At 44.7% G+C, this 57,671-nt stretch carries 52 protein-coding genes and 4 pseudogenes (2 of these 56 running past the window's edge); 17 read left to right on the top strand and 39 right to left on the bottom strand.

The features are described 5' to 3' along the window. A protein-coding gene (locus KXU80_RS24390) for a cache domain-containing sensor histidine kinase (protein ID WP_219835698.1) crosses the window boundary here: on the bottom strand, positions 1-771 show its start. Its footprint begins 1,113 nt before the window's first position; 771 of the gene's 1,884 nt are visible here — the first part of the coding sequence; the start codon lies at positions 769-771; the stop codon falls past the left edge of the window. Then, positions 701-2,332: a response regulator transcription factor gene (locus KXU80_RS24385; protein ID WP_219835697.1), complete on the bottom strand. Its 1,632-nt coding sequence runs from the start codon at positions 2,330-2,332 to the stop codon at positions 701-703. Before KXU80_RS24385 ends, KXU80_RS24390 begins: the two co-directional genes overlap by 71 nt. Positions 2,333-2,870: 538 nt before the next feature. Between KXU80_RS24385 and KXU80_RS24380 the strand changes: the two genes are divergently transcribed. Both KXU80_RS24380 and KXU80_RS28560 read left to right on the top strand, forming a co-directional pair. After that, the gene (locus KXU80_RS24380) at positions 2,871-3,380 is read left to right on the top strand and encodes a Ger(x)C family spore germination protein (protein WP_219835696.1); all 510 of its coding nucleotides are present in this window, start codon (positions 2,871-2,873) and stop codon (positions 3,378-3,380) included. Further along, a complete protein-coding gene (locus tag KXU80_RS28560; RefSeq protein ID WP_374987805.1) occupies positions 3,323-3,607 on the top strand; it encodes a Ger(x)C family spore germination C-terminal domain-containing protein in 285 nt (94 codons plus the stop codon). The genes KXU80_RS24380 and KXU80_RS28560 overlap by 58 nt, the downstream gene beginning before the upstream one ends. Before the next feature lie 29 nt (positions 3,608-3,636). On the opposite strand, the gene KXU80_RS24370 is transcribed toward KXU80_RS28560, so the two are convergent. From KXU80_RS24370 to KXU80_RS24350, 5 genes are all read right to left on the bottom strand, one after another. Next, positions 3,637-4,014: an MFS transporter gene (locus KXU80_RS24370; RefSeq protein WP_219835694.1), complete on the bottom strand. Its 378-nt coding sequence runs from the start codon at positions 4,012-4,014 to the stop codon at positions 3,637-3,639. A 278-nt stretch (positions 4,015-4,292) separates the two neighbouring features. Then, positions 4,293-5,177, bottom strand: coding sequence for a carbohydrate ABC transporter permease (locus KXU80_RS24365; RefSeq protein ID WP_219839224.1), 885 nt, complete (start codon positions 5,175-5,177; stop codon positions 4,293-4,295). Between the two features lie 12 nt (positions 5,178-5,189). Continuing rightward, positions 5,190-6,080: an ABC transporter permease gene (locus KXU80_RS24360; protein ID WP_258171140.1), complete on the bottom strand. Its 891-nt coding sequence runs from the start codon at positions 6,078-6,080 to the stop codon at positions 5,190-5,192. Positions 6,081-6,163: 83 nt separating this feature from the next. Further along, positions 6,164-7,828 carry an extracellular solute-binding protein gene (locus tag KXU80_RS24355; RefSeq protein ID WP_219835693.1) on the bottom strand — a complete coding sequence of 555 codons (1,665 nt, stop codon included), beginning with the start codon at positions 7,826-7,828 and terminating at the stop codon, positions 6,164-6,166. A gap of 93 nt (positions 7,829-7,921) precedes the next feature. Then, positions 7,922-9,223: an ABC transporter substrate-binding protein gene (locus KXU80_RS24350; RefSeq protein WP_219835692.1), complete on the bottom strand. Its 1,302-nt coding sequence runs from the start codon at positions 9,221-9,223 to the stop codon at positions 7,922-7,924. A gap of 189 nt (positions 9,224-9,412) precedes the next feature. On the opposite strand from KXU80_RS24350, the gene KXU80_RS24345 reads away from it, so the two are divergent. The 3 genes from KXU80_RS24345 (at position 9,413) to KXU80_RS24335 (ending at position 13,116) form a co-directional block, all read left to right on the top strand. Further along, positions 9,413-10,963: a response regulator gene (locus KXU80_RS24345; protein WP_219835691.1), complete on the top strand. Its 1,551-nt coding sequence runs from the start codon at positions 9,413-9,415 to the stop codon at positions 10,961-10,963. Between the two features lie 32 nt (positions 10,964-10,995). Beyond that, a complete protein-coding gene (locus KXU80_RS24340) occupies positions 10,996-12,708 on the top strand; it encodes a sensor histidine kinase (RefSeq protein WP_219835690.1) in 1,713 nt (570 codons plus the stop codon). A gap of 231 nt (positions 12,709-12,939) precedes the next feature. Then, a complete protein-coding gene (locus KXU80_RS24335) occupies positions 12,940-13,116 on the top strand; it encodes a hypothetical protein (protein ID WP_219835689.1) in 177 nt (58 codons plus the stop codon). Between the two features lie 259 nt (positions 13,117-13,375). Here the strand turns inward: KXU80_RS24335 and KXU80_RS24330 are convergent, their stop codons facing one another. Beyond that, positions 13,376-14,176 carry an SDR family NAD(P)-dependent oxidoreductase gene (locus KXU80_RS24330; protein ID WP_219835688.1) on the bottom strand — a complete coding sequence of 267 codons (801 nt, stop codon included), beginning with the start codon at positions 14,174-14,176 and terminating at the stop codon, positions 13,376-13,378. Between the two features lie 626 nt (positions 14,177-14,802). On the opposite strand from KXU80_RS24330, the gene KXU80_RS24325 reads away from it, so the two are divergent. The 5 genes and pseudogenes from KXU80_RS24325 (at position 14,803) to KXU80_RS24300 (ending at position 17,327) form a co-directional block, all read left to right on the top strand. Continuing rightward, complete coding sequence (locus KXU80_RS24325; RefSeq protein ID WP_219839222.1) at positions 14,803-15,258, top strand: spore germination protein; 456 nt, start codon at positions 14,803-14,805, stop codon at positions 15,256-15,258. After that, positions 15,206-15,555 (top strand): annotated as a pseudogene (locus KXU80_RS28555) (spore germination protein). Before KXU80_RS24325 ends, KXU80_RS28555 begins: the two are co-directional and overlap by 53 nt. Further along, a complete protein-coding gene (locus KXU80_RS28550; protein ID WP_219835685.1) occupies positions 15,507-15,833 on the top strand; it encodes a GerAB/ArcD/ProY family transporter in 327 nt (108 codons plus the stop codon). The pseudogene KXU80_RS28555 and the gene KXU80_RS28550 overlap by 49 nt, the downstream one beginning before the upstream one ends. Continuing rightward, the gene (locus KXU80_RS28545) at positions 15,749-16,294 is read left to right on the top strand and encodes a GerAB/ArcD/ProY family transporter (RefSeq protein WP_374987804.1); all 546 of its coding nucleotides are present in this window, start codon (positions 15,749-15,751) and stop codon (positions 16,292-16,294) included. Before KXU80_RS28550 ends, KXU80_RS28545 begins: the two co-directional genes overlap by 85 nt. Before the next feature lie 331 nt (positions 16,295-16,625). Continuing rightward, the gene (locus tag KXU80_RS24300) at positions 16,626-17,327 is read left to right on the top strand and encodes a Ger(x)C family spore germination C-terminal domain-containing protein (RefSeq protein WP_219835684.1); all 702 of its coding nucleotides are present in this window, start codon (positions 16,626-16,628) and stop codon (positions 17,325-17,327) included. A gap of 83 nt (positions 17,328-17,410) precedes the next feature. On the opposite strand, the gene KXU80_RS24295 is transcribed toward KXU80_RS24300, so the two are convergent. The 3 genes from KXU80_RS24295 to KXU80_RS24285 all read right to left on the bottom strand — a co-directional run bounded on the left by KXU80_RS24295 (position 17,411) and on the right by KXU80_RS24285 (position 20,810). Next, positions 17,411-17,581, bottom strand: a complete 171-nt coding sequence (locus KXU80_RS24295) for an aspartyl-phosphate phosphatase Spo0E family protein (RefSeq protein ID WP_219835683.1) — start codon at positions 17,579-17,581, stop codon at positions 17,411-17,413. Positions 17,582-17,942: 361 nt separating this feature from the next. Then, positions 17,943-19,112 (bottom strand): MFS transporter, encoded by a 1,170-nt coding sequence (locus KXU80_RS24290; RefSeq protein WP_219835682.1) that lies wholly within the window; start codon positions 19,110-19,112, stop codon positions 17,943-17,945. 273 nt (positions 19,113-19,385) lie between these two features. Then, complete coding sequence (locus KXU80_RS24285) at positions 19,386-20,810, bottom strand: aldehyde dehydrogenase family protein (RefSeq protein ID WP_219835681.1); 1,425 nt, start codon at positions 20,808-20,810, stop codon at positions 19,386-19,388. Between the two features lie 225 nt (positions 20,811-21,035). Between KXU80_RS24285 and KXU80_RS24280 the strand changes: the two genes are divergently transcribed. After that, positions 21,036-21,704: a TetR/AcrR family transcriptional regulator gene (locus tag KXU80_RS24280; protein WP_258171139.1), complete on the top strand. Its 669-nt coding sequence runs from the start codon at positions 21,036-21,038 to the stop codon at positions 21,702-21,704. Between the two features lie 137 nt (positions 21,705-21,841). Here KXU80_RS24280 and KXU80_RS24275 read toward each other — a convergent pair whose 3' ends face one another. The 4 genes and pseudogenes from KXU80_RS24275 to KXU80_RS24260 form a co-directional block, all read right to left on the bottom strand. Then, on the bottom strand, positions 21,842-23,320 hold the full coding sequence (locus KXU80_RS24275) for an Lsa family ABC-F type ribosomal protection protein (RefSeq protein ID WP_219835680.1): 1,479 nt from the start codon (positions 23,318-23,320) through the stop codon (positions 21,842-21,844). A 166-nt stretch (positions 23,321-23,486) separates the two neighbouring features. Continuing rightward, positions 23,487-24,521 (bottom strand): Cfr family 23S rRNA (adenine(2503)-C(8))-methyltransferase, encoded by a 1,035-nt coding sequence (locus tag KXU80_RS24270; RefSeq protein ID WP_219835679.1) that lies wholly within the window; start codon positions 24,519-24,521, stop codon positions 23,487-23,489. A gap of 260 nt (positions 24,522-24,781) precedes the next feature. Then, a pseudogene (locus tag KXU80_RS24265) lies at positions 24,782-26,130 on the bottom strand (ATP-binding cassette domain-containing protein). 508 nt (positions 26,131-26,638) lie between these two features. Beyond that, entirely contained in the window at positions 26,639-27,529 is an 891-nt protein-coding gene (locus KXU80_RS24260; RefSeq protein WP_219835678.1) for an alpha/beta fold hydrolase, read from the bottom strand. Between the two features lie 289 nt (positions 27,530-27,818). Here KXU80_RS24260 and KXU80_RS28540 point away from each other — a divergent pair, with 289 nt between their 5' ends. Then, the gene (locus KXU80_RS28540) at positions 27,819-28,169 is read left to right on the top strand and encodes a hypothetical protein (protein ID WP_374987722.1); all 351 of its coding nucleotides are present in this window, start codon (positions 27,819-27,821) and stop codon (positions 28,167-28,169) included. Positions 28,170-28,789: 620 nt separating this feature from the next. On the opposite strand, the gene KXU80_RS24250 is transcribed toward KXU80_RS28540, so the two are convergent. From KXU80_RS24250 to abc-f, 8 genes and pseudogenes are all read right to left on the bottom strand, one after another. Beyond that, positions 28,790-29,179, bottom strand: coding sequence for a DoxX family protein (locus tag KXU80_RS24250; RefSeq protein WP_219835677.1), 390 nt, complete (start codon positions 29,177-29,179; stop codon positions 28,790-28,792). A gap of 259 nt (positions 29,180-29,438) precedes the next feature. Further along, positions 29,439-29,821: pseudogene (gene msrB / locus KXU80_RS24245) on the bottom strand (peptide-methionine (R)-S-oxide reductase MsrB). Between the two features lie 212 nt (positions 29,822-30,033). Continuing rightward, positions 30,034-30,963, bottom strand: a complete 930-nt coding sequence (locus tag KXU80_RS24240; protein WP_258171138.1) for an alpha/beta fold hydrolase — start codon at positions 30,961-30,963, stop codon at positions 30,034-30,036. Between the two features lie 591 nt (positions 30,964-31,554). Then, positions 31,555-32,217, bottom strand: a complete 663-nt coding sequence (locus KXU80_RS24235) for a response regulator (RefSeq protein ID WP_219835676.1) — start codon at positions 32,215-32,217, stop codon at positions 31,555-31,557. Next, the gene (locus KXU80_RS24230; RefSeq protein ID WP_219835675.1) at positions 32,214-33,437 is read right to left on the bottom strand and encodes a sensor histidine kinase; all 1,224 of its coding nucleotides are present in this window, start codon (positions 33,435-33,437) and stop codon (positions 32,214-32,216) included. The genes KXU80_RS24235 and KXU80_RS24230 overlap by 4 nt, the downstream gene beginning before the upstream one ends. 57 nt (positions 33,438-33,494) lie before the next feature. Next, positions 33,495-33,575 (bottom strand): hypothetical protein, encoded by an 81-nt coding sequence (locus tag KXU80_RS28535; RefSeq protein WP_374987803.1) that lies wholly within the window; start codon positions 33,573-33,575, stop codon positions 33,495-33,497. A 212-nt stretch (positions 33,576-33,787) separates the two neighbouring features. Next, entirely contained in the window at positions 33,788-34,003 is a 216-nt protein-coding gene (locus KXU80_RS28530; RefSeq protein ID WP_219839218.1) for a transposase, read from the bottom strand. Positions 34,004-35,113: 1,110 nt separating this feature from the next. Next, positions 35,114-36,599: pseudogene (gene abc-f, locus KXU80_RS24210) on the bottom strand (ribosomal protection-like ABC-F family protein). Between the two features lie 428 nt (positions 36,600-37,027). Here abc-f and KXU80_RS24205 point away from each other — a divergent pair. Beyond that, positions 37,028-37,693: a TetR/AcrR family transcriptional regulator gene (locus tag KXU80_RS24205; protein ID WP_258171137.1), complete on the top strand. Its 666-nt coding sequence runs from the start codon at positions 37,028-37,030 to the stop codon at positions 37,691-37,693. Positions 37,694-37,810: 117 nt separating this feature from the next. On the opposite strand, the gene KXU80_RS24200 is transcribed toward KXU80_RS24205, so the two are convergent. After that, on the bottom strand, positions 37,811-38,647 hold the full coding sequence (locus KXU80_RS24200) for an oxidoreductase (RefSeq protein ID WP_219835674.1): 837 nt from the start codon (positions 38,645-38,647) through the stop codon (positions 37,811-37,813). A 125-nt stretch (positions 38,648-38,772) separates the two neighbouring features. Then, positions 38,773-40,179, bottom strand: a complete 1,407-nt coding sequence (locus tag KXU80_RS24195; RefSeq protein ID WP_219835673.1) for an MFS transporter — start codon at positions 40,177-40,179, stop codon at positions 38,773-38,775. Between the two features lie 1,137 nt (positions 40,180-41,316). Here KXU80_RS24195 and KXU80_RS28525 point away from each other — a divergent pair. Further along, on the top strand, positions 41,317-41,766 hold the full coding sequence (locus tag KXU80_RS28525) for a spore germination protein (RefSeq protein ID WP_374987721.1): 450 nt from the start codon (positions 41,317-41,319) through the stop codon (positions 41,764-41,766). Positions 41,767-42,283: 517 nt separating this feature from the next. Here the strand turns inward: KXU80_RS28525 and KXU80_RS24185 are convergent. After that, a complete protein-coding gene (locus tag KXU80_RS24185) occupies positions 42,284-43,162 on the bottom strand; it encodes a helix-turn-helix transcriptional regulator (protein WP_219835671.1) in 879 nt (292 codons plus the stop codon). Between the two features lie 134 nt (positions 43,163-43,296). On the opposite strand from KXU80_RS24185, the gene KXU80_RS24180 reads away from it, so the two are divergent. Continuing rightward, positions 43,297-45,273 (top strand): alpha-amylase family protein, encoded by a 1,977-nt coding sequence (locus tag KXU80_RS24180; protein ID WP_219835670.1) that lies wholly within the window; start codon positions 43,297-43,299, stop codon positions 45,271-45,273. Between the two features lie 105 nt (positions 45,274-45,378). Here the strand turns inward: KXU80_RS24180 and KXU80_RS24175 are convergent, their stop codons facing one another. The 3 genes from KXU80_RS24175 to KXU80_RS24165 form a co-directional block, all read right to left on the bottom strand. Further along, positions 45,379-46,464, bottom strand: coding sequence for an NADH-dependent flavin oxidoreductase (locus KXU80_RS24175; RefSeq protein WP_219835669.1), 1,086 nt, complete (start codon positions 46,462-46,464; stop codon positions 45,379-45,381). A 257-nt stretch (positions 46,465-46,721) separates the two neighbouring features. After that, on the bottom strand, positions 46,722-47,297 hold the full coding sequence (locus KXU80_RS24170; protein ID WP_219835668.1) for a TetR/AcrR family transcriptional regulator: 576 nt from the start codon (positions 47,295-47,297) through the stop codon (positions 46,722-46,724). A gap of 400 nt (positions 47,298-47,697) precedes the next feature. Next, positions 47,698-48,492, bottom strand: a complete 795-nt coding sequence (locus tag KXU80_RS24165; protein WP_219835667.1) for a hypothetical protein — start codon at positions 48,490-48,492, stop codon at positions 47,698-47,700. Between the two features lie 315 nt (positions 48,493-48,807). Here KXU80_RS24165 and KXU80_RS24160 point away from each other — a divergent pair, with 315 nt between their 5' ends. Next, positions 48,808-49,371, top strand: coding sequence for a LysR substrate-binding domain-containing protein (locus tag KXU80_RS24160; protein WP_219835666.1), 564 nt, complete (start codon positions 48,808-48,810; stop codon positions 49,369-49,371). A gap of 608 nt (positions 49,372-49,979) precedes the next feature. Here KXU80_RS24160 and KXU80_RS24155 read toward each other — a convergent pair. The 3 genes from KXU80_RS24155 to KXU80_RS24145 form a co-directional block, all read right to left on the bottom strand. Next, the gene (locus KXU80_RS24155; RefSeq protein WP_219835665.1) at positions 49,980-50,612 is read right to left on the bottom strand and encodes a bifunctional 4-hydroxy-2-oxoglutarate aldolase/2-dehydro-3-deoxy-phosphogluconate aldolase; all 633 of its coding nucleotides are present in this window, start codon (positions 50,610-50,612) and stop codon (positions 49,980-49,982) included. Positions 50,613-50,709: 97 nt separating this feature from the next. Then, positions 50,710-52,038 (bottom strand): A/G-specific adenine glycosylase, encoded by a 1,329-nt coding sequence (gene mutY, locus KXU80_RS24150; RefSeq protein WP_219835664.1) that lies wholly within the window; start codon positions 52,036-52,038, stop codon positions 50,710-50,712. Beyond that, complete coding sequence (locus tag KXU80_RS24145) at positions 52,035-52,907, bottom strand: helix-turn-helix domain-containing protein (protein ID WP_219835663.1); 873 nt, start codon at positions 52,905-52,907, stop codon at positions 52,035-52,037. The genes mutY and KXU80_RS24145 overlap by 4 nt, the downstream gene beginning before the upstream one ends. A 180-nt stretch (positions 52,908-53,087) precedes the next feature. Here KXU80_RS24145 and KXU80_RS24140 point away from each other — a divergent pair, with 180 nt between their 5' ends. Then, positions 53,088-53,435 (top strand): c-type cytochrome, encoded by a 348-nt coding sequence (locus KXU80_RS24140; protein WP_258171136.1) that lies wholly within the window; start codon positions 53,088-53,090, stop codon positions 53,433-53,435. Between the two features lie 90 nt (positions 53,436-53,525). Here the strand turns inward: KXU80_RS24140 and KXU80_RS24135 are convergent, their stop codons facing one another. From KXU80_RS24135 to KXU80_RS24105, 7 genes are all read right to left on the bottom strand, one after another. Beyond that, a complete protein-coding gene (locus tag KXU80_RS24135; protein WP_219835662.1) occupies positions 53,526-53,756 on the bottom strand; it encodes a hypothetical protein in 231 nt (76 codons plus the stop codon). Between the two features lie 86 nt (positions 53,757-53,842). Continuing rightward, positions 53,843-54,235, bottom strand: a complete 393-nt coding sequence (gene acpS / locus KXU80_RS24130; protein WP_219835661.1) for a holo-ACP synthase — start codon at positions 54,233-54,235, stop codon at positions 53,843-53,845. Positions 54,236-54,383: 148 nt separating this feature from the next. Beyond that, positions 54,384-55,193, bottom strand: a complete 810-nt coding sequence (nadE, locus tag KXU80_RS24125; RefSeq protein WP_219835660.1) for an NAD(+) synthase — start codon at positions 55,191-55,193, stop codon at positions 54,384-54,386. Positions 55,194-55,204: 11 nt separating this feature from the next. After that, positions 55,205-55,639: a BrxA/BrxB family bacilliredoxin gene (locus KXU80_RS24120; protein ID WP_219835659.1), complete on the bottom strand. Its 435-nt coding sequence runs from the start codon at positions 55,637-55,639 to the stop codon at positions 55,205-55,207. A 104-nt stretch (positions 55,640-55,743) separates the two neighbouring features. After that, positions 55,744-56,133 (bottom strand): DUF3905 domain-containing protein, encoded by a 390-nt coding sequence (locus tag KXU80_RS24115; protein WP_258171135.1) that lies wholly within the window; start codon positions 56,131-56,133, stop codon positions 55,744-55,746. A 15-nt stretch (positions 56,134-56,148) separates the two neighbouring features. Further along, positions 56,149-56,283, bottom strand: coding sequence for a spore protein (locus KXU80_RS24110; protein ID WP_219835658.1), 135 nt, complete (start codon positions 56,281-56,283; stop codon positions 56,149-56,151). Positions 56,284-56,361: 78 nt separating this feature from the next. Continuing rightward, a protein-coding gene (locus KXU80_RS24105; RefSeq protein WP_258171134.1) for a two-component system sensor histidine kinase NtrB crosses the window boundary here: on the bottom strand, positions 56,362-57,671 show its 3' portion. 277 nt of this gene lie beyond the right edge of the window; the window shows 1,310 of its 1,587 coding nt (coding positions 278-1,587); its start codon lies beyond the right edge, outside the window; it ends in the stop codon at positions 56,362-56,364.

Here is a 57,671-nt window from a genome sequence, read left to right as displayed (position 1 = left end):
GATTGACATGTTACTGTTCGCAGAATTTTGTAAGGCATTATAAATAGAGCTCATTTTGCTTTCTTTAATGTTGATAACCATGGTCGCACTCATCTTTGAAGCTTCGATGGGCTTTACGCCCCGAACTGCAGTGATTACATTATCCGCTTCAGGAGATACGACGGTATCATTAATGCGTAGAAAATCGCTTGACTCGAGTCCACCCGTCCAAAATAACGCCGGGAACTTTTGCTTGGCCAACGAATATAAATCAGATTGGTAAAACGGATACGACTTCTCAGGATCTAAGATACTTTGGTTTTTTTGAGCAGTGCCTCCTACCACCATTCCGTTTTCACCAAATATATAGAGGGAGTCCAAATATTCATAGTTTGCAAAGTATTCCGCCGCCCGATCCGTAATATCTCTTTGCAATGAAAAGAAGTCGGATTTATATTCCGCATTCACGTTCAGTATTTTTTGAACCCGATCATCCAATAAGAATGTTTTTGAGAGCTGGTCCACTTCCGCCATAAAATTCTGGATATTATATTCTGTTTGCTTAAACTGCCTAAAGGTCGTATCTTGCGTTCGATTCCTTATCAAATCCACGGTTTTGGAGTAACTGTAGTAAGAAAATACGGAAATGACAAAACAGGTAACAAGCAATACGGTCAGGACTAACCTGACGCGGATTGAACGCCATAGACTCCCTGGACCTTTAATCTTTAGCCACAATAGGTGCATTTTCCCCAGTCCTCTCTGATTTAACCCACATTTTACGGAACTCATTTGGTCTGACGCCTGTATGGTTCTTAAACGTACGGCTAAAATAACTATCGTCGGAGAACCCGGTGAGTTCAGCGATTTCATATGACTTTAATGCAGTATTCTTTAGTAATTCCTTTGCTTTCTCCATTTTTATTTGCGTGAGGTATTCTGTGAAAGTAAATTTTGTTTCTTTGCGAAATAGCGTGCTCAAATAGTTGGGAGATACTTGAAGTGTCTGTGCTATATCTGAGATAGAACAGTTCCCTTGGTAATGTGATTGTAAATATTGAATCGTTCTTCCGACTTCTTTACTCAATTGGCTGCTTGATTGTTTCCAATGTTCAATGTAGGCGAGGAGATCACGAATCAATTGAATACATTCAGTTAATGTTTCACACTGCGAAATTGCGAATATGGCATCCGAAACGGCATTAAGCAAGTCATTTGTATCGACACCTAATGGATTTTGATCGATATCCAGTAAACGAACAAACAATTGATTCCACAGTTTTGGATTTTTTACGTCTGTTTCGAAAAACTTCAAGACAATGAGTTTTCGCTCCGCGTGTTTATCCGGCAATACCGATTCCCAATAAAGCAATAAATCTTCTATTTTTACTTGAGACGTTGCCAGAATTTGATTCCAATGGGACTCTTCCTTAAACAGACATTGACTTTGGTTTATAAAGAATCTCCAATTTACTGCTTCGGTCGCTTCATGGGTCAATGATTTTAGGTCCGCGTACCGTTGGCCTAGCCGGCTAATGCCAAACGTAACACTGACGTTAAAGTACCGGTTAAGCACGCTTCGGATTTGATCGAAGCCTTCCACGATCATCTCCCGAATAGTTTTATGACTGTGGACATCCCGATAGTTAAGCAGGAATAGATACCGATCTTCTTTGTCGGAAACTACTTCTCCTCGCCCCCATTGAGTCAGTATCTCGTTTAAGACATTCAACAACGTATACCGTATTAACTCACCTTTATTATCTTTGAACTTCACTTGAGCATGTCTGAAATTATTAATCTCCATTATGGCTACGATTAAATTTTCAGGAGATAACCGGAGCTTTTGCTGAATCACCAGATTAGAAAATTCCTCCTCCGTATATAACGGATAGAACAGGTAGTTTCGTATGATCGACTCTTTCAGTTGATCTGGGTTATAAATAATTCCTTTGGTATCCTGTTGCCGCTGCTGAATTCTGCACTCTTCAGCGACTCTGATGAGCACTTCATCAATTTCTTCAGGCTCCATCGTTAATTTCAAAATGTAATGGGAGACCCCAAAGCGTATCGCTTTCTTCACCAGTGCAAATTCCTCAAGACAGGTCAAAATAACAATTCTGGTTTTAATATCGATACGGCGTACGTTTTCGATCAATTCCATCCCGCTCATGATCGGCATGTTTAAATCGGTTATAATCACATCCGGCTTCAACCTAATGTATTCATCCCAGGCTTCCTGTCCATTTGACACATCACTACAGACAAACATGCCAAACTTTTCCCATTGTACTGCGTTTTTAAAACCCAACCGGACAAACATCTCATCCTCGACAAGAAGTACCTTTAACATCCTGCAGTCCCCCTCGGTACTAGTATTTTGGCCATGACAGCCAATACAAATATTACCCAAAAGAAATATATATTGTAGCTACTGTTGATCTATTTTGACTATATATCTTGTTTTTATCAAGACATTATCCATTAGAATGGAAAGAAGTCTTTGAAAGTATACAAAAAACAGCCCATACTAACGGGCTGTTTTATAACTGCGTCCTATTGTATTTCTCGATTAAATGAGGTCACAGCCTCGTCTTTGCGGACAAATACTATGTCAAGATAAGAACCAACACAGAAGTCCCAATAATGATGAAAATTCCGCAGTGATAAATTTTTCATTGCACACTCAAAACATCCCAATACACTGTACAGCGTACTGGGAGGCTTGCTTAGAATGCTCCCTGGATCAAACCGCCGTCTACACGAATCGTAGAAAATTTTAGTAAAAGTATTAGAACGATTGGTGTATGGATCGAGTATGTTTACCCACTATTTTTATATGTTTGCACTCGATGTAAGAATTTTTTGAAGCCTGATAAAGGAGCAGAAACATGAAAGGAATGCGCAACGGCACGATACTTGTCATACTCGCTGCCATGGCGGTATTCATAGTTGGCTGCTTACAGACAAAAATAATTGAAAAAGTGGGTATTATCTTAGCCGAAGGGATCGATTTACTGCCACAAGGGCGTCTATTGGGAACATCCGTGTTGTATCGAATTGATCCGGAAGCAAAGGAAAAGACCAATGTAATCGTCTCAACAGCGAAGACATCTCAAGGATTGCGTGAAGCCATGAATGCAGAATCCGTAAAACCATTAGTTACTGGTCAGATCCGACTGATGATATTTGGAAATCAATTGGCTAAGAAAGGGATTTTTTCACAAGTTGATATGTTATTACGAGATCCTCAAATTGGAAGTGGTGTTTACCTGTCCGTAGCTTCAGGTCAATCCAATGATATCCTCACCCGAAAAAATCCTGAGGTTTCCAACATCGGGAAATATTTAAGTTTATTGATCCAACACAATGTAACGAATCGCTTACAGATCCTGCCGTAAGCAGCAGACCAAGCCTAATCATCGAGCAGAAAATTGAGAATGAAATGATGGTATTAATACAGCGACTACAAGAGGAAACCGTTGATCCGATTGGATTCGGTAGTAAATACAGAGCATTTGTCCGAGGAAAAACGTTAACGGATGAGATATGGCGAAATCAATATTCTAAGGCAAGCATTAAGGTGAATGTACATTTAAAGCTCATCCGTGATGGTGAAATTGAATAAAGTTATCCTCCAATTGAAATCGGGTTATCTCACAAAAATACACAGCTATGCTTCTCCGCAATGGCCAAAAGCAAGAATGTTTCTCTTGTTGAGGAATAGCTAAATAATGCAGGGACTGCATGCATAAAGAGCGGACAAATAAATTGGAAGGCATAAATACCGGCCAATAAGATTGAAATCGCCGTCGTAAGTCGCTCTTTAGGTACCACTTGGGCCATCTTATTAAAAGACATCGGGAAAAACAGCCCTTGTGAAAAGCCAATTAATAATACTGCAATAGCAATCATCCATACGCGCATTCTAACACCCGGGAAAAACGAACAAAAGAGCAGTGTTGTATTTGACCGATCGCCCCATAGAGATTCTCTTAAGAACTCTTTATACATAAATCTAATCCTCTGCATCATGGTCCGGCCCTCCCAAAGTTTCCTCCTATTTTCCGTCGTAGCATATAAACACCACACAAATATACCCGTTAGAGCAAATAGGACAGCCGATCATTATGGCCGGCTGCCACTGTTAATAATACCAGGTTTACGCCTCGCCATAATGACAACACTCCAGACCTGTTCAGGCTGTGTGATGGCTAATTTACGTAGTAAATACGGATATACCTTTATGCGTGCTTCCGCAGGTTCAGCTTCATCACCTGAAACCAGTCGGGGAACACGGGCAAAGCCCTCTCTTATTCCTTAACTGAACCAAGCATAATACCATGTATGAAATATTTCTGTAAAAATGGATATAAAATGAGAATTGGCAGAATGGAAATAAATATTTTTGCCGCATTTAACGTTTTTGCAGACACATTTTGCAATTTTACCAGCTGTTCTACAGTCAGTTTGCTTGGGTCAATCTTGACGATCAGCTGCTGTATATAGGTCTGTAACGGATAATGTTCAACTTTATTCATATAAATTAATCCGTCAAAAAAAGCATTCCAATGGCCGACAATACTAAATAACGTAATAACAGCCACCGTAGGAACGGCAATGGGCAAGAAGATTCTAATCATCATATACCAGGGTCCGGCACCGTCTATCATCGCCGCTTCTTCCATTTCCTTCGGTATGTTGCGGAAATAATTCATCAGCAGCATGACGTTGAAGATCGGAACGGCTGAAGGTAGCACCAGCGCCCAAATGCTATCCATCAGTCCTAAGTCTTTTACCGTGAAATACATCGGTATCATTGAGGGCGAAAACAACATATTAAACAGTAAAAAATACATAACGGCATTCCGAAACGGTAGTTGTTTGGCCGTTCTCGACATCGGGAAAGCAAGAAGCAGCGTCATTAGAAAATTCAACGAACTACCGAGAATGACCCTTATGATGCTAATCAGAAAAGATCTCCAAAACTGTTGATCTTCAATAATTTGAGTATACGATGTGAAATTGAAATGCACCGGCCAAAAAAACACCATTCCCGCTTCTGCAGCACTTTTGGAACTAAAAGACAGAGCAAGTGTATGCCAAATGGGAGCAAGACACAGTAACGCTAGCAAGCTCAGCAAAATCACGTTAAAATGATCAAAAATACGAGAGGCAAAACTATTATTTGTCATGATTTCGCACCTGCCTTAGAATATACGGTAATTAGCGAATTTTTTAGCAAGCATGTTGGAAATAACGATCAAAAAGAAACTGATGAGCGATTTCATCAATCCAACGGCAGTCGCCAAACTGTATTGCTGGGAAACAAGCCCCGCACGATATACGTAAGTATCAATAATATCCGAAGATTCATATACAACAGGATTATACATATTGAATATTTGATCGAAACCCGCGTTGAGTATATTTCCCAAGCTTAAAGTAACTAACAAAACAATCGTAGGCACGATGCCAGGAAGCGTAATATACCTAATTCTTTGAAATCGGTTTGCTCCGTCGATGGCTGCAGCCTCATATAAACCGGGATTAATGCCTGCCAAAGCAGCTAAGTAAACAATCGCGCCGAAGCCGAACTCTTTCCAAACATCGCTTCCAACTAAAAGAAAAGGAAATAGCCTATTACTGCCTAAAAATTGAATCGGTTGAAATCCGAACCACTGCACGACTTTGTTGGCCATTCCTTCAAGCGAAAAAAGGTCTATCAATATACCCGATAAAATAACCCAAGATAAAAAGTGAGGGATATAAACAAGCGTCTGGATGGATCGTTTGAAAAATCGTAGTCTTAACTCATTCAACAAAATAGCGAAGGTTAGAGAAAAGACTATTCCTGCTATAATTTTCAAACAGGCGATATAGACCGTATTCCACAAAATCTGGCGGCTATCCGGCAGCCGAAACATAAACTCAAAATTCTCCAGCCCCACCCACTTGGAATGAAGCATGCCTTTGAACGGGTTATAATTTTGAAAAGCGATAATGGAGCCGAACAATGGATAGGTATTAAAAACGAACAGAAGAAATAAGCCTGGAATCAACATCATCCAGTAGTGTTTAATATTTGATCTTTCCCTCACGTTCTTCACCTCTTGCGTTCATCATCCAGCAGGCCAAGCCGGCTCCCTTTCGACAAGAGAACCAGCTCGCTTGCGGATTTTTTTTATTTTCCAGCCAGCTCTCTAACTTCTTGCGTGACCTGCTCGCCGCCGAGCTCCGTCCATTTTTTCACGAAATCATCAAAGGCGCCGATATCTAACTGACCCATAACGATTTTCAGATACGTTTCGTTTTCTAATTTGCTTAAAGTCGCCCATTTTTGAATCATGCTTTCAGTCGTGCCCGTAAACTCGTTGTTCATAATGTTCATCGGCTGGCTAAGCACCTTGCCGGACGCAAGCCAACTGGAAGCTAAAGCCCAATCCGGCACAACTTTTCGCGGGTTCTTTTGATCTCGCATATAGGCGTCATAGATCGATTTTTTAACCGGATCCAGGCTTTCCGGCTTATTCTTTCCGTCGATTACGCCTTGGACTTCAATGGACGTTCTTTCTACCTTATCGCCGTATTCAAGCGTCATCCGAATTGGCCAGTACCCCAGATCGACATTCGGATCCAGCTTTTGCGCGCCTTCCGGATCTTCCCCGACCAGATTGGCGCCATATAAGTTCATATACAGGATTAAAGCTTCCGGATGTTGGAATCCTTTCTTCAGCACGACAAAGTCGCCGCTTGCCGATCCACGATTTGTCGTATAGGTACCGTCAGCTCCGAAAGGGGCTAAAATCGAGATCCATTCCGCTTTCGGATCATTTTTCACCGCATCCTGCAGCATGCCAAGCGGCATCCACCAAGGCCCGAAGAACATGCCGGCCTTGCCGCTCTTTACAAACTGGGAAGGATCGTCGCGAAATACGAACTGATTGTCGATCACGCCGTCTTTATACATCTTCTGCAGCAATTCGAGACCTTTCTTGGCTTGCGGCTGGATGGAACCATACTCGATTTCGCCTTTATCATTCTTCACCCACATGCCGGGGAAGGCATGATCGAGCGCGAAAATTTGTTCAAAACCAAAGTAGTGATTTTTATCGTTCGTAACGAGAGGCGAATTTTTGCTAGGACCCGGCAATCCCATCGTGTCGGCTTGGCCATTGCCGTCGGGATCCTTTTCTATGAAAGCCTTTGCAACCGTAATTATGTCGTCCAAAGTCCTAGGTTCTTTCAAACCCAATTTATCCAGCCAATCTTTGCGAACCCAAAGCATGTTCGTAAAATCCGCCATCGTGTTAACGTTAGGAATTGCCATTAATTTACCGTCAACCGTCGCTTGTTTCAGCGACCTCCCGTTGGTTGAATCATAAATTTTTTTCAAGGTTGGAGAGGCGTACTTGTTATAAACAGCGGTCAAATCTTCAACTTGACCGTTTTCAACCAATTTTTTGAAGTCGTCTTCCGCTACTACCGTAACATCCGGCAGCTCGTTACTGGCCATGGCCAAACTAAGCTTTTGATCGTAAGCTTCCGGAGCCGTGGTGAAGGCTGCTTTAAAAGAAATATTCAGCTTTTCCTTCACGTATCTGGTGAATTGATTGTTATCGTCGGAGTCGCCTGGCGGCAAATTCCCAGCACCTTGCTTCGCGTTCGGGTCTACAACTTTCGGAATGCTGATAACCACTTCATCTTTCATCTTCCCATCCACAATGGTATCGTTACCTGCCGTGCCATCCGCTGCTGCATTTCCTCCCGCACTTTTGGTACCGCTTTCACAAGCTGCCATACTGCTTGCAATAATTATACTCAACATCAATAATGCGGCTTTTCTCATAAAGAATCCCCCAATTATTCAAGTGATATTGCAGCTCTCATTTCCTCATTGGAAGGGAAGATTTTCTCATGTCTTCCCTCCGTCCCTAAGCGGCTACTTCAACTCAGGGGCAACGTTTTTTATGCTTTGAATCACTTTTTTAATTAATTCGTCATTTCCGATTTCGGGTTCGGAAGCCAGTGTCTTCAAAGCAATTAAAACCCCATTGGTGATAATGGTATCGTCGTATTGACTTAGCGGGACGTATTTCGTGACGGCATTAATGTCTTGGAAGAAGGTGATTCCGATATCTTGCTTGCCAAACCAAGGCGTTGTCCAATTGATAAAGCCGGGATGATCATAGGCGGCTTTGTAGTGCGTAAATATGCCATCCTTTTTATTCGCTTCGGCACCTTCTTGCGAAAGAAATGCCCACTGGATAAATTTCCATGCTTGCTCTTTGTTCTTTGCTTTGTGAGGAATTCCGAAGGAACTTCCTCCCCAAATAAATCCTCCTCCAGGCGGCACCATAAGCCCCCATCTCCCGTTGCTGCCATGCTTATCATTGGGTTCGATCTGATAGCGGGGCGACCAAATCGCGGCCGGATAGAAAATGTGGTTATTTTGTGCATAAGAAGTGTTACTCGCCGGAGAGCTTTTATCGAGATTATCAATGATACCTGCATCGCTCAGCTTTCGGATAAGAACAAACAAATTGGCTAATTTTTTTACGTTTATTCTGTTGCCATCCGCATACGGTTCGGGATTCTGGCCTGCAATGATCTGCCAAGCTTCTCTGAGACTAGTAAACATGTACACCTTGCCGCCGCTTTCTTCTAAAACGTCCTTGCCCTTTGCAATAAATTGATCCCAATTCGGGAAAAGCGCTTGCAGCTCTTTCGGATCATCCGTACCAAAATATTGCTTCGTTAATTCGCGTTTGTAGGCTAGTCCCGCGATGCTCATGTCCATCGGAATAGAAACGACCTTGCTATTCGCATTTGAATTTTGAGGAAAGTCGTAATCAAAGATTAAATGCCGATTGAATTCGTACGGAGCGGCCTCCAGGTTTTCCAGCAAATTCATATGATTCAGCTGCCCCCGAAAATCACGCTCAATCATGAGAATATCCGGCAATTTGCCGCCAGCCGCAAGCGAGACCTGCAATTTTTTCATGATATCTGCCGATGATATGTTTACGTAATTAATCGAGATCTCCGGATATCTTTTTTTAAACCCTTGCAACACGTTGTCCTTCGGCTTGTCCCACCCCCAGATCGTAACCGTTCCGCTGCTGCCAATGGATGGATTTCCTTTCGCTTCCTCAGCTTTTGTTCCACCATCGGCGCAAGCTATAAGCGGCAATAGGAATAAAAATGGCAACCCCCTTTTACCCAATCGAGTCCCTTTATTCATCTTCCTTGACCCCCCTTTTAAATTGCTAAGGTTGGTTATGCATTGAAGCATACCACGCACCTTAGAGCGAAAAAATATCAGAATGCTATACTACTATTCAATTTCCTATACTCGGCTAGTTAGCAAACGATCACATGTTATAATGGATATTAACGCGTAATCGGAGGGTAATTCGTGGAGCCATTAACTATGAAAGTCATGATCGTTGACGATGAAGCTCTTGCTATTGAAGATCTGGAATCTTTAATTTCATGGCAGGATTTTCATTTCCATATTATCGGAACGGCCAGAAACGGAAGACGCGCCATGGAGCTCTTTCGAATTCATAAGCCCGATCTTGTTATTACCGATGTTCGAATGCCTATCGTAAATGGTTTGGAACTCGCTGCACAAATCAGATCCGAGAATGAACTGTGTCGGATCATTATGATAACGTCATACCAAGACTTCGAATATGCCAAACAAGCGATTCGCTACGGCGTGTCGAGTTACTTGCTCAAACATGAAATTGATGCTCAAACGTTGCTGGAAACGATTATGTCCATACGTCTACAGTGGGAAAGACTGATCAGCAGCGCTTCTATGATTCAAGAGGAATATTTGCGGAAGTTATTCGTAGGCAAGCATACGGAAGCACCTCAACATCTTGAAGCAGACTGGCTGAAACAATTAGATTCTCCTTTGGCCCTGTTCTATTTGAAGCAGGACACGCCCTATCCTCTTTTTCCGGAGTTAATTTCTGAGTTTGGAATTCCATTATCGCAAATATTTAAATATGATCCATTCGATATAGAGATGAGTATGAAGCCTCTTATTAACGTTCCTTTAAACGATAGGGAAATTGTACTTATTTATATGATTACAAATACGCATCAGTTATGGAAAGTCCAACAAGAACAGATCAACGTTGCGAAGCATCTTCAAAAAATAATGCGTCAATTCAGCAACGAAACGGTTTCTATTATAGGTTCGGTAGCAGTTGCCGGTAAAAGGGAACTTAACCCATTCTTTCATCGAAGTCATGCGTTGTTTCTCAAACGATGGTTTTTTGGAAGAGAAGCGTACTTCACACTAGAGGATACTCCTGAACCTGAACTTTCTCCGGATACCATTTTTATAGCGAAACTTCAAGAACTACAGGAAGAGCGTGACCTCATCGTACTTCACGAGAGAATTCCAGGTTACTTTAATCATATTCAAAAGTTAAATGATTCGTTGTCGCTGCAATTATTGGCTTCGGAATTACTAAAGAAGCTGGATTTTCATCGTAACAAATACGGCATGCTTCCTACCAAGCTCGCTAATGAAGATATGCTGCATCAAGTGCTGCAACTCTTCCATGTTGATGATATCAAGCAATGGTTCATCTCACAGTTCGATCTGCTTGCCAAGGAAATCGAAAAGGATGGGTTCTCTCATTTTTCTCGAAAAACGCGCGAAGCCATTCTATTCATTCATAAGAACTACCATCATGCCGATTTAAGCGTGGAGAGCGTTTCCACGTCGGTGAATATCAGCGTTCCCTATTTGCATCAGCTCTTCAAAAAAGAATTGCAGCAAACATTCCTTGAATATGTTACGTCATACCGTGTTGATATAGCTAAGAAATTGCTTCAGGAAAACAACCTGAAGATTTATGAGATTGCCGAAAAAATCGGTTATCGCAGCAGCGCCTACTTCAGTCAGGTATTCTACAAGGTGACCGGCTTTACGCCGCAAGAATATCGCAAAGGAGGTTAATCACCCTGATTAACCGCAGCATTAAACGCAAAATGATCATAAGCACAGCTTCCATTGTAACGGTTTGTCTGCTGTTCAGCGGCACCATCTTTTACTTATATTTCTCCAAAATATTAAAACAACAGGTCATTCAAGACGACCAAGTCAAATTAAATCAAACAGCCTTCCAATTGAACGATATGGTTTCGAATATACATACCTTTACGGAAACCATAATGGTAGATGAGAATCTGCAAGCCTTTCTCAAGAAAGATACGCGCATGGATGATGTATACGACATCCTAGACGGGAGAAGCGAAATTGTCCGCAAGCTTAATAAGTATTTTGCTTTAAGAAACGATGTTCAAAGCTTTTATATCGTTAAAGGAGAGCAAGAAGTAACGTTAAGCACTTCTCCGCTCGATGCGTCCGTGCGCGAATCGCTCGATGAGCCATGGTTTCGTGATTTCGTTCATTCACGCAAAGACAGGGGGTTTACGGACCCGCATTTTATTCTTAACGATACCTCTCTCGATAAACAAAGCGAAGTGATTAGTTATGCGGTGAATATACTAGACATTGATCACTATGACCATTTTATTGGAAAATTGATTATCAACTTTTACTTCGATCATTTTGTAAGTGTTGTGCAATCCAATGCGGCATCCTACGAACAATACTGGTGGGTGAACGAAGATAAGCAAATTTTATATCGAAAAGCGGATGCTCCGCTGCTTAACGATCATTTCAATGCCAGCAGTTCATTCGAGGAAAATAAAAGCGGCTTCATCTATAAAAGCCTCGTAGCCGATCAATGGAATATTATTTCTTACACGTCCAAAAAGAAAATATTCCATAAAATAAACTATATTTTCAGCTTTATTTTACTCATGATAGGGGCTAGCATATTGGCCATATTGCTCATTCTAACCCCCCTAATTAACAATATAACAAAACCGATTTTAAAACTCACACGCGCAATGAAACAAGTGTCTGCCGGGAACTTGAATGTGAATATAACGGTTCAAAGCAAGGATGAGCTTGAAGTGCTAGCTCTTGGCTTTAACCGAATGCTTGAAGATTTGCGGGAGCACATACAGGAGTCGTTGGAGAATGAGAAGATCAAGCAACAGTTGGAAATCGATCTATTGCTTTCACAAATTAATCCGCACTTTATCTATAACACATTAAATACGGTCATTTACTTAGCAAGAAAACAGCGGCATCATGATATTACGGAGATGATGACAGCGTTTATTCATATTCTGCAAGATGCAGTACAAATCGGAAATAACGAAGTGTTCTCTTCCGTCGAGAAAGAAGTCGGCATTATTCAGGACTATACAAAAATACAAAAGTATCGATATCGTGATCAGTTTGAATTGTCCCTGGACATCTCTGATCACGTATCTGACATGAATATGCCAAAAAATATTTTACAGCCTATTATTGAGAATGCCTTATTCCACGGCATACTCCCTAAAGAAACGAAGGGTTTGATTACCTTATCCATCCACCTAGAGAATGATCGACTAGTCGTGATAATAAGCGATGATGGTGTAGGAATGACACTTGAAGCTATCGAATCAATGGAACAAAATAGAAATACACCCTCTTCCAGTGATGGACGCATAAGAAATATTGGATTAACCAATGTAAAGAAACGCTTAGAATTACTATTCGGAAGTGAATTTTTTCTAGCCATCGATAGTGTCCCGCAAGAAGGTACTTCGTTAACGATCCAAATCCCCACTAAAACGAGGTAAGCAGAAACAACTGCCCGCGGCAAAGTATCGCGAATGCTCATAGCGCTGGCTATGAAAAATACATCTTACGAACCGATCAGAGTATTCCCGCAAGCAGCAAAAAAAAATTGAATGCTCACTATGCAGTAATCGTATTCCCTATTCTGGTTCTGTTGGTCACTTTCCCTATGGTCCTCCGGTCCAACACAGCAGGTCCATTTGATCAGTCAGGCTCCTGAAGCTACGAGTATCATGATCAGTTTGTACACATCAGTATCACAATTGTCAATGGCTATCGGCGCCGGTCTTGGTGGTGTAGTTGTGAAGAGCTTGCCACTAAGTTCTGTTGTATGGATGGGTTCCTTAGGCGTAGCGATTGCCGCATTGATTGCAATCGGCTTCATTCGTCCTGCTGTAAATAAAGGATAAGCCAAGTTAGTGACTTAGCTAACCAAAAAATCCCCATCGTGCAATTGAGTAACAGATAGACTGAATCGAACACACTAACCAAAGTTTTCTGATTAATCTAACAAGCTTCCGCATCTTCTGATACGGAGGCTTGTTTATTACTGCGACAAGCAATAATTAGCGTTAAGGTTATACCTTTAGAACCGAGTGAAATCGGCCAAATCCTATGAGTTACAGACTTCAATTGTTCTTATTTGTTTTCAATAAAATACGGGCTTGCTTAGAATGCTCCCCGGATCAAACCGCCGTCTACACGAATCGTAGAACCACTGCAGTATTCAGCAAAATCACTGCAAAGATATGCAACGGCAGCAGCAATTTCATCCGGATATCCAAACCGTCCACGATCGTTCGGAATCAAGGAGTTAACTGCATTCGGCTGAATCTCTTCCCATGTTTCGCCCCAGCCTCGGGAAGGACCAATGTTTTCCACCAACTCTTTAACAGCGTCAACTAAAATCGCCCCTGGAGAGACGATGTTTGAAGTAATACGGGTACCTTTTAGTTCGCGTGCCAGGGAAACTGCCAGATTATGACGTGCTGCGAGTGTAGCATTGTACTGCGGATGGGTGTTCATGGGTTGGAGCGCGAGTCCTCCACCAATTGTAATGATTCGCCCCCAATTACGCTCTTTCATTTGGGGTAGAAGTCGTTGAATCATGCGAACACCAGAAACCACGTTGACGTTATAGGTTTCTGTCCATTCATCTGCCTTAGCATCCATCCAAGATAGATGACGATAGAATCCAGCGTTATTAACCAAAATATCTACAGGTCCGTCTGCTAATGCCGCTGCTGCAACTGCATCGGCGCCGGCGTCTGTCGTCAGCTCTCCCAGAGCAACAGTAGCGGAACCTCCATTTGCACGGATTGACTCAGCCACTGCACTACTACGCGCTTCATCACGGCCGTGTACAATTACGCTTGCTCCTTCTGCAGCCAACATCTTCCCCATTGCCATACCCAGACCACTGCTCGATCCTGTAATGAGTGCACGTTTTCCAGTTAAGTTTAGTTCCATGATGTTTGTCCTTCTTTCTGGTTAGTTTTAATTCATTAAATTATATTATCCCTTACCAACCGTTCAATTCTGATGTCATCACATACATGGTCACTCCTTCGCCTCAACTTGGTTAAAGCATACCACTATCGAACTACAAAGTAAACAAAATAAATATATAATGTCTATTTTATATAAATTTATTATTTAGTCTATTTTTCTTTTTATAACAAAATTAAATTGCATTAGAAACATATGCCTCTCTCGTTTCTTGTTATCGATACAAGAGACTACATTCAAACCACTTATGTATGCAATTGAATATTTGATTGAAGGATTGTGAATCCTACATACAAAAATGAAAACATACGGAAGGATATCCAATTCGAAAATGATTACTGAGCAGCATAAGTTAATTGATCAAGTAAAACAGTTGCTCCCCCAAAATAATAAAATTCGGATCATCCAGTTGCCGGAGCTGCAGTGTTGGTTACTGTACTTGGAATATGTGGTTGATACAAAATTGCTTTATTCAGCATATTTGACAGCCACTCCAACAATATTCCTCTGAGAATCCAATCACACTCGATGAAGTCCTGATTCATGTTCAGGTAGTTGTTCACACCAGAACTTCCGATGTCGAAGAAATGGCAAATGGTGTTATTCAAGGTCATACCATGCTCGTCCAAAACACTTACAATATGGCGATTCTTTTCAAAACTGCTGCTACCAGCGGTAGAACCATGTCGGCTCCTGAAATCGAATCACAAATTATCGGTCCCCAACTGGCATTCGTTGAATCAATGGAGCAAAATTTACAAACGATTACACGGCTCCTTCCAGATCTTAATCTCATGTTAGAGAACGTGCAGGTAGGACATTACACGAAAACCGATATTGCTTTGCTTTATGTGAAAAATATTGCTCAACCTGAAAATGTTCACGCATTACTAAGAAGACTTCAAAATTTGAAAATAGATGGACTCTATGATGCCTCAATGCTGTTGCAGCACATAAACGACAATACCTACCTACACCATATTTCCACAAATGATCGTTACAGAGCGTCCGGACCGGGTTGTATCAAATTTAATGGAAGGTAAACTCGTGATATTGGTCAACGGTAGTCCCCAGGCGATTTTGACGCCATGCAATATATTCGATTTTTTCAAGTCACCGGAAGATTATTATATCAGCTGGTTAATGGCCACATTTCTACGGATATTACGCATGGGTGGTTTGTTTTTTCTTTATCAGTGACGCCGCTTTATGTAGCTATTGTGACGTTCCATTACTCCTTGTTACCGCAGAATATGTTAGTTTCGCTAATTGAGTCGCGCTCTAAACCTAAGTGTGGCTTGGATTATATATCGTACCGCCAGGTATTTTCCAAAATGTGATCTGTACCAGATCAATCAAGACATTTTCGCTTCGGAACATTCAAGAAGTTGTCATTACGTTACTATTTCCGGATCTACCTGGCTGGCTATTTATGAGTGCAATGAGTGTTTTATTAATTTATGGCGTTTTCGGAGGGATTCGAGTCATTGTAGGATTTGTACTCATTTACTTCATCTTTGGACAACTCATTTACTGCACACTGCTTATGTTGAAATATTATTCAGGTATTTTGCAGCTTATTTCCTCTATCCTTTTATTCAGGATAAGAGACGAGTAAATCGATATACGCAACTTGCCGTTTTATATTCGGCAGTTTTTGGAATTGTCACATTAATCGTTGCAATTGCTTACCTTGGCGGTAACCAGCTGGAGAAAACAACATGGCCGAATCTTACCTCGTTCAAAATCGTGAAATTACCGGTTATGGAGCGCTTCGATTTATTCGTTGTGGCCTATTTGGTCATTTCGGTATTTTCGGTAAGTCTTGTGCTGATGTGGTCCTCTACACGTGGTTTTCGGGAGGCCTGGAGGTTGAAGCAAAAATATGCGCTTTTTATGGGTTGCATTGTTTTAATCCTGTCATCTGAAATCATTCAATATCACTCAGATGAGGAAAATTTTAGTAAAAGTATTAGAACGATTGGTGTATGGATCGAGTATGTTTATCCACTATTCTTATATGTTTGCACTCGATGTAAGCGGAATTTTTTGAAGCCTGAAAAAGGAGCAGAAACATGAAAGGAATGCAACGGCACGATACTTATCATACTCGCTACCATGGCGGTGTTCATAGGTGGCTGCTTACAGACAAAAATAATTGAAAAAGTGGGTATTATCTTAGCCGAAGGGATCGATTTACTGCCACAAGGGCGTCTAATGGGAACATCCGTGTTGTATCGAATTGATCCGGAAGCAAAGGAAAAGACCAATGTAATCGTCTCAACAGCGAAGACATCTCAAGGATTGCGTGAAGCCATGAATGCATAATCCGTAAAACCATTAGTTACTGGTCAGATCCGACTGATGATATTTGGAAATCAATTGGCTAAGAAAGGGATTTTTTCACAAGTTGATATGTTTGTTACGAGATCCTCAAATTGGAAGTGGTGTTTACCTGTCCGTAGCTTCAGGTCAATCCAATAATATCCTCACCCGAAAAAATCCTGAGGTTTCCAAAATCGGGAAATATTTAAGTTTATTGATCCAACACAATGTAACGACTGGATTTTTGCTGCCGCCAACCTTACAAGCATTTACACATGATTACTATATCGTTGGGAAAGATCCGACTTTACCTATAATTGAACAAAAGAAGGATGACATAAAATTAAATGGGGTCGCAGTATTCAAAGAAGACCGCATGGTCATGAAAGTGGACCAGGATAAATTATTTTATTTAAAATTGATGAGTGCTCCTGTTAAAAGCGGAAATGTTGAACTTGCGTTATCAGAAGCAGTGATAACTTTAGATCATCGAAAAGTAAATAATTTAAATGTTGTCATTGCTCCATTTAATTTGTACGAAGGTTTGAAAGCAAGTGTTCTTGACATGTCGGAACAACTCTCGCTCACAGAGCCTGCCGTAAGCAACAGACTAAGTCTAATCATCGAGCAGAAAATTGAGAATGAAATGATGGTATTAATACAGCGACTACAAGAGGAAACCGTTGATCCGATTGGATTCGGTAGTAAATACAGAGCATTTGTCCGAGGAAAAACGTTTCTGATGAGATATGGCGAAATCAATATTCTAAGGCAAGCATTAAGGTAAATATACATTTAAAGCTGATCCGTGATGGTGAAATTGAATAAAGTTATCCTCCAATTGAAATCGGGTTATCTCACAAAAATACGCTATTTAATTGAAGCCTTTAACAATTGGTGGTATTCATTTAATAGTACATCTAATTCTTGGGATTTTCTTATTACATGTTCATGTTTTAAATCCTCATGCCTCTTCACCATAGAAAGCAGTTCCGCCCTTGTACGCACAATAGCTACGATAATTTCAGTTTTCTTATCCAAGTGGCACCATCCCTGACAAGAAATTGGGTAATTCTGAGAGCATAGCTGCTTGTTTTGGGAATCAGAGATAAGGATGGAAGTAAAGAAGTTACCTAACAAGTACAGACATGAGATGAAGAAGTAACGTAACCAAATTGGCAGCTTCTAAGTCTTAACGTATGATGGGAAATTGTCCACCCTGCTTAGGTCCGCCAACGGAAATGATTTTCCTCCTTCATTTAAACAGCAACACTACAGATATGCTTAAATTGGAGCTGCCCCTAATTTGCTCCAATCTATAGGGTAAAATAAATCCCCACCAGATCCCATAATTTTTATAATTAAGGGTGCTGGTGGGGATAAAACGAAACATAAATGGAATTTATTTTTGCTCTGCAGCGTGTTGTACTTGTCCGTTTCTTGTTAATAAAAACGATACAATCACGGATACTCCCATCGCAATGGCCAAAAGCAAGAATGTTTCTCTTGTTGAGGAATAGTTAAATAATGCAGGGACTGCATGCATAAAGAGCGGACAAATAAATTGGAAGGCATAAATACCGGCCAATAAGATTGAAATCGCCGTCGTAAGTCGCTCTTTAGGTACCACTTGGGCCGTCTTATTAAAAGACATCGGGAAAAACAGCCCTTGTGAAAAGCCAATTAATAATACTGCAATAGCAATCATCCATACGTTTTGTGCTATACTTTCGAGCAAAAAGCCCACTCCGTAAAGAATCAAACCAAATGCAACGATAAAACGATTAAACATTCGAGTCAGTGCAGGGAAGGCAAGTCCGGCAAGAAATATACTAAAAAGGGATATGGCAGAAAAATAACCGACTGTAGAAGCCGTCCCTATTCCAATTTCGGCAAGATATAAAGATAAGCTGGTTGGGATTGTGAAATACAACATCACGTTTAGCCCACTCAACAAGGCAAGCCAATAAAAGCCAGCAGGTATCTTCGCCAACGACGTATTTTTAACGGCTTGAGTTTTAATAGGAGGGAATTTTGGTACAAAAAAGACGACCAGGATCAACAAGATAATTGCGTAGGAGTAGCTTAAGAAAACACTTTTCCAACCAAATGAGGCTACAAAACCTCCAATCGAAAGAAAAATGGCCCCTCCGATTCCATTTACTGCAGTGATCCATCCATTCATTTTGGTCCGTTCATTACCTTGAAAATTCTCTGCGATCACTGCATTAAATGCTGGAGAGATCAACCCGATACTTAATCCAAGTATGGCTCGGAAAAAAAGAATCAAAGGAATGGTGTTTACAAACGAAGGACCTATTCCTCCGATGACGTAAAATACAAGCCCAAAAATAAGTATACTTTTACGTGAGAATTTTTTAGCCAACGTACTGGCCATCAATAATGTCGGCAAAATAAATAATGAAGATAAGGTAACAACCCACTGAATGAGCAGCGAACTGGTGTCTGGGAAGTCAACCTTAAGTAATTTTATTGCGGGCGCGGCAAGCATTGGGGCGAATGATGCAGTTACCGCCAAACAGAGTAAAGCAATTCTTGAACTTAATTTCATAAATTTTCTTCTTCCTTTCGTTTCAAATTGATAACAGCATATCATCCCGTTTATCTAAAGTAAACAAAAAATATAAATAATGTCTATATGATTTTTATAATATAATTAATATATTTACTTATTAGCCAGCATAAATAACCTGTAAAAAAATTTCTTACAGGTTATGAATATCTGTCTATAAGTCAATCGCCATCATTTCGGGATTACTAGCGGTTCAGTACAGCCTCGGCCATAATTCTGCCAAAACCGCGTGAACTTCCCCTACCTAATACCTTATGATTTATACCCAGTAATCGTTTTTGATTCAAAGCACTCCTCAAGGCCATAAGCGCCATATTCTCTACCTATGCCTGATTGTTTAAACCCGCCAAAAGGAGCCTTCATTTCAAATCCCGCACCATTTATTAGCACCAAGCCTGCTGCAATACGTGAAGCAATCTCATTTGCTTTATCAATGTTTGAAGAACTAATATAAGCTCCTAAACCATAATTCGTGTTATTCGCCATTTCAATCGCCTGTTCTTCGGTTTGATACGTCAAGATGGATAAAACTGGACCAAATATTTCTTCCTTTGCAATCGTCATGTCTTCCGTTACATTGGCAAACACCGTCGGTTTAACAAAATAACCTTGTTCTAAACCTTCAGGACGTCCCAGGCCACCTATGATCAATTCGGCTCCTTCATCAATGCCAGATTTAATATAACGTTGAACCTGATTGTACTGCTTCTCGGTTATAATTGGCCCAAGTACTGTATCTTCATCCCAGGGGTTACCGACTTTAATAGCTTCCACTGCTTTTTTTGCCAAGACCTTAACTTCCTCAAGACGGTGCTCAGGAATAAGCAAGCGAGTCCCAGCTACACATGCCTGACCGTTGTTATTGAAGCATTGACGAACCGACGTTGGAATTGCAGTGTTAAAATCAGCATCATCCAGAATGATATTTGGTGATTTTCCGCCTAACTCCAATGTAACTCGCTTCATCGTTTCGACTGCGCCTCTCCGAATATCTTTGCCTGTGCGTGTAGAACCTGTAAAAGAAATCATGGCTACATCGGGATTTCGAGTCAATTCCGTACCAACGGTTTGACCCAATCCGTTGACCACGTTAATAACACCGGAAGGAATCCCGGCCTCGTGGAAGCATTCGGTTATTAACTGTGCCTGGATCGCACTGAGCTCGCTTGGCTTAATTACAACAGGACAGCCAGCAGCTATTGCAGAACCAAGTTTCGCAGTGATTTGCGAATATGTTGCATTCCAAGGGGTGATAATTCCAATAACTCCAATTGGCTCTGAGACCACTTTAGCTGTTCCAATGTACTTAACAAATTCAAATTGTTCCAAGGCTTCTTTTGTATCCATAAAATTCTCTGCTGCCAATTTAACACGACCAATCGCAGCCAATTTCGGAGCACCATATTCAGTGATATTGGCTTCGATCATGTCATCGGATCTATCCAGAATGGCATCATGCAATCTTTGAAGCATCTGAATGCGTTCTTCAACCGTTGTCTTAGAAAATGTTTTGAAAGCCTCTTTGGCTGCAGCAATCGCTATTCTTGCATCATCTTCATTGCCTAATGTCACTCGTCCAATTAGTTGTTGCGTCGTAGGACTAATAAGGTCTTGAATTTTAGTCCCCTGAGGTTTAACGAATTGTCCATTAATATAAATTTGTTCAATATATCTCACACGGAACACACTCCTTTTTTGTCGATAGTATTATCACTTAAATCTTTTCTTGGTGTGATTAGATGTTCATTCTCTTTCACTCCCTGTTGACTGCTTGACTAAGGATATCATCATTTAAATTCATTTTAAACAAAAAATATATATATTGTCTATTATGAATAAGCTGTATATTTTTTTCTTTTTTATGTATAATATGATTAGCATCTGTCGAAAGGAGGACGTGATATGAACAACACAATGAATATTGAGTTAGATCCCACTAAAACTAAATTACTGAAAAAGTTAATTTCCACCATCATGAAAGACGGCTTTCAACATTTGAGAATGGATGACATTGCGAAAGCGATGGATGTCAGTCGAGCTACAATGTATAAAAACTTCTCTTCAAAAGAAGAAGTCATTGAAGGCGTTGTACGTGTTTTTATTGATTATATAGATAGGTTGGAGGATCGCACCTCTGATGATGATGAAGAATCGTTCGGAATTTGGTTTCAGCAGTTATTTGAACAGTCAGTTTCGCTTGTAGGGAAGATAACAGACGTATTTCTTAAAGATCTTCAATCGGCCTACCCCGAATTGTATGCTCAACTTAAGGATACTTTGAATAAAAGAGAGCAACAGACCTTGGAGTTTTATCAAGATGGAAAAACTAAAGGTATCTTCAATTTAATCAATGAAAAATTTATTTTAATTCAAGACAACCTTCTACTTCGGGAGATAATCAATACAAAATTTCTGGTGTACAATCAAGTATCTATCCAACAGGTATTGTTGGACTATTACCAATTCAAAAAAATTCAACTTTTTAAAGCAGATAAGCTATCGATTGTTGATGATTCCAAAATACAGCCTGTAATAGATCATATTGTTGAAAAATTTAATCGAGCATTATGATAAATGCTCTTAGAAAAGACCCCACCCAACTTTACACTATGGCAAAGATAAAACCAAAAATGAAAAAGCGGCCGAGACTAGGACCTGAAAAGTCTTAGACTGCCGCTTAGGCCTTACTTTGACGAAGCAAAGCATAACTATAAGGCAACTCTTTTCGTTGCAACTTCTTCTTGGAATGTCTGGTCATGCTCAACAAAAACCATGGTTGGATTAAAGCTTTTAATAAGCTCTTCAATTTGCATTCGTGAATAAACATCAATAAAGTTTAGTGGTTCATCCCAAATATATAAATGAGCTTTTTCACATAGACTTTTAGCAATAAGCAACTTTTTCTTTTGTCCGCCAGAATAGTAGGAGATATCTTTTTCAAACTGGATACGGTCAAAATCCATCTTGCGTAGAATGGATTTAAATATCGGTTCATCAATCTGATTTTCTTCAATAAAGTCAGATAACTTTCCCTTTAAATGAGAGGTATCTTGCTGTACATAAGATATGACAAGGCCAGAACTAACGTTCAAAGTACCTGTATACTGGAGCGGATTCCCTAAAATTAGTTTTAAAATACTGCTTTTTCCACTACCATTTTTTCCATCAAGCACTACCCGGTCCCCCGCCTTAACATTAAAACTTATTGGCGCATTAACCAATTCACCATCATACCGAACAGCCACGTCCGTTAACTGAATCAATTCTTTAGATTTGTATTCTAAAGGCGCTAATTGTAATAACTCCGTTTTTTCCACATTTTTAAGCAGCGTTGACTTTTCTTCAATCGCTTTATTTTGCCTTGATTCCAGGTTCTTTGCACGTTTCATCATTTTTGCAGCTTTATGTCCTACGTACCCCTTGTCCAATTTAGAACCAGAATTCGTTGTGCCATTTTTGGAAGCCTCTACTTGATTAGACCAATTGGCAGAACGTTTTGAAGATTGTTGCAGCCTTCCGATGTCTTTTTGTAAACGCTCGTTTGCTTTTTCTTCATGTTCCTGCTGTCTATCGAAATTCAGCTTCCAAGAAGAATAGTTGCCACTTTGAACTTCTATATCGGCTCTATTTATCGACAAGATGTGGTCAACACAGCCATCCAAAAAGTTTCTATCATGTGAAATGAGAATGAATCCTTTTTTCCTTCTTAAATAATTCGAAACCATCTTTCGTGCATGACTGTCCAGGTGATTGGTTGGCTCGTCTATTAATAAAAACTGCCCTTCATTCAAAAAAAGCGCAGCCAGCAAAACCTTCGTTTGTTCCCCGTTCGATAAGGTTTCGAATGGTCGGTACATCACTTCGGCATCGACATCTAAATAAGATATTTCCCGAAGCAACTCCCAATCCTCTGCCTGAGGACATATCTCTTCTAATATTTCATGCGTTAATCTGCTTTTATCCGATACAGGATATGGAAAATAATTAAATTCAACGGAAGAAATAATAGTTCCATTATATTCATATCTTTCTAATAACAAATTGAAAAAAGTTGTCTTGCCTCGACCATTGCGGCCAATAAATCCAAGCTTCCAATCCGTATCGATTTGAAAGCTAACATCTTCAAAAATATTATCAAAGCTGCTAGGATATGAAAATGTCAGGTTTTGTACATGAATCATTGACATGGTAAGCTCCTCCTTTTTATAACGCATTTACTTTTTATAAAAAGTCGGTTCATACCCATCTCTTCTTAGTCGCTCCGCATAAGTTCAATGGATATTAACGACTTATACGGAGTAAATCATGTGTAATAACCGTGTCTGTGCTCATGTTACCTCTCCTTTTTATATTTTAATTGTTGTGCCCGTATAGCTGACCGCATGCTGCATCGATGTCGGTTCCGAACTGAGTTCGTACTGTAACTTTGATTCCCTTTGACTTTAAGATCCGGACAAACTTTTGAACTTGTTCTTTGTCTGATTGATAATAGCTTTCGGGCGTCACGTCGGTTGAATTGTAAGGGATCAAATTGACGTGATATAAATGGTCCCAAGAACCTCTGTGCTTTAACAAAGCGGCAATGGCTTCCGCATGTTCGGTTGAATCGTTTCCTCCTCGAAGTAGTATGTAGGCAATATATACTTTTCTGCCTGTATCGCGAATATGCTGATCCAACTTGCTCAACACATCATTTAGCGGATACCGATGGTTAATGGGCATTAGCGCGCTCCGCTGTTCGTCGAACGGAGAGTGCAGCGAAAAGGTCAGGTTAACCTGCGGGAATTCCTTTGCCAGACGATCGATTCCTGGCAAAATTCCGATGGTGGAAACCGTAATTTTTCGATGCCCCAAGCCAAAGGTTCGTGGATCCGTCAGTATCTGAAGCGTCTCGAAAATATGAGGATTGGCTAGCGCTTCACCCATGCCCATAAACGATACGCTATCGAGAGTTTGACCGTTTAAATGAAAGTACAACAGTTGATCGGTGATTTCGTCTGATGTTAAATTTCTTTTCAGTCCGATCGTGCCTGTAGCACAGAAGCTGCAACCATATCCGCATCCGCACTGGCTGGAAATGCAGTATGATTTCCAGCCGCGCTCATAGATTAGTTGAACGGCTTCTATGTGTTCACCGCCCTCAATTGAAAAAAGCACTTTATTCACTTGACTGGATCTCTTTTGCATAACTGGGGTTACGTTCAAAACGCGTTCGCCAAGGTTCTTTATTAATTCATTTCTTATATCCTTGGGTACGATGGTCATTCTGTCATATTCACCGATTCGTTGCTTGAAGATCGCATCCGCAATTTGTTGGTACCGATATGCGGGTTGTTTCCATTCAGACAATAGGCGCTGAATCATTTCGTATTTTGAAGTTGATTTCATGATTTTTTCTCCTCTTGAGCCGGAGAAAAGGCCTTAAGTACCCATATTGGGTACTTAACATCTACATTAACCAAACACATTTATACGTAAAGATGCTTGCAGCTCCAGTCGCTACGTGCATCTATCGATCGTTGGATAATGCTCCGACATCCGTTTTATTTGATCGTGAACCGTACCCACGGGCAATGAACGATTCACAAGAACATGCACAACTTCAAACATTTAATTCAACCTCCTAATTTAAATAAGTAAACATTGCCTTACAGTTCAACGATCTTAGTGGCGATATTTTTACAGAATTCACTATCGTGCTCTACCAAAAGTATGGTCGGAGAATGTTCCAGAAATAGTTCTTCAATTTGCATACGGGAAATGACGTCAATAAAGTTAAACGGTTCGTCCCAGATATGCAAATGAACATCTTCGCGAAGCATTTCGCAATGAGTACCTTTTTCTTCTGACCTCTGCTGAAGGAGCCTATGTCTTTATCGAACTGGAGGCGGGAAAAGTCAAGCTTTCTTAGAATAGCTTTGAACAAGCTTTCTTCGATCCTGTTATTTCTTGCATATTCCGTTAAATTGCCCTGCAAAAACGCGGTGTCCTGCGAAACAAAGGAGATTTTAAGCTGGCTCCCCTTTCTAACCGTGCCGGAAAAGGATATCTCCTCACCGCAAATCAGCTTGAGAATGCTTGATTTACCGGATCCGTTTGGCCCTAAAAGCGCTATGCGCTCTCCTTGCTCAAAGGTAAAGTTGATCTCGCTGCAAACCGTTCTTCCGCTGTAATGAATCGAAACATGATCAAGTTAATGATGGTAAGGAAGCTGCGAGGTTTTCAGGCTTTCCGAGCTTTCATTATTTTTCAAAAGCTTGGATTTACCCTCGATCGCGGATTGCTCTCTGTGCTCGAATCGATTTCGATCGTTTCATCATTTTGGCCGCTTTGTGACCGACGTAACCTTTGTCGAGCTTGGAGCCTGAATTGCGCGTGCCATTTTTCGTTTTCGTTCGTTTTGCCGCATCAGAGAGCCGTTTAATGTCTTTTCTCAGCTTTTCGTTCTCGGCTAGTTGTTTATTATCCCATCATTCGGAAAAATTCCCTTTATGAACTTCGATGTCTGTCTTGTTGATCGAAAGAATATGGTCCACGCAGTTGTCTTAGAAATGCTCTGTCGTGAGAGACCAAAATAAATCCTTTTTTTGTGTTCAGATAGTCGCTGACAAGTTTTCGGGCATGCAGGTCAAGATGATTAGTCGGTTCATCGATCAGCAGAAAGCTGTTTTCCTTCAGAAACAAGGCTGCCAGAAGCACTTTCGTTTACTCGCCGTTGGACAAGGTATCGAAGGGGCGATATAAAACGTCCTCTGACACCTTCAGCAGTGAAAGTTCACGAATGAGCTGCCATTGCTCATGGTCCGGATTAATGTCTTGGACGACGTCCATGGTATTGTGTTCCATGTGTGTGATCGACATGAAATGGGAATCGTCCGTTTCTTCCCGTAAATCCTAATTTCCAATTGGTATCGATTTGAAAGCTTACGTTCTCGAAGATGTCATCGTAGCTATTGTCATATGCAAACGTCAGGTTGGTTACATTGATTAAAGACATGTTCAATGCATTCCTCCAGTTAAAAAATAAAAAGCCACAAGAAAGTTACCTTCTTGTGGCTCAAACAAATGTAACAAATCCAACCGTAAGAAGGGCTGGAATGAATATTTTGATTGAGTGAAAAGAATACGTAACTTCCTTGCTTATAAAGAATAAAACAAGCGTACTGATTTATTCTTTACCACATAAGCAAGAAATATTACATAATCCTTTTCAACTCCAATCGTTAAATTAAAATACATTTTATCATAAAGCTTTATACTTTTCAATTCTTGAAACGGCCGCCCATACGTTCCTGCAATGCGCCCTGCCTTTGCCGGCAGCAGTTCCTTCTCGAGTACTTCCGACTCCTGCTATGACTTCACGTTCGCCCGCGATCCCATCAACAAGCGATGGGTCCCAGTTTATCCATATTTCCACGGTAATGCTGCAGGAAGACAACCGGGTCTTACCAACTTTGCCGAATCGCCGATAAGCGTATGTGGTTTGAGTACTCGTAATGTTGTTGTTATTTTAAGGTAAGGGAAACAAAATCATTCAATGCTTCTACAAACACTTGCGGCGTCTCCACATGATTCATATGTCCGCCTTGTTCGAACAGCAAGAGCCGCGAAGCCGGAATCTTCTCCCCTATCTCCTTTGCCCAACGCGGTCCGCAGTTAAAATCGTACTCGCCGGCGAGGATCAAGGTGGTGGTTTGAATGGTTTCTAACACATCACGAACATCCCACATATACGGCTTTCGATTCGGATCGACGGAGAAATCCAGTCCCTCCTGCCACTCGTTGAATCCTTCCGGAAGTTTCCAATAGTTGCCGAAGAAAGCAGGCATCAATCGCCTTAAGACTTGTAGAATTGCTTCTCGATCCCGCGCTTTGCCCGTAATCATCTCCATCCATGCCTGCTTCGCATCCTGAGCTTCAGGATGATCCGACCAACGCTGAGTAAAAATCTCGAGTTGTTGAACCTGCTCCATTCCAAGGTCTTGATTCATACACGGAGCCGAGCTGTAAAGGATGAGGCCGCCAAGTTCATTCGGATAATCAAGTGCATATTGCAGTCCTACGAAACCGCCATGCGAGTGACCCAGAAAAAATGGCCGTTGTGCTCCTACGTGCACGGCAACTTGACGTGCGAAATAGGCGTACTTCGACATAGTGTAATCTCCATCAGGAAGATGATCGGAATTCCCCGTGCCAACTGGCTCCAAATAAATAACGGTCATGGATTTTTCCAGCAGTGGCATGCGCATATAGCCCCAATGAAACCCGGGGCCTCCTGCATGAACTAAACAAACAGGACCTTCTCCCGCAATATGATACACTTGTCGAATACCATCAATGATGACATCGTGCATAGCCAGTTCACGCATGGAGTCTTGAAAATGAGATGTAGTCATGCATATTCCCTCTTTCATTGAAACCTGTTTTCTTCTTCTTATCCTCCAAGTGCCTGTTGAAAAAATATCGGCCTGAGGCTAAGAGTTCCACAAAGGAACAAATAGCCTTACAAGCCGAGTAGATTCGTTATTCACGGGTTATGGCCGTCATAAATACCCGGATAAGTAATATGATACTTTTTGGAAACTGACATCAGCTTCTCCATGGCTTCACGAGTTGGCGGCTCTACATGAGCCGCGCGCCGTTAAGCAATACGTGAAGCATCATGCTGGAGTCAAACGTGCTGAAATGCTCATTTCACTTGCAAAATCTAGCGTTGGAACCACCAAGGCACTCCATGCTTACAAGCTTCATCTTGAGCAATTGCTTGAAGAATACGACCTGGCCCAGCGCCAACTTGAACAGATCGAACGCGAGCTCCATCTCATTCTTGATCGCATTCCTTACGCGCAGAAGCTCCTTGAAATACGAGGCGTCAGTACAACGAGTCTAGCTGGTGTGCTAGGTGAGGCCGGTGATCTAAGTGGCTATTCGCACGGAAATGCGTTGCTGCGACATGCCGGGTTGAATTTAGCTGGGCCAGTTCTGGGAAGTGGCGAGGAAAGATCGTGCTTAGCAAACGAGGTCGGCCACGTCTAAGTCATTTCCTCTATCTCAGACGATGTGTATGGTCATGACTAACCCGGAAATCCCGGCTTTGCACCGTCACAATGTGGAGGAAAAGAAGTTAAAGAAAATGAAGTCCATCATGAAATTATGCAGTAAAGTAGCTCGTCTGCTAGTCGGCTTGGCTAAGAGCTACGAGACCTATGATTCAACTCGAGTTGTCCCACAGGCAGCTTAAGATTGGACGATCCCTTACCAGCTCATGCATTCGCAGGATGACAAGAAGCACGGAGTATCGGGAGACGTAACGCAAAAGGGCTCGGACCCGTTTCGTTAGAAAAACCGACCTCCACCCCTTAGTTAGATGTGACGAAGGAATGAAAGGGCTATGACCCGTTGAGACATGGGAGCGAGAATCGCTAAGGCGAAGTGGAGACGTGCGTAAATGGAACAATGTGGGTGAAGCATTCCTCACCCTTATTTACGCATGCCCTTTTCACTTCATCCGAGCAGCAAGCTCCAGCATATCTTCTTCTTCCATCATCATCAAAGGGTGAAATCCTGCGAATTCATGACTCTGAGTGAGGAAACTGAATCATTTCGAGGGAGCATAACGATACATTTACTTCTAGTTTTCCCAGATTTATGGACGATTATAAGTTGACAGCGGTTTTCAATTGGATTTCGTTCTGAAGTTTGCGGAACACGATGTAGGAGGCCATTATAAGCACAATCGCTACTACAGCTGCAACGCTTTCCGCAGGGTAGCCACTGGCAATGTTTGACCAGATAGCCGAAATGGCATCGATAGTAAATCCGGCATACGCCCACTCTTTTAATCTATTAAATTTTGGAACGAGTAACGCGATAATTCCCAGAACTTTTGCAATTCCAAGTACATTCAAAAAGTATTCCGGATACCCCAACTTGGTGACTATTTCAACAGTTTGAGGAGTATGAGCCAAATCCACAAAACCGCTTATAAAGAAATATAAACTGACAATGCTCACAAGAATCCAATTGATAATTTTAATTTTTTTCATTTTGACTGCCCCTTCTTTTCCGTTTTCTTTTACCTTTATGCTATCAAGAGAGCGGACGGATATTGTGAATCTTTCCGCCAGCTTTCCGACCCTTTTTGCAAAACCTTAAATCTTCTCCCTGCTCTCACGCCCTCGCCGCTTCGATGGCGCATTCAGCGCGAGCAAGCTCGTTTGGGGACGAAAGACATTGTCATCGGATCGGCGATTTCGCCTAATCGAATAATTATTTGCATAAATTATCAACTTAAAAAAGTGATGATCAAAGCTTCTGCTTGTTAAATTGCGTGACATAAGCTCCATAACCTCTTTTTATAAGATCAACTTTCGGAACAAATTCCATGGCTGCGGAGTTCATACAGAATCGCAGTCCCATTGGTTGAGTCCCGTCTTTGAACACGTTGCCTAGAAAGGAATCAGCATCTCGGCTTCTGACTTCGATTCCCCAAAAAAATCGCGTTTTAATACAACGTTTTTTGGATCCAAAGGCTTTGTAAAACTTGGCCATCCTGTACCTGCATCATATTGGTCCTTAGTGCTAAACAACGGCTCACCCGAAACTATATCTACGTAGATCCCCTCTTCTTCGTTATCTCTAATTAACCAATAACAATCGTTACTACTACGATATTGGCAAAAGGGCAATCCTGATAGACTCCCTAGACGTCGATTTCTACGTTGTTTATTAATTCAATATCTTCCGCTCATCAAGTAGGCATCAGTGTACCAAGAATATAAATGGCGGAGCGAGAGTAGCATCCCTAGCACACCGCCATTTTCAACCGATTTCTCAAGAGCTGTTTCTCAAAGAGAGCTAGAATTTAATTTTAAGTCAGCCCCTATGCGACATAAAGCCTTTAAGGACGGACAAAATTAATGATCTGTTCGTTGTACTTGTCTTTTTCATCATAGAAGAGGCCGTGACCGCTGTTTTCGAAAGGCACCAACTTGGAGTTTTTGATTTCCTTATGCAATTCTTCCGCAACTGCAAATGGAACGGTTTTATCTTGAACGCCGTGCAAAATAAGAGTCGGCACTTTGATTTTATTCAATTTTCCGGTCAAATCCGTGGCAGCCACTGATTTAATGCTTTCGATGGATGCATGGGGATCCGCTTCGAGTCCCAACTGGCTGAGCCATGTCAAATATTCCGTAGAAGGCTTCGTTACGAAGGTGTCTGCCCCGACTGCAAGTGCTTTAGGGCGGTCCTGGATCAGACCAACTACGAGGCCATCGATCGCTTCCTTCGGAAGTCCCCATTTAGGTGTGGGGGCAGCAGTGAGTATTAATTTGGAAACCCTGTTATCTTGATATTTGGTCATATATTGGGTTGCGACGGTTGATCCCATGGAGAAGCCTAACAGTGTAGCGTCTTTTAAATTAAGTTTCTCTATGACGGCGCGAACATCTTCCGCGTAGGTTTGCATGTTATTGCCGTTGTAAGTATGGTCTGATTTGCCGAATCCTCTGAGGTCGATTCCGATGAAACGAATTCCCTTGGCAGGCAATGTGTTTTGTTGATATTCGAACATTTCATGATTAAACGGCCAGCCATGAAGAAAGACGACCGGTTTGCCTTTGCCTACGTCCTCAACGTACAACCTCACGTTTTTTTCAACGGTGACATAATGTCCACTTCCTATGTCGGTGACTTCATTGGAATAATTAGGAGTAGTTGCATTCGCTATGTTTGGACTGGTTACGCTGCCTGACATACCGACCCCGGTTACGATGAGTGCTGCTGCTAATGATGCTGTTAAAAGGGTTTTACTCTTGATGAATTTCATGATTTCTCTTCCTCCTGAATTTAAATAATGTTTAGTTCAGTTCTATTTTCTTTCATTTTGACGGTCATTCTGTGCCGTCTGTTTTTAGCCAAGTGAAAGATGGTAGTGGCATTGTCATCGGTTGAACCACGCTATAGCCGTATAAAAGGGAAACTTCAACAAGATGTTACAAAGCCGCTGGATCTGGAGGACCCGGTGTCGCGAGCCTGGTCACTATGAATAGGCACGAAGACCCCTAGACACACCTCGCCTTTCATAAATCAATAAGCTTGATCGTCCTATAACTCCGTTAAGTGCTGAATACGTGGTCCAAGTATATCCAACACTCCTGACATCGAATTACCATCCTTTTGACACAAGTTTCAATATTGAAATTCTTATAGCATTATCCATTATCCGACGGTGCTCGACGAGCTTTTCTTGTTTAAAGTCAGCTTGCCACCTCCTCTTTCTTATACATTGATTCTAACAAGAAGCAAAAGAATACAAACCTGTGAGACGTCACGTATTTACAAAAGAAAAAGCACGACTTTTGATCACTGAAGCATGAAAAATTTCATGCCACTTGCCAAAAGTCATGCCTTATGATGTTTAAAGGAGATGCCGAACCGAAAATACAGCTGCTTGCGTTCTGTCGCGCAGCCCGAGCTTAGCGATGAGATTTGAAACATGATTTTTCACTGTACCTTCCGTAAGATACAGCGAGCCTGCGATTTCTTTATTATTTAATCCTTGCCCCAATAATGCCAGTACCTCTTTCTCCCGTTCGGTCAATGACCCAAACCCTTCCGGTTTATCATGACTTAAGGGAAGCGTCTTCTCCGGATTCATCTCAGACATTTTCTTTAACTCTTTTAGCAGCATCGAAGTCATATCGTGTTGCAGTACTGTTCCACCATTGTAAATTGTTTGAATAGCGCTTATGATCGTCTCCGAAGGCATATCTTTCAATAAATACCCATGGACGCCGTTTTCCAAAACCTGCATGATTAATTCTGCATCACCGAAAGTGGTTAGAATCAATACCTTCGTCTCTGGGAAATTCTTGAGGATCAATTCAGATCCTTCGACACCATCCATTCCCGGCATTCTAATGTCCATTAACACCACATCCGGCCGCCATTCCTCTACTTTGGAATAGGCATCCCTTCCATCCACAGCCGTTCCAATCACTTCCATACCAGGTTCCATTCCGATGATCTTCGCAAGCCCGTCTCTCAAAATCCTTTGATCGTCAACGATTAGAATCCTCAATTTATTTCACGCTCCGCATCCATCAAGGAATAAGGAAGTGCAACTTCAACAGCGAAGCCATTAATGGGGTCCATTCTAAAATACACCTCTCCATTCCACTCCTTCACTCGTTCTTGTAAATTGATTAACCCAAACCCAGGTTTAAGTTCTTCCGGCACTTTACCGTCATTGCTTACGCAAAGAAAAAAGCCGTTGTCAGAATAGGATAACGAGATTTCAGCATGATTCGCATCTCCATGTTTCTGAGCATTTGTTAGCGATTCCTGGACGATTCGGTAAGCAGTCAATTGTAGATTGCTAGGAATGGCAACGGGAATCCCAACCACTTTAAAATCAGTTTGGACCTGTGCATATTTGGTAAACTCCTCTGACAGCTTCTCAAGGCTATCGTTCAAAAAAGTGGATTTAATAGGTTCATCTCGTATTGCCCTTACCGATAATCGTACTTCTTGTAAAGATGAGCGAATTAATCCCTCGCACTCCAAATAGGACTGTTCGCCGTGTATTGGATCAATCGTACTTATCTTACGTGCGACTTGCATTTGGACCAACAATGCCGTCAGTTTATGACCTACCGTATCATGAATTTCTCTGGCGATTCGCACTCTTTCTCTCGCTGTCGCCCACTCTTCAGCCTTGAGCGCATTTTCCTGCAATTGCTCATGGGACTGCTTCAATTGCTCGTACAGCTGCAATGTATCCCTGCGCGCCCTTTGGTAGAAATTAATTAATACTGTCACAATGCATGCAAAACCAATAAAAGAGCAGGCTATAAAATAGCCGGTTTCATCTAGTCGTTTATACAAGTACCAGTCAATACTACCCATCGCAACAATTAGTAGTAACATCAATAAGATACATACGAGAATGAGTATGCGGGTCTTTTTTATAAACATTAATAAAGCTAAAGCCGTTATTCCAACAAACAGGTAATTGGGGATTTTCCCGCCAATGAAAATATAACCATAAGATGCGGATACCAAAAAATCTAAAATTAATAGGTGAAAAAGCAAATTTCGCTTTTTCATCTTTACATAAAACAGATAAACACAAAAGAATGCTACCAGCGAAAAGATAACAAAACTAAGGCCCCAAAATACAGCATTCAAATTTTCAAAATAAAAAATACCTGCTATGATTAAACCAAAAATGAGCTTTAACCCGAAAAAAAGCTTCCATAAAAGGTGACTCCGAAGTAACTTATCCGTTTTTCGTTGCACTATCTCTATTTCCCCTCCCATTTCAATATGCTTGCTGTCTAGAGCCTGTCTTCAAATTTAAGTTAACCACACCATAATCGAAGCCAGCGTCAAAAACGCCTTGAATGTTTGAGCTAATTTTTCATAACGAGTGGCAATACGACGGTACTGTTTTATTTTGTTGAAAAAGCATTCAACCCCATGACGTTCTTTATACAGCCACCAGTCACACGGACGCTGAACAAGGCGGGATTTTTACTAGGGATCACTGGATAGGCTTGTTGATCTTCAAGAAGTTTTAAGATCGCATTCGTGTCGAAAGCGCGATCTGCTAATACGTTCGCTCCAGTGAGTTCTATTGTTTTTAGCAGCTAAATACTGCCCCCTTTTGCCCCGGCTCCATGCTGATGGACACGAACGATCGTCGCACCAATCATCACGTTTTCGAAGTCGGGTTCTGCGGACACCTGCTCAAGAATTTGTTCCCATACACCGGAAAGTTGCCATCGGCGGAACCGGGTGTATACGGTTTTCCAGGAACCGTTATAATCCGGTAAATCGCGCCAAGGCGCACTGGTCCTAGCGATTCAATCTTTTTCTCATGCTTCAATTCTACCATTATTTATACTATTTCTATAGTTTGAAGACAGGCTCGAATTTAAGTTAAATTTATATTTATTTAGCTCCTCTTGTTTGTCAATTGTCCTTGAAGATATATAGTCCTTTATCCATTCCTGATCCTAATATGGATAGTCATAGATCGTGCGGGACTTCTTTGGTTTCACGGCCGCCTGCTGCTTGCGATGCTGCTCGCCGGCGATTAGCTGGTCGAGCCGCTGGGAAGCCGCTTGCACGTCTTCATGCTGCAGATTGCCGGAATGCTTCTTCGCGATCGCATGAAGTTCGGCGCGCGCGGCTTCAAGATCGGATTGCTTGGTTATGTGGATTTCCTCCCCCGGTTTGGATTAGTAAGCGCTTGGGAATTTACTCCGGCTCGCTTCCTGCCCGATCCGTATGCCGGAAGGCATTCCGGATCAGCGCGCCAATCGAAGATCATCATAAACAAAATATACATCTCTTGTCTATAATGGTATTCTTGAGCGACGCCAATGTAGATGGATTTGACATGAAAGCTTCAGTCGCAGCATAGTGACGATGATTACACGCTAAGAGGAATATATAAGACCTAAGTACCAGACGATTCAAAACGCTAGCTGTACATATGTACAGCTGGACAGGTATTTCAATTTCTTGTCGTAGTCTCCCGAAGGTCACTCCATCCGCTCGAGCTTCCTCTATTCCTTCATCCTAACGCTGATGGGTGTGGATTAAAATCCTATACGCAATCGCCGTTACCGAAATTCGTTATTTGGCCGCCACGATGAACTAGAGATATCAGAAGCAGATTTCAATTTATATCGCAGCTTCGTGCTGCACGCGATCGAGAAGAAACTAGACAGCATCCCGCTCTGGTGATGGCCACATTGACATAATGTCAAGATAACAATCGAATTATATTGATCGGTAGCCTAATTTAGTGCTGGAATAGGCAGCCGGTTTATGCAACTAACTATTTATGGTTTGTATTAAGCTATCGTTCCCAGTTAGTTCATTCTCCCCTTGTTCATAAAAAGTTGTTTGTAAAGCTTTCTGCCGTTGAAATCATCATGTTTAACTCCAAGTCACCTTGCATATATCTAACCCCCACCGAGTTCAATCGTTTTCGTGGCGACACGGTCGTGAAATTCCCGATCATGCTCCACGAACACAATGGTCGGCGCGTACTCAAGCAGCAGCTCTTCAATCTGCATCCAGGAAATCACGTCGACAAAGTTGAGCGGTTCGTCCCAAATATGCAGATGAGCTCTTCGCGTAGGCTTCTCGCGATCAGAACCTTCTTCTTCTACCCTCCGCTAAACGCCGACATATCCTTCTCAAACTGGATGCGGGCGAAATCAAGCTTACGCAACAGGGCCTTAAATAAGCTTTCGTCGATTTCCTGCTCTGCTGCATAATCGGAAAGCGAGCCTCGCAGATGAGTGGTACTCTGGGATACATAGGAAACCGAAGCTGCGGCTCCAGCCGAAACGTGCCTGTATATTGAAGCGCCTCGCCGTTGAGCAGGCGGAGCAAGCTAGACTTGCCCGAACCGTTTGGACCTGAAATTGCGATCCGATCCCCTTGTTCGATCGTCAAACGAACATTCTCGCAAACCTGTATTACCCCGTAGTAAATCGTGACGTGATCCAGCACGGCCAGTTCGGATTTGGAATATGCGAGCTGAGAAATCACGAGGCTTTCTGACTGTTCGATATTTCGGAGCAGTTTCGACTTTTCCTCTACAGCTGTGTTTTGCCGCTGCTCGATGGATTTTGCGCGTTTCATCATTTTTGCTGCTTTGTGACCGACGTATCCCTTGTCCAGTTTAGAGCCGGAGTTTCGTGTGCCGTTTTTTGATTTTTCGATCTCGTGAGACCAGCCGCTTGTGCGTTTGACAGAAGTCGATAAACGCTGTATGTCTTTGTACAACTTATCGTTTTGTGCCAATTCAAACGTGTCCTGGCGAGTTCTGTTCGTCCACCAGCTGGAAAAACTGCCTTTTTGGATTTCGATATTCGTTTTGTTGATGGATAGAAAATGGTCGACGCAGCGGTCGAGAAATGCCCGATCGTGTGAAACAAGAATAAAACCGCGTTTCGTATTCAGATAATCGCCAACAAGCTTTCGTGCGTGAAAGTCGAGATGATTGGTCGGCTCATCGATGAGTAGAAATCGATTGTCCTGGATGAACAGCACGGCCAGCAGTACCTTCGTCTGCTCCCCTTGGGACAGCGATTCGAATGGCCGGTACAACACGTCTTCCGAAACCTTAAGCAGGTTCAGTTCGCGCATCAACTTCCAGCGCTCATAGCCTGGCACGATCTCTTCAATGACGTCGACGGTCAAATATTCCGGATGTTCGACGGGGAACGGAAAATAATCAAATGCGACCGGTACGGAGATCGTGCCGCTGTATTCGTCTTTCCCCTGCAGCAGGTTAAAGAACGTCGTCTTCCCCTGACCGTTACGCCCTGTAAACCCCAGCTTCCAGTCTATATCAATTTGAAAATGAACATTTTCGAATATAAGATCATAGCTACCTGGATAGGCAAAAGTAAGATTGGATACCTGTATCGCGGGCATGGTGATCATCCTTTCGTATGGAAATAAAAAGAGCCGCAAGAAAGGTGCTTTCTTGCGGCTCAAATCCATATGAGAAAATCCGGCCCCATTCCAATGGGCCGAATGACTGTCCGGATAGGGAGCGCAGACCTTTCTTGCAGAGACGTAATAAACCAACCACAGCCGATAGCTGAGTCCGTTATTTTCGTGATCTCGCAGCGCCGTCCCGTTTAGGCAGAACCTTCCATATCCGCCATACTCCTTCGCTTAATTTGTGTTTATAGCCGATTTACGCTTGTTTTATGATATTGACTTCAATCAATACTACCATAAATTTGTTCGAATTTGTATACAAAGAATACCAATCTTGTCTAAAGTATTCATTGTGGATAGTTTGTAATTATTCGAGTATAATTGGAATTACAGGTGTCGGAAGGAGGACAAAGAAAATGAGCAACGCTATGAGTGTTGAGACAGATCCAAAAACAAAGTTACTCAAGAAACTTATTTCCACCGTCATGAATGACGGCTTTCAACAGCTGAAAATGGATGATATTGCCAAGGTAATGAGCGTCAGTCGAGCCACATTGTACAAGAACTTCTCTTCAAAAGAAGAAGTCATTGCTGGTGTTGTTCATGTTTTTATAGATTATATAGAGCGACTGGATGAGCGAGTATCAGAAGAGGAGGAAGAATCGTTTGGCATTTGGTATCAACAACTGTTTGAACAGTCCATTATGCTTGTCGGAAGAATAACCGATGTTTTCCTTGCTGAATTACAGTCGGTTTATCCGGCGTTGTATGATCAACTAAAAGATACGTTAACGAAACGGGAACAACAAATATTGGATTTTTATAGAGACGGAGAGAATAAAGGTGTCTTTAACGCAATCAATGCTAAATTCCTTCTTGTTCAGGACAACCTTGTCCTTCGAGAAATTATAACCACCAAATATTTAGTGGTGAATCAAATGACGATTCAACAGGTATTGTGGGACTATTATCAACTAAAAAAGATTCAACTGTTTAAAGCGAATAAACTTTCCATAGTCGATGATGCCAAAATAGGACCTGCAATTGATCATTTCGTGGACAAATTCAATCGAGCCTTGTAGGGAACGGAGGTATCTATCCGTTTGAGATTTATTAGTTTCTCTAAAATTGAAGTCGAATAAGCTGTCGAGACTCTCGACAGCTTAGAAAACCGGTATGCATGCAGCAACCAAGGTTTTTTAATCGGTTGGGAAATCAGCAGACCTGGTTAGATCTGCCCATTTTTCGGCTTCTGTTGCACGTTCTTTAGCTGATTTCTTGACACTCTCTAAGGCAGCAGCCCCAAGTATTAGGCGAAGCGGAGGCTGTTCCTGGTCCGCAAGATTAATAATAATCTGAGCTGCTCGAGCAGGATCCCCAGGTTGTTTACCATCGGCTTCTTCCCGTAATTTGTTCATTGCACCTACCGTTCCTTCGTAATCCGAACCTACTTGCGGTCTAACCATAGAGGAACCTTGCCAATCGGTACGGAATGCACCGGGCTCTATAATAGTAACCTTAACACCGAAAGGCTTTACCTCGTTGTTTAAAACTTCAGAAAAACCTTCAACTGCATATTTCGCCGTTTGATAGGCCCCCATTCCCGGGGTTCCACCGACGCGTCCTCCAACCGAAGAGAACTGAATAAAATGGCCGCTCCGCTGTTTACGGAAGACAGGTAATGCAGCCTTAGTTACGTTCACGACACCAAACAGATTTGTTTCAATTTGCGCTCGAAAATCTTCATCAGTCATTTCCTCGATTGGAACACTATTCGCATAGCCAGCATTATTCACAACGATATCGAGCGATCCAAATTCGTCAACTGCCAATTGGACCGATGAAAGGGCCGCCTCACGATCGGTAACATCCAAAGAAAAGGTCCGAACTTGGTCCCCGTATTCGGATACAAGAAATTCAAGTTGTTCACGACGCCGAGCGGTCGCAACAACTTTATCGCCTTTTGCAAGTACTGCCTTTGTAAGTTCCCGGCCAAAACCTCGCGAACTACCAGTGATCAACCAAACTTTTGACATGTTTCTATTTCTCCTTTTTGTTTCTTAATTATAGTCATCCTCACGCTTAAATGACGCATCCTCCACTTTTAATTACCTGCACCATGCCTATCCCGCATTGTATGAATGACACAACTTGCCTTCAATTAGTGCGGGGTACGCGCTTGTATGTTCCCACGCGTACGTTTACGTGCAAGTAACAGACAAGCAACGGAAATCAATGAAGCAGTGAGAAATATTGCAGATCCTGTTATGGATGCAGAAATTGCATGTGCAAACTCTTGCTTCGTCGGATCAACTGAAGGACTTGTAGTACCAAAAACAGTCGCCAATATCGCTAACCCTACAGATCCCCCGATTTGATGCGCGACATTGACGAGTCCCGATGCTGCACCAGCATCTTGTGATTCTACTTTAGTTAGTCCTAAAGCTGTAAAGGGGATGAACACGATGCCTGCTCCCACTCCGAGAATAATCATCGGCAGTAAAATCCCGACATAGAAATTAGTATCCATCGTAACTCTGCTCAACCAACCCATGCCGATTATTGCGATAAGGATTCCAAAAATCAATAATTTAGATGTACCGAATTTAGAAAGCAATTTAGGTACGATATACATCATACAGAACTGTACCGCGGTCATTGGAACGAATGATAAACCGGCTTCAAATGAATTAAATCCAAATACGTATTGAAGAAATTGAGAAAGAAAATAAATCATCGAAAAGATGCCTCCCACGAACAGGAATCTTCCCAAGTAGCCAGCCGTTCGTTCCTTGTCAGTAAATAAACGCAAAGGCGTGATTGGCTGTTTCGCTCGTGATTCGTTAATAATAAAACCAATGATTAAAATTACTCCGACAAGCAGGGAGATAATAGTTTCTTGATTACCCCATCCTTTATCCGCAGCTCGAATAAATCCAAAGACTAACGCTGTCATTCCGATTACTGAAGTCAGTGCGCCGATAAAATCGAAACGCCCAGCCGACTTCTCTGTATTAGGCAAATACCGCGGGGCCACAATAAGCAATGCAATGCCAATAGGAACATTAATGAACATGCCTACTCGCCAAGAAATGAAGTCGGTTAGAATGCCGCCAAGGACAAGCCCGACGCTCCCTCCAATCCCGGATATAGCACTATATAAAGCGATTGCCTTCGACCTTTCTTTGGACTCGACGAAAATAACCGAAAGCAACGCTAGCGTAGCAGGAGTTGCTAACGCAGCAGCGATACCTTGTATTGCACGAGTGATAAACAAAAATTCAGAAGATTGCGCTAATCCAATAAGTAGTGAAGCGATCGTAAACAAAGCGATCCCGAACATAAACACCTGTTTGCGACCAAATATATCCCCTGCTCTGGCTCCTAAAAGCAATAATCCCCCAAATGCCAAAATATATGCATTTTGAACCCATGTTAAAATGGTCGTTGACAAATGTAAAGAACGTCCAATTTCAGGTAACGCGGTTATCATGATTGAGGCATCCAATACAATCATAAGCTGACAAGCGATTATTGCAATAAGCGCAACATTCTTGGAGGCTTGCATGACAATTCACTTCCTTGCACTTGAGTATTTTTCTACACGGATCGTGGCACCGTTATATTATTTGCAAAGATACGCTACGGCGCCGGCTATTTCTTCGGGCAAGCCAAATCGTCGATCCTTAGACCATAGCCCCAACCGCATTCCTTTCCATCTCCTCGCATGTCTCACCCCACCCAATAGAAGGAGCATGGTTCTTGACCAAATCCTGCATAGCATCAAACCAAAATAGCATCTGGTGTTACAACTCACAACTTTGGAGGTGATAGCGTACCTTTCAATTCGCGAGCTAGCGATACGGCAAGATTGTGGCGCAGCGGTGAGGGTAGCATTGCGGTTTCACGCTTATTGGTTAGATTTGCAAGATCGCCTCCGATCGTAATGATTCGCCCCCAGTTTTTTTCACGCATTTAAGGTAGAAGCAGCTGAATCAAACGAACGCATGAAACCACGTTTACGTTGGGCGAAACCAACGTCAGCGATGATAGCATCCTCAACCGCATAACTCCGCTCTTCATCACGGCCGTGCAGATGACGTTGGCCCCTTCCGCTGCTAAAATTCTTCGCGATACCATACCAATGCCGCTACTCGAACCCGTTACAATGCCGTTTGCCTGATTAATTTAAATCCATGTCTGGTCACTCTCCTTATAGTCCGGAAGCAAATCAAATGTTTGTCCCCATGTCTTAATTTATTTCCTGTGTTGGATGGAAGTACGCTTATGCATGATCGGTCATCTAAACAATGAGCGTCATCTTTCTAATATATTATATACAAAAAGTACTCAAAATGTCTACTTTATTCTGTTTGTATAATTTGGCTAACTTTCTCCAAGTTTTCATGAGCATATAACATCGCAATGCCTAGAGCATTGCGTTTGGTTACAGTCACTGGAAATAAAAGGAGCATATAATTGACTTCAGCCAGAAGAATATATAGGGATCAAATGCTTTCTGAGGGATAATTCTAATTGAAGAATGAACAGCATCCATTCATTAATCAAGTTCTGGAATTGCTTCCTCACAATCACAATATCCGAATCATCGAATTACCACGGATTCTGTGTTGGATACTTTTTAACGAACAGGTTGTAGATAAAAAGATAATATACGAGCACCTTTTAAAACCTTTACAAAATAATGAAATCGAAAAAAAACATGCCCTCAATGGCAGATATTACAGCAAATGTTCCAGTGATCATACTTAAGAAAACGTCGAATATACAGGAGATGGTCAATGCAATACTTAAAGGGAATACTATGCTTGTCCATAATTTCACCAACTGTGCGATCCTATACAACACTGTTGCATCCCGAGGGAGAACGATTTCGACTTCCGAAATCGAGTCGCAAGTTCTCGGTCCTCAATATGCCTTCGTGGAATCGCTGGAACAAAACCTTCAGCTGATAACACGATTAATTCCTGATGTAAATCTCACGACCGATAACGTTCAAGTCGGGAAATATACAAAAACTGACGTGACATTATTACATATGAAAAATATTTCGCAGCCCCACTATCTTTCCATCTTGTTAGAACGCCTCCAGGCTTTGAATATTGAAGGTCTCTACGATAATCAATCTCGCTGACAAATGAGCCTTTCCCTCTCATTCTTGTAATCAGCCCAGCCTCTGGAAAGTTCTCTAACGCTTTCTTGGTCGTAATGCGGCTGACATAGAACTGCTTTGCCAATTCCTACTCGGATGGCACACGTTCTCCCACTTTCAATTGTCCTGTTGTTTGCTCAAATAAAAGTTCATAAATTTTGTTCATAAAGAGGAGCTTGCATGCGAATATTCCCTCCGAAACTAAATGATATGTCAAATACCATTTATCACAATAACCTGCAACAATTCCTCCCATCTCGTCACACTAAATGTACATTCTTAACTGTATTGTTTGTTAAATGCCCTTATTTCAATTGGAATAAAACTCATTGTTCAAAACATAAAGAAAAACACCGCCCTTCGAGCAGTGTCACATTAAGTTCAGAGTTATGAATTACTCATGTTGTTAGTGTTCATATTATAAAACATTGTTCAATCTAATGGATCATATGGAGCTTTCCAAGCGCGTTCTCTTTTTTTAATGGCCAAGGCGTCAAGTTTAGTCCAAACGGAAGACTTGATACAGTTTGCGGTATTCGCCTGGCGTCAGAGACGTTAGCCGCTTGAATAAGCGAATGAAGTAGTTATTGTCCGAAAGGCCGCACATCTCTCCGACTTCCTTTAACGGCAGCTCGGAATGAGCCAACAGTCGTTTAGCCCGCTCGACCTGCAAATGATGACGGTACTGCATGGGGCTCATCCCCGTAAATTGCTTCAAGCAACGCGCCAAATAATCAAAATGATAATGCAACTCCCGCTCCATCTTCCCGGAATCGAACCTTTCCTCCAAATTACTCTCCAAATAGGACGCTACCTTCTCGCCAAGAAAGTAGGAACGGGCTTGCAGACTGTTCGAAATGATCCCGTTTTGCAAGTGCACGAAAAACTCCCCGAGTAGCACATGCAGCTCAAAGGAGCGCTTTCGCGTAAGCACGTTGTGCAATTCAATCATCCGTGTCAGCAGCGGGACGACCGTGCGCAAATCTACGGCAGCGAATTTCGGAATATTGATCGTAGCCGGATGGGGAACGATATCCTGGTCCGTCCGCTGGAGAAGGGGCTGCTGCCAGTTGTTTTTCTCCACCAGAATCGGCTGTGAAGGCAGCGGAAAATCAAAATGGATCCAATACACCTCGGTTTCCGTATCCGTCGGCCGATATCCGCGATGGTTTTTTCCCGGCTCAAGCACAAGCATCATCCCTTGCGTGACCTCGTAGCTAATGCCGTCCTCCTCCATATATAACGCACCCTTGGCGCAAACGATCAGATCAAACACTTCGAATTGACGCTTCGCATGCACTACGCCCGGCTGCCAATACGCATATCCGACAGCCGCCAGCAAAGGAAACGGAGGAATCTGAAATTCGAGCACGAGCATCTGCGGCGCCTCCTGTCTAAATGTAGAAATCGTACTATAGAAAGTCGATATCGTTAGCTGTATCTATATATCATATCCATTAAAGTGGTAGATATCATCTTATCACAATAGCTGAATAATAGGAGGACGAAAGCATGAATTTCCGTCAGGTTCATCTCGATTTCCATACATCCGAAGCGATCGCGGACATTGGTAACGCTTTTTCCAAACGTCAATTTCAAGACATGCTGAAAATCGGTCATGTAAACTCCATCACGGTTTTCTCAAAATGCCATCACGGCTGGGCTTATCACCCAAGCGATGCCAATGAAATGCATCCCCATCTCTCCTTCGATTTGCTGGGAGCCCAAATTGAGGCTGCGCACGAAATAGGCGTCAATACGCCGGTCTATTTATCGGCCGGGCTGGATGAGAAGATTGCCCGCCGCCACCCGGATTGGCTGATCCGCACCAAGCAAGAAGCCACCGATTGGACCGATGACTTCTTGACGCCGGGCTATCATCAATTTTGCATGAATTCCCCTTACGTTGACGTCCTCGCCTCTCAAGTGCGTGAGGTCGTGGAACGCTATGACGCGGACGGCATCTTCCTCGATATCGTTGGCGTTCGGGAGTGCTATTGCCAGCATTGCATAACTACGATCCGCGAACGCGGCTTCGATCCGCGCAATACGGAAGCCATGAAGCAGATGTGGGAGGAAACGTACTTCAACTATGCGGTAAAAATGAACGAGACCGTTCATGCCGTTAAGCCCGGTCTTCCTGTATTTCACAACAGCAGCCATGTCGCCCGGGGCCGCCGCGATCTCGTGCATTTGAACACGCACTTGGAGCTTGAATCGCTGCCGACTGGCGGCTGGGGCTACGACCACTTCCCTCTTTCTGCACGATACGCACAAACCCTAGGCGTGGACTACCTTGGCATGACCGGAAAATTTCATACCTCATGGGGCGAGTTTGGCGGATATAAGCATCCGAACGCCCTCAGGTATGAAGCGGCTTTAAGCCTCGCCAACGGAGCGCGCTGCTCGATAGGCGACCAGCTCCATCCGAGCGGATTCATGGACCCGGCAACCTACACACTAATCGGCGAAGCATACCGGGAGGTGGAAGCGAAGGAGGAGTGGTGCAGGGGAACGACAGCCGTAGCCGATATCGCGCTGTTTTCCACCGAAGCCGCGTCCTCGGCAGCCGGAGAAAGCCCCGGTGACGACCATACGAATCATGCCGATACCGGTGCGGTTAGAATATTGCTGGAAGGACATTATCTATTCGACGTTATTGATACCCAAGCTGATCTGTCGAGCTATAAGGTCGTTATTTTGCCCGATGCGATCATGATGACCGAGCAGATCAAGGTCAAGCTAGCGGCTTTCCTTGCGCATGGAGGCAAAGTGCTGGCAACCGGACGCTCAGGTCTGTCGCCCGACGGGACGAAATTCGAATTGAACTTAGGCGTGCAGTGGCAGGGGATTGCCGCCACGAAGCCTTCCTATTTCAAGCCAGCCTTCGAGCTGCCGTCGCTTCAAAATGCTTCGTACGTCATCTATGCTGAAGGCCATGACGTCGTTCTGACGCAGGACGGCACGTCGCTTGGCATTCGGGAAAATGCTTATTTCAACCGGGATATATTCACTTTCTGCTCGCACCAGCATACGCCGTCTAACCAGCGCGACGCAGGTCCCGGCATGGCGGAGGGACCCGACGGCATCTATGTGGCCTGGAATATGTTCGAAGATTACGCGGTCAAAGGCAGCCTGCCTGTCAAAGAAATCATCGTTTACGCGCTGGATCGCCTGCTTGGCACCAAACGCCTTCGCACTAACCTGCCGGCGCAAGGGGTTACGACGCTGCAAGTCCAGACCGCATCCAACCGCTGGGTCCATCATTTGCTCTATGCTTCCCCGGTGCGCAGAGGACAAAGTGTCGAGGTGATCGAGGATTTGCTCCCGCTCCTTGATACGGAGGCGGCGATAGCCGTATCCGAGCCTGTCCGGGAAGTTTATTTGGCACCGCAAAAAAGCCCGCTTCCTTTCACGCAGGAGAACGGGGTAGTCCGCTACACGATCCCTAAATGGTCATGCCATCAGATGGTCGTGCTGCAGTTTTAAATCCATTCGGGTATCCGTTTGGCCTATACCCAAACGGATACCTAAGAGTGTTAATACGGCCCCAAAAATATTACGTAAGTTCTTTCAAATTGTCCGCAGCACGGATTAATCTGAGAATATCAGGTCAGGGTGTTCCCACATTTTTTCTGGAAATAAAAGTTCCGGTAAGTCTCTGTGGAATAACTTGTTCTTGATTTGATCTTCTCGGCCTTCTCGAACCTTGCTTAGCCAGTTCGGGTCGAGCAGAAGCGCTCTGCCCAGTGCGATAAGTTCCACATCGGACGATAGGGCGGCTGCAGCTTGTTCCGGAGTCGTAATTTCGCCAACGCCAATGAGTGGCGTACGGTTTCCTACAAGTTCCTTCAAGATTTCCATCCGGGATTTGTTACTTTCCACGCCTCGGCGGGGCTTAGAGAAGAAATTATGCAGGGAGACATGAATATAATCCAGCTCCTGATCGGCCAAAACATCAACAATTTGAATGGCGTCGGCCATAGTTAATCCATTGGTAAACGGTTCCTCCGGCGAAATTCGATAACCAATGGCAAACGGTTTTCCGCTTTCAGCTCTAGCTTTTTTCGCTTCCTCAATGAGAGCGAGCGGAAACGCCAGCCGTTTTTCGAATGTGCCTCCCCAGCGGTCCTGCCGGCGATTATAATGAGGCGAAATGAACTGCTGCATCAGATAGCCATTCGCTCCATGAATCTCTACACCGTCAAAGCCCGCCTCGATGATCCGTTTGGTTACATCCCCGAATTTCTTAATCAAATCCTCGATTTCAGAATCTGTCAGTTCATGGGGCGGCGCAGCATCCGAATTTTCCGGCGCTACGGCACTCGGTGCTTCCGGGTTTTCCATTTTTAGAGCTCCACCGTGAAACAATTGCACGATGGCTACGGCTCCATTAGATTTCAGTAGTGAACTTAATTTTCTCAGCCCCGGTATATGCTCATCCGTCAACGTGGTCGGCGCTCCGGGATAATGTTCCCCTTCAGTAAACGTTGTAGCCGAAGTGATGACCATCCCGACATCTTTCGCTCGTGGACCGTAATAAGTCAGTTCTTCCTCGGAAATAAAGCCTCCGGGCAAAGAGCCCCAATTACCCATTGGAGCCATGACGATTCGATTCTTCAATTCCTTGCCGCTGCGCAGCCGAAACGGCTCAAAAAGAGCTTTATACGTTTCCTTCATTTTCTTTATGCTCCTCTCCGATTTAAAAGTCGATGCCCCTCTTATGTGATCCATATGCGGCATCACTTGCCATGCATTTGTTTCCTAACTTAATCTTGTACCTACTTGTCGGTACAGAATCAGCAAAAAAAATGATCGCCAAGCATCTGGGTACCCCTTCCTTTAAGTGCGTATTTTTTGCTTTAGATTGTACCTACCATTTGGTACAGAGAGATCATAACAAAATCGCTTCCCATGCGCAATAGAAAAAAACGGGTTCAAGAAAGCCGATATTGCGCGCGAATGGTCGCGATGGCGTTCGTGAGAAACCCGACTTCTTTTTGACTCTTCATTAATAAAATGGCGCCTTCGATCATAGAAACGATGGTTCGTGCATGCTGTTTGGCATCGATGTCCGACGTGAGATGCCCCAGTGCTTTCAGCTCGTTGATCGCGCCTTCGATCGACGAAATCCACCGGTCAAATATATAATGGACCTTTAGCCGAAACGTCTCGTCGTGTTCACTCATCTCGATGGCGAGGTTCCCCGCGGGACAACCCGATTTCCCTTCTTCGTCTGTATGGATGGTCAACATCCTGTCAAGCATTTTATTTAATTTCACGATAGGATCAAGATCGGCTGCGAAAATGCCCTCGAATACATCCCTCTCCCATTCCTTTACCAGATCATCGACGACGGCCAGGCCGAGGTCGCGCTTGGACGAAAAGTAGTGATAGAACTGGCCTTTTCCGATGTGAGCCTCGTCCATAATATCGCTGATCGACGTGGCTTGGTAGCCCTTATAATAAATAATTTTTCTGGAAATCGTAATAATCTCTTGGAGTTTCGACATCTCGACACACCCTTTATGATTCTTTTGCTCGAGCTCTGCATCCACCTAACCGGTTGAAAGTTGACAAATGAATTTTATCACAGTTTGTATAGAATGAATAAGGTTAGAGGCATGAGTCTCTCCACGGTGTTCTTCCCTACGATGGCCATGTTCATGTCGATTGGCCGGAGGAGGAAAATACAAGTTCTTGTCCTATTGATCAAAAGGAAATATTTTTCGGCGCCGACACCTTCTAATGGGCGGATCGCCGGCGCCGCCCTTCCGTTATTTCATGGCGATTGCGCCCATACCGTCGCATTAGTATACCTTGACGATCTGATAGGCACTTCTCATGCCGCGTAGCTCCGGATACTATCAGACGAACTCGCTCAGTTGTTTTGCTGGATTCACCAGTTGCTCGTTAAATCTTGTCCTCATGCGATAACTCGCTTCTGCTCGTGTCAACAGATACGATGTTATTGCCATCCTTGTTTTCATTCATATGTAGATGAATACTCTCTTCGTTGTTATTGCTATTTGCTACGGCTTGTACCCATTCACGATTTGCATCCAAGTTGGCATCAATCATTTTACCATTCAATTCTTCTGCCCTGCTTTTTAGCTGTGCTGCTTTCTCAGGGTTGGTTTCCCAATCCTTTGCTTCTCGTTTTAGCGTTATTTGCGCCATTTTCATGCTGCCGGTTTGTTTCAATTCATTTTGAGAAGAAACCAGCGCCTTCATGGTATCCAATGAAAGCGAAGAACCGTACCCCTGATTGGGATCTACAGTATGCTTGCTTTCATTTTTCTTGTCATCAGACTTATCCTCTGCGTCCGGATTGGCACCTGTTACACTGCGGAGATCCTTATGCTGAAGCGCTTGAATTTGCTTATCAAGCTCCTGAATTTGTTGATCAATTTGTTCCAGCCCAGCTTTAATTTCATCCGAACCCGCTCCTTTTTCAAGCGCGTTTGAGATGTAGTCATTACGCCGATCCATCATATTTTGTTTTTGTTCCATTAATCGTTCCATCATCGATTTTTTTCCGTGATTTTGATTAAACAGACTATGCGCTTGCATGCTAATCGTCAGTTTGTCCTGCTTATCGCTTGTTTGCTTATCATCCGTTTGATGATTATGCTTCGATCTAGCAGCAGTTGCACTTCCCATTGCTCCTGCCATTCGATCGGATTTAATATTCATGGAAATATTCATTCCAAACGCTCCTCTGCCTCTGAATTTCTTGAAGTATACTGCCTTTCTACATCCCATTTTACCCTATAATTAGGGTAATGGAAATCATTTACTTTGTCCCAACCATGTTAAGACGCTGTGTTAGGGGGCTGCCGTCTCGACAGACTGGATCTTCAAGCTCCCGCTGCTCGCGAAGGGCGAATCGGCCAGCATCAAGGCACGATTACAGTCAAATAAACGCAAAAAAACAGTGCCCGCATTCGCCTTACGAAGGCTGATGCGGGCACTGTTGTCTTCAATTCCGGTAGGAGACCCGGCGGAGCTGCGCTACGCGTTATGGAAAAAATCAAGCGTTGCACATATAATGCGCTCGTGGAGTTCGCCGTTGCGCGTTATTTCGTCACTGCCCGCAGGCTAAAGGGATTGGCTGCTTGCAGCTTACCATTTACCGGCGTTTTGGCCGCCGTCGACGTGTATAATCTCGCCTGTTACGAATGCGCGGAATTGAAGGATGATCTGCAGACGCAGCTGTTTTACCGCCACAACCGAGGAATAACGCTCACCTCTTCCGGTCAAATTCTGGTTTTCTATGCGGAAAAAATTTTGCACGTCGTGCAGGAAGCTCGGTCGGCTGTCGGAAGCTCCGCCGTGCCCTCCGGCCCGCTTCAAATCGGCGCCATGGAGACGATAGCCGCCGGTCAGCTGCCGAAGCTGCTTACCAAATTTCATACCGACTATTCGGCGGTCGACATCTCATTGAATACCGGCGCAACCGACCAACTGCTTCACAGCGTTCTGCATTACGATCTTAGCGGCGTGTTTGTAGTAGGCCCTGTGGAGCATCCCGAGCTGGTGCAGGAATACGTCGTGGATGAGGAAGTGGTTCTGGTAACGCCCTAAGGCCATCGTTAAGACTGTATTCGTTAGACGCAAGGATGCGCTAATCACGCCGGCTTTATCCGCCTTCACGTCGGAGATGCGCGCCTATTTCGGCTAAAGCCCGCGCGGACATTTGCAACTTTTTGGGGTGAATAGAATTCAATGATCAATTTTCCGATTGGTCAAGAAAAATATACAACGCTTCAATTTGCCCTGGCCCGTCATATTCGGTTAAAAGCCTGACTACCCCATTCACCCACCGGTTCCAGCCAGCAACGCTTCTGTTCACGATCAAATCACCTAAAATGGTTTTATAAACACCCCTGCAACTTGGTTATATTTAACTTTGTAATGTAATTGTAATATTTCCTTCATGTTCCTTTCATCTTTCGAATCTATAATAGACACATGACCCCCCTTTATTATATATTTTCTCTCTTGCGCCTGCGGATATGCCGCAGGCCTCTTTGTTTTTATGGGGCTTTATTCGGCAGCATTAACAGCAGAATGAATTTGTAAGGTTTTGAATACCTTGCCTAGACCCACGCTTCAACAGCCGCCCAACAAAAAAAGCGCAGCCTCAGCCGCGCTTCCATCAACCAATCTAGTAGTCTTCTTCGATCCGCCGCTTACAGAGATTTTGCCGCATCCGTAAACTGACGAGCGCGCTCGGTCAGCAGATCGAATCTGCCGTTTCGCACCCACTCCATATGAACTAGCTTACTGCCCATGCCAACAGCGCAAGCGCCGGCCTTGAAGTAGTCGCGGATATTATCCAGATCGACACCGCCTGTTGCAAGCATCGGGATCTTATCGAGCGGCGCCCGAATCTCAGACAAGTATTTCACGCCGAGCGTAGCCATGGGGAAAATCTTCACCGCTTCCGCGCCGGCTTTCCAAGCCCGGACGATTTCCGTCGGCGTCATGACGCCCGGCCAGACCGGCACGCCATTCTTCACCCCGTAATCGACGACTGCTTCGTCGAGGTTCGGCGAAATCAGAAACTGGGCCCCGGCAGCCACGGCTTCCTGCGCCATGTCGAGGTCAAGCACCGTCCCTGCGCCAATGCCCGCTTGCGCGCCGAATCGATTCCGCCAGCGGTGGATCATGCCTACAGCGCCTTCCGTATTCATCGTGATCTCCATTAGCTTAATGCCGCCGTCGATCAACGCTTCCGCCGCCCGATCCGCGTATTGATCCTCAATCCCGCGAAAAATAGCAACGATTTTCTCCTGCTTCAACTTGTCCAGCATGTCACTCACGCAGACAGCCTCCTCATTCCATACGAACCGGCCGTTAGCGTGCTTCCTGCCTAACGCGGCCCTGCTGATAGTATTGTAGAACGGGAACTCCGTCAAATCAATCCATATCGCGCCAATAATCCTGCAGAATGCGGACAAACACGTTCGGAAACGCAAGCGTACGCATTTCTTCCGGCCCGATCCATCTGTAGCGGGCAGACGCCTCGCCGTCGTCACCGTAACCACTCTTGGATTCCGCCGCAGCTATTGTCTCTACGTGTGAATCGGATACGCCGGAATTCTGCCAGAACCCGAATTCCGCTTGAAACACCTGCATATCCCATACGATATGGCTGAACACATGCTCCGTTTCGCCCCACCATGCAGAAGGCCTAACCAGCAGTCCGTCCTCCGCAAACAGCGTACGTGACAAATAATCAGCCATCGCCCCATGGCGATCCATCGGACTAGCGGCCGAATCGAAGGCCGCAGCGCGCGCTGTCACCCCCGCACTCGTCTCGCCGCCCTCAATCGGCCCGGCGTCTAATCCGAGCAGCCCCGCCGCGATCTCCTGATCCGCGCCGGCAGCCGCTTTGGCGCGTCCGCGCCTCTTCGGCGCCGCCGGGGTTGGCGACAGCACATGCGGCAGCTCCCACATTTGCGCGAGCAGCCCGCTCTCCGGGCGCTGCCGAACTAGCAGCTTGCCGGCATGCGAACCGCTGCCCGTAATAAGCGCAGCGATACGCGTCTCCGGACGAGGCGGCTTCGCCTTCGTCTTGATCGGAAGCACCTGCGCTTTGCCGGCCATCCGTCCCTCGCAGTGCATCATCACCGGGCAGGTCAAGCAGCCCGGCGATTTCGGCGTGCAGACCAGCGCGCCAAGCTCCATGAGCGCTTGGTTGAAGTCCCCCGCTTCACCTTCGGGAATCAGAGACGCTGCCAGTTTCTCGATATTCACCCGCGTAGCAGGCTTCGCAATGTCCTCTTCCAGGCAGAAATACCGGGAGAGCACGCGCATCACATTTCCGTCCACCGCTGGCTCCGGCCGATTGAACGCAATGCTCATTATCGCGCCCGTCGTATAAGGTCCCACGCCGCGAAGCGCGGCAACTGCCGCCTTGTCATCCGGGACAGTGCCGCCATGCAGGCTCAACACTTCGCGGGCGCCCGCCTGCAAATTGCGTGCGCGCGAGTAGTAGCCGAGCCCCTCCCAGCATTTGAGCACCTCCGGCTCCGGCGCTTCCGCCAGAGCAGCGGCGGTCGGGAATTGGGCCATGAAACGCTCGTAATACGGGATAACCGTATCGACTCTCGTCTGCTGAAGCATAATTTCCGATACCCACACCCGGTAAGGGTCGCGGTTCATCCGCCATGGCAGATCCCTTTTGTTGGCCTTATACCAGAGCAGCAGCTCCGTGCTGAAATAGCGGACCGCTTCCGTTGTCATTCATCCTCCGACCTTTCACTGGCGCTGAATGATGTGCCCTGCACCGATTGATAATAAATTTGCTTGTAGCGGCTCGGCGTCAGCCCCGTGTAATGCTTGAACTGGCGGGACAGATAGTAATTCTGCATGCCAACCTGCCTCGCGATCTCCGAGATGCTGTATTCCTCCTGCTCCAGCAGCTTCTTCGCGCGTTCGAGCCTGCGAATATTCACATACTGCGTCGGCGCAAAGCCGACAATGTTCTTGAAATACCCGATAAAGTAGTTCGGATGCAGAAACGCCAGCCGAGCCATATCCTCAACGCTGATCGCTTCGGACAAATGCTGCTCGATGTACTCCAGCACGCGGTCGATCTTCTCAATCGGTTCGATTCGGCGAATCGAGTCCTCACTAATCTCCACATAATCCAAATAAGAGGCGAGGATAGCGAACAGCACGGCACGGATGCGCAGTTCCCTCGTAATCAACGTCGAACGATAGGCTTCGATGAGCCGCTGGAACAGCCAGGTCAGGTGCTCCTGCTCCTCCGGCATGACGCAAATCGGCAGGTTTAGCAGGTCAAACAGTTCCATGTCGCCGATCGATGCCCGAAAATGGCACCAGTGCAGGCCGACCGCATCCGCGAAATTAGATCCGAAAGATTGCACCGCACCCGGGGGAAGGAGCAGAAGCTGACCCGGCTTCAGCTCCACGCTGCGCTCGTTCAATCGAAGACCGCCAGATCCTTCTTGAATGAACCACAGCCGATAAAACTCAGGCATTTGCTGCGGCTGCCAGCCCGGATTCATGCGCGAATAAGCAGCCATGGATACTTCAGCTTGAAATCGGTGAAAATAATTTTGAATGATCGTCTTGTAGGTAAGTTTCATTGCGGCTCCCAATCATCAAAAAAGGTTAATCGCTCATTAAGCAAATCTTTCAATTCAAAACAACAATACCCTCTATTATAACGCACCAAAATGAAAGGAACCACCATACCTTGGTTGCAATTAAATCCAGCATCGGCCTATACTGAGTAATAAATCCACAGGCAAGGAGGATGTATCACGATGTCGTCCGTTTCTCGGGCCACGCCTGCCCGAATAACTAGAATAATGCTCGCCCTAGCGCCTGCTGCGCTGCTCTTGCTGGGAGGCTGCGGCTCGTCATCTCAAGCCGTGACAGGCTCCGCCGATACGCCGCAGACGTTTAGATCCAACTGCGTCTCCTGCCACGGCACCGATCTTCAGGGCCGGATGGGAGCCGCTACGAACCTGACCCATGTCGGCAAACGTATGACCAAGGCCGAAATTACGAAGCAAATCAAGCAAGGCGGAGGCGTAATGCCCCCATTCGGAAGCAGATTATCGGATGCGGAAGTCGAGAAGCTGGCCGGCTGGCTCAGCGCCAAAAAATAAAAGGACCCTGCTGCGGCCGCGCAAGTAACGCTCTCGGCTCCGCAAGCAGGGTCTTTTGTTCTTCATCGTTGTTACCGTAATCTCCATTGCCTACCATCCCCGCCCCCGCTCGCTGCCGCTCCATCTCGGAAGAGGCAGTCTCGTGCCGAGTGGGCCGCTGTAAGTCCACTTCGTATCCCCCATCTCCGGATGCTGCGGGAATGTATCGCCCTGCATCAAGGGCAGCCAGTCCCCCCACAAATCGCCGTACATCCCTTCAACGAGCACAAGCTGCCCGCTTCTGAATATACGTTTCGATAGCATACCGCTCTTGAACGCCATCCATGCCGCCCCCCGTCCCTATGTTTTCCTATTGTGTATTCCAATTATGGGGAAAAGGTGACGACATTATGCATGCGGTTTTCAATTCAAGTGTGCTCTACGATAACGTATGCGGATGCTATTGCGTGATCATGCGTGATCGAGACGTGGATTTTGATCTCTTCTGATGGCAGCTTCAATCGATGCCAAGCTTCGGTAGACAGCCGGCAGATGGGCTTTCCGCCGGGCTCACGATCGATTTCCACGTCACGGAAGCCAAGCAGACTCCCAATGCCGCAGCCGAACGCTTTGGAGACAGCCTCCTTAACGGCAAACCTACCAGCGATGAATTCGACAAGCCGTTTACCGTTGTAAGCCGACGCCAATTGCTGCTCGCGTTCGGTTAGGATCCGCGCCCGAAAGCGATCGCCGAGGCTGCCATGCAGCGTCTTATCCATCCGATCCAGCGAGGATAGATCATGTCCGATTCCAATTATCACTATGCTTCGACCGCCTTATCTCGCATGCTTCCATAAAATGCTCTGTTCTCATCATACCAAAAAAAACGCAGCCGGCAACATGTCGGCCCCTCGAACGCAAATCAGCGCCCCTCGGCATGAGCCGAAGGACGCTGAGCAGCGCAATCATTTAAATTCCCGGAATCGCATTCCGCTTATGCGCGGTCTTAAGATATTGGTTCTCCAGCTTCTCGCGGGCGGTTTCATTAATATCCTTGCCTTCGAGGTAGTCGCTGTTTTCATCATACGTGATGCCAAGCTCATCCTCGTCGGTCTGACCTTCCCATAAGCCTGCAGTCGGCGCTTTCGTTACGACGGCCCCTGGAACCCCGAGTGCTGCCGCAATTTGGCGGACCTGACGCTTGTTCAGCGTGCTGAGCGGCGTAATATCCACTGCGCCGTCGCCCCACTTGGTATAGAAGCCCGTGATCGCTTCTGAAGCGTGATCCGTGCCGACGACGAGCAGATTAAGCTCGAAAGCAAGCGCATACTGTGTCACCATGCGGGTGCGCGCCTTCACGTTGCCTTTGCCGCCGCGGCTTATATGACGGGAAATGCCGATCGATTTCAGGCTGTGCTCCACTTCAAGCGCGATTTCGTCAACCGCCTCTTGAATGTTGGTTTCGACGCGGTGCTCCAGCTTGAAAGCTTCCGCAACCGCATAGCTGTCGGAGATATCAACCTGCTCTCCGTACGGCTGGAATACGCCGAGCGTCATGTACGCTTTGCCTGTTTCTTCGGAAAGCTCGTCGGTCGCTTGCTTGCACAATCCAGTCGCTACCGCGCTGTCAATGCCGCCGCTGATCGCGATCAAGAGTCCCGTCGTACCGGATTTCTTCACGTACGCCTTCAGAAAATCAACCCGCTTGCGAATTTCTTGCGCGGGATCGATCTCAGGCTGTACGCCCAATTCTTTAATGATCTGTTGCTGCAGGCTCATTCAATCACCTCTTAACGGCAGAAACGCTCGAATGCCGAAGTCAAATCTGCTGCAATTTCAGCGGCCGAACGGTTCTCGATTTGATGGCGTTCGATAAAATGCACGAGCTCTCCGTCTTTCATCAGCGCGATGGACGGCGAAGAAGGCGGATACGGAGCGAAAAATTCGCGCGCTTTAGCCGTTGCTTCTTTATCTTGGCCGGCGAATACGGTAAACAAGTGATCCGGCTTAATTTCATTTTGCAGCGCCTCAGCTACGCCAGGACGGCATTGGCCTGCCGCGCATCCGCATACGGAGTTAACGACGACCAGCGCCGTTCCTTTCGCATCTGGAAGCTTCTCCACAACAGCCTCAGGCGTGCGAAGCTCCTCGATTCCAAGACGCGTAAGATCATCACGCATCGGCTGTACCATATCTAGCATGTATCGTTCAAAAGACATCGACATGTATATCTCTCCTTTATGATTTCGATTTCCCCTATTATACCGCCGTGTGAAATTGAAAGCAAAGAAAAAGCAACCAGGCCTAAGCCCGATTGCTCCATATCTCGTTAAGGTTTCCCTTCGGCATCCGTGCGCTTCGAAGCTTTATAGGCGGCATCCTCGTCTGGATGCATGAAAACAGCGGACTGCGGCGATATGCCCTTCTCAAAATAATCCCTGTTCTCGCTTGTCAGGAATCCCACGTCCTTAAATGGATGCACCCACTCGCTCCCGGACATGACCGCCGGATCCGTCTCCGTCGACCACTGGCTGAGCGGCGATTCCGGTGACTCGTATTGATGGTCGCCGATCACAACGCCGCTGCTATTGACGAACGGCGCCCTTGTTCCGCGCCCGCTCCGAAACTGAGGAAGGAAATTGATTTCATACGGGTCCAGCTCCGGGTTGTCTCCGCCCATCCTCGGTCCCTGTCCTGCCTTATCGACATCCTCGTTCATTCCCATAACCCTCCCTTATGTAGAAGGGCGGTTGGGGCCGTCTAATTTCTTATCGAATCCTTCCGATTCCGGCGCTTTGCTTGACCGCTTCTGCTTGCTCGCGGCGGCTTGCTGCCCGGAAGCTTTGCTCGGCTGCGAATTGTTCTCCACTGCTGGCACCCCCTTCCAAAGCTAGTATGCGCGCTTGAAATGAGGCTTATCCGCGTAGCGAGCGGAGTTATTCGCCGCCTAGGACGGGCTTAGCGCCACTGCGACTTCTTGATAGTTGCGTCTGCGGTCGAACCTGACGATGAAGGTCGTGCCGACGCCTTCCTTGCTGTCTACCTGGATATTGCCTCCGTGACGCTCCATAATGCTAAGGCAGAGCGGCAGCCCAAGACCGGTGCCCCGGGTCTTGGTCGTATAGAACGGCTCGAACAGATGCTCCAGCTTTTCTTGCGGAATGCCGCTGCCCGTATCCGATACCCGCAGCTCCACATACTGGTCGACCGAAGAGGTCACGAGGGAAAGCACGCCGTGCTGATCCATCGCTTCCATGCCGTTTCGCGCCAGGTTCAAGATGAGCTGCTTCATCTCCTTCTCGTTCAGCATGAGCTTCGGGAGATGCTCGGCTAGATTCAGCTCGAGCGATTGTCCGCGCATATTCGCATCCGCCCAGAGCAAGGGCAGAATATCGTTGATAATATCATGCAGCGAGCAGTTCTGCTTCTCGATGATCCGATTTTGCGCCAAGGAGAGAAAGTCGTTAATGATGCTGTTCGCCCGGTCGAGCTCGTCCATCACGATCCGATAATATTCTTTCTGGTGATCCGGACTGCGTTCGCGCATCAACTGCACGAAGCCGCGGATAACCGCCATCGGATTTCGGATTTCGTGCGTAATGCTCGCGGCCATCTGGCCGACGAGGCTGAGCCTCTCCATCCGCCCGACTTCGTCGCGCAGCCGGTTCAGCTCGGTAATATCGTGGGCGATCAGCGCCGCGCCGATAATTTCGTTGTTTTGCATATCGCGGACGCAGATGCCGGAATTGACATATATCTTTCCCTGCTCCTGTACGTATTCGGTCGTCAGCTTATGTCCGTTCAGCGCCTGGTAAAGCAGACGACCGAGAACATCCTTCTCGATGTGGTCGTACATGATCGTGAACGGCTGCCCGAGGAGCTCATTGCGGTGTTTGCCGCCGACCTTGTCCTTCAATAAGTGGATCGCCATTTCATTGATGTGGGTAATGGTCCCAAGCTGATTGACGATAATAACGCCGAGCGGCGTCTCGTCTATGAACTGCTGCAGCTTCTGGACCTCGATGCGATAGCTGTTTGAAATCGTATTCACTTGCAAGGAGAGCGTTTCCCGCCGGATGAAATTGTCCGTCAGTTTTGTAATCATCCAGACGATCGGAAGATACAGGATGCTGTGCCCTGCGAACAAATACACGTCGGAAACCGTTACCGCTGCTTGTGTTTTGGAGTAGAAATCAAGGAAGGCGCATGAGCGAATCGCGAACACGAGGCCTGTCAAACCGAACAGTACGGCGTGTT

This window comes from Paenibacillus sp. R14(2021) (assembly GCF_019431355.1).
Taxonomy (GTDB): domain Bacteria; phylum Bacillota; class Bacilli; order Paenibacillales; family Paenibacillaceae; genus Paenibacillus_Z.
Note: the sequence above shows the minus strand (reverse complement) of the source record. Positions and strands in the feature narration are given on the sequence as shown.

Bases quoted from the DNA above. Each gene is read 5' to 3' on its own strand.
- KXU80_RS24330 (WP_219835688.1), bottom strand. From the start codon at position 14,176: ATGGAACTAAACTTAACTGGAAAACGTGCACTCATTACAGGATCGAGC.
- KXU80_RS24200 (WP_219835674.1), bottom strand. From the start codon at position 38,647: ATGTCAAAAGTTTGGTTGATCACTGGTAGTTCGCGAGGTTTTGGCCGG.
- KXU80_RS24185 (WP_219835671.1), bottom strand. From the start codon at position 43,162: ATGCTCGTGCTCGAATTTCAGATTCCTCCGTTTCCTTTGCTGGCGGCT.
- KXU80_RS24275 (WP_219835680.1), bottom strand. From the start codon at position 23,320: ATGTCAATGATTCATGTACAAAACCTGACATTTTCATATCCTAGCAGC.
- KXU80_RS24335 (WP_219835689.1), top strand. From the start codon at position 12,940: ATGATCAGTTTGTACACATCAGTATCACAATTGTCAATGGCTATCGGC.
- mutY (WP_219835664.1), bottom strand. From the start codon at position 52,038: ATGACAACGGAAGCGGTCCGCTATTTCAGCACGGAGCTGCTGCTCTGG.
- KXU80_RS24180 (WP_219835670.1), top strand. From the start codon at position 43,297: ATGAATTTCCGTCAGGTTCATCTCGATTTCCATACATCCGAAGCGATC.
- KXU80_RS24195 (WP_219835673.1), bottom strand. From the start codon at position 40,179: ATGCAAGCCTCCAAGAATGTTGCGCTTATTGCAATAATCGCTTGTCAG.
- KXU80_RS24165 (WP_219835667.1), bottom strand. From the start codon at position 48,492: ATGAATATTTCCATGAATATTAAATCCGATCGAATGGCAGGAGCAATG.
- KXU80_RS24380 (WP_219835696.1), top strand. From the start codon at position 2,871: ATGAAAGGAATGCGCAACGGCACGATACTTGTCATACTCGCTGCCATG.
- KXU80_RS24120 (WP_219835659.1), bottom strand. From the start codon at position 55,639: ATGTCGATGTCTTTTGAACGATACATGCTAGATATGGTACAGCCGATG.
- KXU80_RS24270 (WP_219835679.1), bottom strand. From the start codon at position 24,521: ATGAAATCAACTTCAAAATACGAAATGATTCAGCGCCTATTGTCTGAA.
- KXU80_RS24145 (WP_219835663.1), bottom strand. From the start codon at position 52,907: ATGAAACTTACCTACAAGACGATCATTCAAAATTATTTTCACCGATTT.
- KXU80_RS24355 (WP_219835693.1), bottom strand. From the start codon at position 7,828: ATGAGAAAAGCCGCATTATTGATGTTGAGTATAATTATTGCAAGCAGT.
- KXU80_RS24115 (WP_258171135.1), bottom strand. From the start codon at position 56,133: ATGAACGAGGATGTCGATAAGGCAGGACAGGGACCGAGGATGGGCGGA.
- KXU80_RS24140 (WP_258171136.1), top strand. From the start codon at position 53,088: ATGTCGTCCGTTTCTCGGGCCACGCCTGCCCGAATAACTAGAATAATG.
- KXU80_RS24170 (WP_219835668.1), bottom strand. From the start codon at position 47,297: ATGTCGAAACTCCAAGAGATTATTACGATTTCCAGAAAAATTATTTAT.
- KXU80_RS28525 (WP_374987721.1), top strand. From the start codon at position 41,317: ATGAAATCGAAAAAAAACATGCCCTCAATGGCAGATATTACAGCAAAT.
- KXU80_RS24175 (WP_219835669.1), bottom strand. From the start codon at position 46,464: ATGAAGGAAACGTATAAAGCTCTTTTTGAGCCGTTTCGGCTGCGCAGC.
- KXU80_RS24205 (WP_258171137.1), top strand. From the start codon at position 37,028: ATGAGCAACGCTATGAGTGTTGAGACAGATCCAAAAACAAAGTTACTC.
- KXU80_RS24240 (WP_258171138.1), bottom strand. From the start codon at position 30,963: ATGAAATTCATCAAGAGTAAAACCCTTTTAACAGCATCATTAGCAGCA.
- KXU80_RS24250 (WP_219835677.1), bottom strand. From the start codon at position 29,179: ATGAAAAAAATTAAAATTATCAATTGGATTCTTGTGAGCATTGTCAGT.
- KXU80_RS24385 (WP_219835697.1), bottom strand. From the start codon at position 2,332: ATGTTAAAGGTACTTCTTGTCGAGGATGAGATGTTTGTCCGGTTGGGT.
- nadE (WP_219835660.1), bottom strand. From the start codon at position 55,193: ATGAGCCTGCAGCAACAGATCATTAAAGAATTGGGCGTACAGCCTGAG.
- KXU80_RS24345 (WP_219835691.1), top strand. From the start codon at position 9,413: ATGAAAGTCATGATCGTTGACGATGAAGCTCTTGCTATTGAAGATCTG.
- KXU80_RS24370 (WP_219835694.1), bottom strand. From the start codon at position 4,014: ATGATGCAGAGGATTAGATTTATGTATAAAGAGTTCTTAAGAGAATCT.
- KXU80_RS24290 (WP_219835682.1), bottom strand. From the start codon at position 19,112: ATGAAATTAAGTTCAAGAATTGCTTTACTCTGTTTGGCGGTAACTGCA.
- KXU80_RS24135 (WP_219835662.1), bottom strand. From the start codon at position 53,756: ATGGCGTTCAAGAGCGGTATGCTATCGAAACGTATATTCAGAAGCGGG.
- KXU80_RS24340 (WP_219835690.1), top strand. From the start codon at position 10,996: ATGATCATAAGCACAGCTTCCATTGTAACGGTTTGTCTGCTGTTCAGC.
- KXU80_RS24280 (WP_258171139.1), top strand. From the start codon at position 21,036: ATGAACAACACAATGAATATTGAGTTAGATCCCACTAAAACTAAATTA.
- KXU80_RS24260 (WP_219835678.1), bottom strand. From the start codon at position 27,529: ATGACTACATCTCATTTTCAAGACTCCATGCGTGAACTGGCTATGCAC.
- KXU80_RS28540 (WP_374987722.1), top strand. From the start codon at position 27,819: ATGCTCATTTCACTTGCAAAATCTAGCGTTGGAACCACCAAGGCACTC.
- KXU80_RS24350 (WP_219835692.1), bottom strand. From the start codon at position 9,223: ATGAATAAAGGGACTCGATTGGGTAAAAGGGGGTTGCCATTTTTATTC.
- KXU80_RS24160 (WP_219835666.1), top strand. From the start codon at position 48,808: ATGGAAAAAATCAAGCGTTGCACATATAATGCGCTCGTGGAGTTCGCC.
- KXU80_RS24325 (WP_219839222.1), top strand. From the start codon at position 14,803: ATGGCAAATGGTGTTATTCAAGGTCATACCATGCTCGTCCAAAACACT.